Below are 53,166 nucleotides of genomic sequence, written 5' to 3'. Positions count from 1 at the left end.
TTGGCCTCCGACTTACCTCCACCGAGCCCCGTCCCCCAGCCTCCGCCGAGCCCCAGCCCTCTGCCTCTACCGAGCCCCATCCCCCCGCCTCTACCGAGCCCCATCCCCCCGCAGCCGCCGACGGCGATTCCGCCCCACAGGGGCCACCCGCACCCGACCACGAAACCGTCACGGGTGGTGCGGGTGGGAACCCACAGGCCGAAGGCGAAGCCGAGGCCACGGTCACACCCACCCCCACCCTCACCGCGATCACCGGCATGGCCGGCGTCGGCAAGAGCGCCCTCGCGCTGCACGTCGCGCACCAACTGCGGGATCGTTTCCCCGACGGCCAGCTCTACATCAACCTGCACGGTGCCACCCCCGGCATGCCCCCGCTCGCCCCCGGCCAGGCGCTCGCCGCGCTGCTCAGGGACATCGGCGCCGACCCCCGCCACATCCCCGAACACCCCGACGCGGCCACCGCGTTGCTGCGCTCCCTGCTCGCGCCGACCCGCACCCTGTTGCTGCTCGACGACGCCGCGAACGCCGCCCAGGTGCGGCCGTTGCTCCCCGGCGGCCCCGGCTGCGCCGTGATCGTCACCAGCCGTTCACCGCTCACCGCGCTCGACGGCGCCCGCCGCTTCCCGCTCGGGCCGCTGAGCGGCGAGGACAGCGCAGCGCTGCTGCGCGCGGTCAGCGGGCGTGCGGAGATCGGCGCCGGTCACCCGCTGGTCGGCCTCACCGGCCGGCTCCCGCTCGCCCTGCGCGTCGTGGCCGCCCGGCTGGCCGCCCGCCGCGCCCTCACCCCCGAGGTGCTGGCCGGCCAACTGGCCGCCACCGAGGGCAGGTTGCACCACCTCGAATACGACGACCTGAGCGTCCGGCGCTCCCTCGCCGTCGCCCATGACGCCCTCGCCGCCTCCGACCGGGCCCCCGACCGCGACGCCGCCCTAGTCCTGCGCCACATGGGCGCCCTCGACCTGCCCACCTACGGCGCCCCCCTGATCGCCCGGCTCACCGGCACCGACGAGCGCCGCGCCGAGGCCGCCCTGGACCGGCTGGTCGACGTAGCCCTCCTGGAGGAGACCGCGTACGGCCGCTACACCCCGCACGACCTGGTCCGGGACTTCGCCCGCGAGCTGGCAGAAGAGCCAGACCGCACCGACCGCTCCCACGGCTCCGACCGCACCCACGGCACCGACCCCACCCACGGCACCGACCCCACCGACCGCACCGAGGCCGCTCTCACCGCCCTCCGCTGGTTCGCCGCCGCCGCCGAGCGCGCCCTCGTCGCGATCGTCGAACCCGGACTCGACCAGGGCGACCGCCGTCGGCCCACCACCGCCCAGCCCCCCGAACACCAGCCGTACGCCGCAGCCCTGCCGTCCTTCGAGCGCGCCGAGCACGCCTTCGCCTGGGGCGACATGGAGCTGGAGAACATCGTCGCCCTGGTGGAGCGGTACGCCGGCACCACCGACGCACGGATCAGCGCCTACCTCTCCACGCTCGTCCGCCTCCTCTACCCCTACGTCCTGCGCAGCGGCCGGGTCGCCGAGATGGAGGTGCTCGGCACCGCAGCCCTGGCCGCCGCCCGGCGCCTCGGTGACGAGCCCGCCGAGGCCTACGCCCTGGGCGACCTCGCCGGCCTGCGCTTCCTCACCGGCCGGCAGCGGGAGGCCCTCGCCCTGACCGACGGGGCGCTGGCCCTCTGGCGGCGGCTGGGCGCGGCGTCCTGGATCCGGCGCACGCTGAACAACCGGGGGCTGCTGCTGGAGGGGCTCGGCCGGTACGACGAGTCGGGCGAGGCGCTGCGGCAGAGCCTGGACTACTCCCGGCAGCTGAACGACCCCTACGGCGAGGCCGTCACCCACAGCCATCTCGGCAACCTCTACGAGCACACCGACCCGCGCGCCGCCATCGAGCAGCACCGGCGCTCACTCGCGATCGGGGACGCGATCGGCGCCGTCATCCTGCAGCACTCGGCGCACTGCAACATCGGCTACGCCCATCTCAGCCTCGGCGAACCGGCGGCCGCCGCCGCGCACTTCGAGGAGAGCTTGCGCATCCTCGGCGGCCACGGCGACTGGCACGGCGAGTCCCAGACCCGGCTCGGCCTGGTCCGCGCGCTGCGCGCCCTCGGCCGCACCGACCGCGCCCACCACGAGTGCGCCGAGCTCCTGCACCGCGCCGACGCCCGCGCCGACCGCTACAGCGGCGGTCTCGCCCGCCACCAACTCGGCCTGCTGCTGCGCGAACAGGGGCGCACGGGCGAGGCGTACGACGTCTGGCGCGAGGCTCTCACCGCCCTGGACGGCACGGACGAACCGGACGTCCTCGCCGAGCTGCGCGCCCTGCTGGCACCCGGTGACCTATCCGGCCCATCCGGCCCATCCGACTGATCACTTCGCGTCGGCGTAGCACTCCACCACCGCCGTCGTGAACGGGAAACGCACCGGCGTCTGCCCGAACGTCAGCCGCCCCGCCAGATCGGCCGCCTCCCGTATCGCCGCCACGACGGCCTCGGTCTCCTTCTCGGGACAGTGCACGATCACCTCGTCGTGCTGGAAGAAGACCAGCTCGGCCGCCATGTCCGCGCAGGTCCGGCGCAGCGCCGCGAGCATCAGCAGGGCCCAGTCGGCGGCGCTGCCCTGGACCACGAAGTTGCGCGCGAAGCGGCCCCGGGCCCGGGAGTTGGTGGAGGCGTACCCCGGCACCCAGCCCTCGGCCGCATGCTCCTCCGGCTCTTCCTGGGGCATCCCCGCCTCCTCGGTGCCGTCGCCCGCACCGGTCGCCGGCGGACAGGTCCGGCCCAGCCAGGTGCGCACCAGCCGGCCCTCCTCGCCGGCCCGCGCCGCCTCGTCGACGTACGCCACCGCCTTGGGGAACCGGCGGCGGAGCGCGGCCAGGTTCTTCAGGCCGTCGCCCGAGGTCTGCCCGTAGACCGCGCCGAGGACGGCGATCTTGGCCTGCTGGCGGTCGCCGGAGAAGGCATGGTCGGAGACGGACTGGTAGAGGTCGGTCTCCCGCCCGGCGACCTCCATCAGCCCGGGGTCGCGGGAGATCGCCGCCAGCACGCGCGGCTCCATCTGGTCGGCGTCGGCCACGACCAGCCGCCAGCCGGGGGCGGCGACCGCGGCCCGCCGGATGACCTTGGGGATCTGCAGCGCGCCCCCGCCGTTGGTCACCCAGCGCCCGGTGACCGTGCCGCCCGCGTGGAACTCGGGCCGGAACCGGCCGTCGCGCACCCAGTCCTGGAGCCAGGTCCAGCCGTGCGCCACCCAGATCCGGTACAGCTTCTTGTACTCCAGGAGCGGTTTCACCGCCGGATGGTCGACGGTCGACAGCTCCCAGCGGCGGGTGGACTTGACCTTGATCCCGGCCTGGGCGAAGGCCTTGATCACATCGGCCGGGAGATCCGGGCGCACCCGCCTGCCGAACGCCGCCGACACCTCGTCGGCCAGCTCGGCCAGCCGGCGCGGCTCGCCGCCGCCCGCGTACCGCTCGCCGAGCAGTTCGCGCAGCACCTCGCGGTGGACCTCGGCGCTCCAGGGCACGCCCGCGCGGTTCATCTCGGCGGCGATCAGCATCCCCGCCGACTCGGCGGCGGTCAGCAGGCGCATCCGCTCCGGGTGTTCGGCCCGGTCGTGCCTGCGCTGCTGCTCGGCGTAGACCGCGAGGAGCTCGTCGAGCGTCAGGCGGGCGGTGCCCTGTGGCTCGAACAGCGGTGACTGCGCGCCCGGTTCGGCCGCCCGCTGCGGCGGATCGGGCGGTACGGGACCGCCGCGGAGGCGGGCCAGGGCGGCGGCGGCCGAGTGCGGCTCGCCGGACCGTCCCTCGTGGCCCAGCAGAAGTGTCTCGGCGTCCTCGATGTCGTAGCACCGCTCTACTCGCACCCCCGTGGCGAGCAGACGCGGGTAGACCTCGGGGGTCGACCGCCACACCCAGCGTGTGACCTCCGGGCGGCCCCTGACCGCCCCGGCGAGATCGGGCTCCCGCCGCACCGGCCCGGCGGGCAGCCCGTCCGGACCGAGGGGGGCGACGTCCACGCCACCGTCCTCGGCCGGAGCGAGAGCCCACCGGTCGGTCATGCTGCGAGTCTGGCACCCGCCACTGACAATCGCCCTGACCTGCGGATTCAGCGTTTCGGCGGACTTGCGGACTTTTCAGCCCGCCCTGTCCTCCTTCGCGTCGCCCGCGGCCTCCGCAGCTCCCGCCGCCTCCGCCGCCGCGTTCTTCTGCTCCAGCAGCAGCGACAGCACCTTGGTCATGTACTCCTCGGTCGCGGGCTTGGTGATGCCCAGTCCGCTGAGGACGCCGTCGCCGTTCTCGTGCTCCAGGAGCGCCAGCAGCAGGTGTTCGGTGCCGATGTAGTTGTGGCCGAGGCGGAGGGCCTCGCGGAAGGTGAGTTCGAGGGCCTTCTTGGCCTCCGGGCCGTAGGGGACGAGGTCGGGGACGTCGTCCGAGGCCGGCGGGAGCGCGGCGGTGGCCGCCTGGCGCACGGTGTCCAGCAGGACGCCCTGCGCGAGGATCGCCTTCGCCGCGATGCCGTCCGGTTCGGCCAGCAGGCCGAGGACCAGGTGCTCGGGGCGGCCCTCGGGGTTGCGTGCCGCGACCGCCTCGTTGTGGGCCGCCATCACCACGTTCCTCGCGCGCGGGGTGTAGCGGTCGAAGCCCTGGCTGGGGTCGAGGTCGGTGGACTCCTTCGGCACGAAGCGCTTCTGAGCCGCCTGCCGGGTCACGCCCATGCTCTTGCCGATGTCGGTCCAGGACGCGCCCGAGCGCCGGGCCTGGTCGACGAAGTGGCCGATCAGGTGGTCGGCCACGTCGCCCAGGTGGTCGGCGGCGATCACCGCGTCCTGGAGCTGGTCGAGGGGTTCGGGGTGCACCTTCTTGATCGCCGCGATGAGGTCGTCGAGGCGCACGGATGCCGTGATGTTCGGGTCGGTAGCCATGTGTCAACCGTAGGTTGACACTCCACCCCTGTCAACCATCGGTTGACAGTCGGACGGTTGCTGTCGCGGACAGTTATCCACAGGGTGTGGACGGCCGCCGACCACCGTCGGCACGGCATGGCACGATCGACACGTGACCAGCAGCCAGCCCAGCACCGTCGACCGAGCCTTCCAGAGCGCCCTGTACGACGACACCGACTCCGGCCTCGACACGGGCGCGTCCCTCCTCGCGGCCGACTCCGGCGCGGACGCCGAACTCGCGCACCGGGGCCGGGAGTTCGTCGCGGCGACCTGGCGGCGCGGCTGGCAGCCCGCCGACGTCGTACGGCTGGTGCGGCGCGAGCTGGACGACCCGCACGTCCGGCTCGCCGCCGGGCTGATCCGGGCACAGGTACCGGACGACCGGCCGCGCGGCCCCCGCTGGCAGGCGCAGCTCGACGCGCTGCCGCAGGAGGACGGCCACGCACGCGTGGGCGACCGCTTCTCGCACGCCACCGCCGTCCTGGAGCTGTACCGGCTGCTGCTGCGGCTGCCCTCACTGGAGCCCCTCGACGAGCCCCGGCCCGCTGCGACCGCGCACCGTCCGCAGTCCCGCATGCTCACCCGGATCCGCGCGCTGCTCGCCAAGGCCGAGGCGACCGGGTACCCGGAGGAGGCGGAGGCGCTCAGCGCCAAGGCCCAGGAGCTGATGGCCCGGCACAGCGTCGACGAGGCGCTGCTCGCCGCGGGGGCGCCCGCACCGGACGCGCCGGGCGCCTGCAGGATCGGGGTCGAGCCGCCGTACGAGCAGGCCAAGGCGGTGCTGCTGGACGCGGTCGCCACGGCCAACCACTGCCGCGCGGTGTGGAACGAGCCGCTGGCCTTCTCCACGGTGGTCGGTTTCGAGGCGGACCTGGAGGCGGTCGAGCTGCTCCACACCTCGCTGCTGGTGCAGGCGACACACGCGATGACGAAGGCGGAGGCCGCGCAGCGGGCGGGCGGCCGCAAGCGTACGAAGACCTTCCGCCAGTCCTTCCTGGCGGCGTACGCCCACCGGGTCGGCGACCGCCTCAGAGCAGCGGCGCGGTCGGCCGTGGCCGAGACCGAGGCACCCCAGGCCCTGCTCCCGGTCCTGGCGACGAGAGAGCTGGCCGTGACCGACCGCATGCAGCAGATGTTCCCGGACACCACCACGACCCGCCTGCGCGGAGTGACCGACGAGGCAGGCTGGACAGAGGGCACAAGAGCAGCAGACCAGGCCCAGGTCCACGCACACACCCAACTACCCTGAGCCCCAACGAGCCCCGCAAGGGGCGCGCCCCATAGGGGCGCGGGGAACTGCGCGCTCAACCCCCACCGGCGGTCAGCCGAATCCCAGCCGCACCACCCCGTGTCAGGGGCGCGGGGCTGTGTCGACAAGCGGCTCCGCCGCGCGGGCGCGACAAGCCCCCACCGGCGGTCAGCCGAAACCCCACCGCACCACCCCCGAATCGGCCCCCTGAATCGGCCCCCGAATCAGTCCCCCGCCTGCTGGAACGCCCCCACCGCAGCGTTCGGCTTCTCCGCGGCCCCCTTGCCCGCCACAGCCCCGTACTTCCAGGGGAAGCTCTGCGTCGTGTCACTCCCCGGCAGCGACACCGTCATCGAAGTGGCCGCGAGGCTCGCCGCGTCGCCGTCCTTGCCGCGCACATAACTGATCGAGAACGTCGCCGAGTCGCCCTTGGCGAGCTTGAGCTTGTCGGCCTTCGCGCCCGCCTGCGCGGCGACCGCCGCCGACGTGCCGCCCGCCTTCAGCGTGACGCCGGCGAAGCCGTCCAGCGTGCACGGCGCGCTCTGGTTGGTGATGCTGACCGGCACTTCGCCGGTGTCCCCCGCGGCCGGCGCGACGCTCGCGGAGCCGACCTGGACGGAGACCTTGCCGATCTCGCAGGCCGAGCTGTTCTTGCTGCTGGAGCCCGAGCCGCCGTTGTTGCAGGCGGTCAGGGCGAGGGCCGCGGCGACGGCGGTGACGGTGGTGACGGTGAGCGGAATGGCGCGCATGAGCAGTTCCCCATCGAGGTCGTGACGGTGTCCCAGCATCATCACGCCCCGGGCCGGGCCCCGCGCGCCCGCCCCCGCCCTCGACCGCTTCAGGTGTGTTTCCGCCGACCCGCGCGGGCCGGCGAAAACACACCTGAAGCGGTCCTATGCGGCCCTACTGCCCAAGGCCCGCCGTCGGGAGCCCCGACGGCAGCTTGCCGCCCTCGGCCTTGGTGTAGGTCTCCTCGCCGGATTTTCCGGACCAGGTGACCTTCATGCCGCTCTTGCTGACGGAGTCGACCATTCCGGTGCCCCGGTCCTTGCTGCCGTTCGTGCAAGTGAGATGGATCATCCGCATCCCGGCCTCCTCGCCGGCGGTCCCGCTGCACACGGCCCCACCGGTCTCGAAGAGCCCGGCCTCCTTGCCGGTGACCACCAGCGCGACGATCTTGCCGCCGCTCGTCGTGATCCAGCTGCCCTGCAACGCGTCGGAGGAGGCCGTGGAACTGTCCGAACCGGCCGTGGCGGTGGCGGCCGCGGACGAGGTGCCCGACGGGGTGGCCGAGGAGCCGCTGTCGGAGCCGCCGCCGCTGCTGCACGCGGTCAGCGCGAGCGCGCCCACCAGCCCCGCGGCGGCGGCCACGATCCGCAGACCCGGCCGCGTGGTCGCCGCAGTCGCTTCCGCCGCGGTCGTCCCCGCCGAAGCGGTCTCCGTCGACGCCGTTTCCGTGTGCGTCTCAGCCGTGCTCGCCGTAGCCGTGGTCACCGCAACGCTCCCAAGCTCTAGGGGGTCGGCCGCCCGGCCGCCCGAACGACAGCGGCAAGCTACCAGGACTCACCAGGAGGATTTGCGTACGCCAGGTAGGTATCCGCTGTGGGCCTGGTCCCGCAGATTCACCCGGGACAGACCGAACGCGCGGAAGTAACCGCGCGGACGGCCGTCCACCTGGTCGCGGTTGCGTACGCGCGTGGCGCTCGCGTCGCGCGGCTGCCCACGCAGCTCACGCGCGGCGGCGAGGCGCTCCGCGTCGGTCGAGGAGGGCCGCCGGAGGATCTCCTTCAGTTCGGCCCTGCGCGCGGCGTACCGCGCGACGACCTCCTGCCGCCGCTCGTTCTTCGCGATCTTGCTTTTCTTCGCCATATCGGTGCCCCGCCCCCCTCAGACCTTTACGCCCCGTGCGCGGATGCGGGCCACGGCCGCCTCCACGCCGATCGTGTCGACGGTCCTGACGGCACGTGCGCTCAGCCGGAGCCGTACCTGCCGGTTCTCGCTCGGCAGCCAGTAGCGCCTGGTCTGGATGTTGGGGTCGAAGCGGCGGGAGGTCCGCCGGTGGGAGTGGGAGATCCGGTTGCCGAAGCCGGGCTGGGCGCCGGTCAGCATGCAGTGGGCGGACATGGTGACGTACCTCTCTCGCGCTGAGGACCCAGAAGCAAGTGCTAATGGGATTCATTTTCAGTAAGGTAGCAGTCATGGCACGCAACGAACTCCGTCCGGTGATCAGACTCCGGTCCACCGCAGGGACCGGCTACACCTACGTGACCCGCAAGAACCGCCGGAACGACCCGGACCGTATGACCCTGCGCAAGTTCGACCCGGTCGCCGGCCGGCACGTCGACTTCCGAGAGGAGCGCTGAACCGCCGCCATGCGCAAGGGAATCCACCCCGCCTACGGGCCCGTCGTGTTCCGTGACCGGGCCGTGAACCACGCCTTCCTCACCCGCTCGACGCTGGCGGGCACGGAGGGGACCGGGAAGACCGTCGAGTGGGAGGACGGCCGGACCTACCCGGTGGTCGACGTCGAGATCTCGGACGTCAGCCACCCCTTCTACACCGGCACCGCCCGGGTCCTGGACACCGCCGGGCGCGTGGAGCGCTTCGAGCGGCGGTACGGAAAGCAGGGCTGATGCTCCCCTCCGACCCGCCGCCCTCCGCCCCGCTCCCCGTCGTGATCGTCGGCGGGCTGCACGCCGACGCCCGCAGGCAGGCCGTCGCCCGGCTGCTCACCGACGTCCGGGGGAGTGTCGTACTCCACCACGACCTCGCCACGGCCGCCGACGGCATGGTCGTACGGACGGTCCGGGACGCCGGCGGCCTGCTGTCCGCCGGTGAGGCACCCCTGGTCGACGACTGCGCCTGCTGCGCCCTGCGCGAGGATCTGGTGCCCGAGCTGCGGCGGCTCGCGGCCGAGGGCGACACCCGGCTCGCGATCGTCGAGCTGTGGGACTCCGTCGAGCCCAAGGCGATGGCCGAGGTCGTCGTCGCCGGCGGGCTCACCGTCACCGGCGTGATCACCGCCGTCGACCCGGCGCTGCTGCTGCCCTACGTCGGCAACGGCGACGATCTCGCCGACGCCGGGCTGGCCGCGGCCGCCACCGACCAGCGGACGGTCGCCGACACCTTCGCCCGACAGCTGGAGTACGCCCCCGTCCTCGCCGTCCTCGACTCCCCGGAGGCCGACGACGAGGACCGCGAGCTGCTCGCCCAGCTCCACCCGACGGCCCGCCAAGTCCCCCTCCCGGGCGGCCACCCCGGGGACTTGGCGGGCGCCGGAGGCGCACTGGCCCGGGCCGCCCTCGCCGGCTTCGACATCGAGGCGGCCGCCGCCGCCCAGCACCCGGCCTGCGCCCTGCTCCCCGCCGAGGCCGACGGCCACGGCGTCGCCACGCTGGTCTGGCACCGCAGGCGGCCCTTCCATCCCGAGCGGCTGTACGCCGCCCTGGAGGACCTGACCTGCGCGGCCGCCCGCAGCCGGGGCCGGTTCTGGCTCGCCGACCGGCCCGACGTGCTGCTGCACTGGGACGCGGCGGGCGGTGCCCTGTGCGTGGAGAGCACGGGGCCGTGGCTGGCCTCCCTCCCGGACGCGGCCTGGGACCTGGTCCCGCCGGTACTCCCCCACTCTCGGCTTCGCTCGAGCGGGGGGACCCCCATGGCCGCCGCCGCCCTCGACTGGCACCCGGAGCACGGCGACTGCTGCCAGCACCTGGTCTTCACGTCCCCCGGGCTCGACCGCGACGGGCTCGAACGGCTGCTGGAGTCCTGCCTGCTGACCGATGCCGAGTACACCGCCGGGCGCGCCGCCTGGGAACGGCTGCCGTCCGCCTTCGACACCCTCCTGGAGGTCTGACCCCGATGCCCCGCAAGACCGACCGCAAGCCGGTGAAGAGCCGGCCGAACCCGTTGGACCAGGCGGAGGTGACGTACATCGACTACAAGGACACCGACCTGCTGCGGAAGTTCCTCTCCGACCGCGGCAAGATCCGCAGCCGGCGCGTCACCCGCGTCTCCGCCCAGCAGCAGCGGCTGCTGGCCAGGGCGATCAAGAACGCCCGCGAGATGGCACTGCTGCCCTACGGGACCGCCCGATAGAACACCGAACACGGGACCGCCCGGCGGAACGCTCACCCACCCCTCGCCCCCCGCGCGGTCCCGCGTCCCGTACCGTCCTCTGTGTCGTACCTCTGTCGTACCTCTGTCGTCCCTCCCTGCCGTCCCTCTCCGTCGCCGGCGTGCGGGTTCTCGCCCGCGATGGGGGAGCGGAAGCCGGCCGTCCAGTGGTCCGATCCCGATCCGGCCAATCTCGCTCACCGGACCATCACATGGACGCTGGAACACGAGGGCCGGTGTACGCGTCCTTTCCTAGTGCATGGAGGATTCGATCCGGACGTCCTGCGCAGGTGACAACGCGCGGGATCATGGACGGGGGCCGGCGGTCGCATGTCCTGCGGAGGCCGGGGCAGACGCTGGAACGGGTTGAGTAAAGCGGACGTCAAAGCTGTAACCGCAGGAACACCCCCCGTGCACGTGCATCTGCTCATGCATCTGCACGTGAACAAGGTTATGATCCGGGTCAGTTGACCGCTGCATCAATGGTCACATCAGCCAGTTAGTGCACCACCGGGGAGCGACCTGTGAACCTCGACGTTGACGGCGTGTACGGGGGGTTTGACGTGTACAACGGCATGGCTGCCACGCAGCTGGACGGAGTGGCCTGGCAGAAGAGCAGGCACAGCAACTCGCAGGGTTCCTGCGTGGAGTTCGCCCGGCTGCCGGGCGGCGACGTGGCGGTCCGCAACTCGCGCTTCCCGGACGGGCCGGCACTCGTCTACACGCGCGCCGAGATCGAGGCGATGCTCCTCGGCGTCAAGGACGGCGAGTTCGACCACCTGATCACGAGCTGACGGCGGCCACATCTGGGGCAACCCGGTGCGTTCGGCATATAACGCACGGTAACGCGCGTAGAAACCCGGCGTCCGAAGACGCCGGGTCCGTCATTCGACGGGCTGCAGCCGGAACAGCGCCCACACGACCTTGCCGCTGAGGGTGCCCGCCAGCGGGTGCCAGCCCCAGCTGTCGCTGAAGGAGTCGACCAGGAACAGCCCGCGGCCCGACTCCGCCGAGAAGTCCTCGGAGTCGCGGGGGACGGGCGTCTCGTGGCTGGGGTCGCGTACCGCGCACACCAACCGTCCGGTCCACCGCATCAGGTGCAGCCGCACCGCCGGCGCCTGCGGCGCGGCGAGGCAGTCGGTCTCGCCGGGCACCGCGTGCCGCAGGGCGTTGGTGACCAGCTCCGAGACGACGAGACAGACGTCGTCGAAGCGGTCGCCGACGTCCCACTGGCCGAGCGTTCTCCGGGTGAACTGACGGGCTTCGCGCACCGCTTCGTAGCGGGCGGGCAGGGCGCAGGAGGCGGCGTTGGACACGGCCGCGGGATCAAGCGGCGGAAGGCCCTGCCGTAATGGCTTGAGCATGGTCGATCCATTCGTCCCCATGCGAGGCACTCCCGGGAATTCGCGGTCGTTGCGATGCAGCGGTGGCGCGGGACCATGGTTTCGGATGCGCACAGCAGATGCAAGGGCAGATGCACGTGCACGCGACCGAATTGGACCCTCCCGTACCGCTTGTTGGCCATTTTTTCCGCCAACTTGCTGCCCTTGGCTCACTACCTGCTTGCAACTTCCTGTGCTTAAACTTTGGCCGCTTTCCGTTTCCGTAACCGGACGAGTACTGCTCGAAGTGTTTTAGTGGCAGACTGCGGGCCCTGAAGACGGTTGGGGAGGCTGGCGAACGTGAGCGCGGGAGAGCCCGGATCGGTGGTGCGGCGAATGCTGCTCGGCTCGCAACTCAGGCGGCTGCGGGAGGCCCGGGGGATCACCCGCGAGGCCGCGGGGTACTCGATCCGTGCCTCCGAATCGAAGATCAGCCGCATGGAGCTGGGCCGGGTGAGTTTCAAGACGAGAGACGTGGAAGACCTGCTGACGCTGTACGGCATCACCGACGAGGCCGAACGCCAGCAGCTCCTCTCCCTCGCCCGCGAGGCCAACGTGGCCGGCTGGTGGCACAGTTACTCCGACGTCCTGCCGACCTGGTTCCCCACCTATGTCGGCCTGGAGGGCGCGGCACATCTGATCCGCGCCTACGAGGTGCAGTTCGTCCACGGCCTCCTCCAGACCGAGGACTACGCGCGCGCGGTGGTGCGGCGCGGTATGAAGGGGGCCGGCGAGGCCGACGTCGAACGCCGGGTCACGCTGCGTATGGAGCGGCAGAAGTACCTGGTGGCCGAAAACGCCCCCGACTTCCACATCGTCCTCGACGAGGCCGCCCTGCGCCGGCCCTACGGCGACCGCGAGGTGATGCGCGGTCAGCTCCAGCACCTCGTCGAGATCTCCGAGCGCTCCAACGTACGGCTGCAGATCATGCCGTTCAGCTTCGGCGGGCACTCCGGGGAGGGCGGCTCGTTCACCGTCCTGAGCTTCCCCGAGTCGGACCTCTCCGACGTGGTCTACCTGGAGCAGCTCACCAGCGCCCTCTACCTCGACAAGCGCGAGGACGTCGCCCAGTACGAGCAGGCGCTGAAGGAACTCCAGCAGGACAGCCCGGGACCGGACGAGAGCCGGGACCTGCTGCGCGGACTGTTGCAGCTGTCGTAGATATATCGATGCACCAGGGGATTCCCCTAGATCATCGAACTGACGCCCCAACTCCTGTGTCACGCAAGTACCATGATGCGTGATCAGACCGTGATGTGGATGTGGACCCGGTGTCCGCATCGACTGCCGTCGCAGCAGGGGATCGAGGGATCACATGTCGTCCTATTTCACCGACCTGGCCCAGCAGTACATCGACGGTGAGTGGCGCCCGGGGACCGGTTCCTGGGACATCATCGACTTCAACCCGTACGACGGTGAGAAGCTCGCGTCGATCACGATAGCCGCGGTCGAGGAGATAGATCAGGCCTATCAGGCCGCCGCGCGTGCCCAGAAGCAGTGGGCCGCCACCAACCCCTACGCCCGCCGCGCCGTCTTCGAGAAGGCCCTGCGCCTCATCGAGGAGCGCGACGCGGAGATCACCGAGGCGATCATCGCCGAGCTCGGCGGCACGCATCTGAAGGCCGCCTTCGAGCTGCACCTCGCCAAGGAGTTCCTGCGCGAGTCGATCCAGTGGGCGCTGCGCCCCGAGGGCCGGATCCTGCCCTCCCCGGTGGACGGCAAGGAGAACCGCGTCTACCGCGTGCCGGTCGGTGTGGTGGGCGTGATCAGCCCCTTCAACTTCCCCTTCCTGCTGTCGATCAAGTCGGTCGCCCCGGCGCTCGCGCTCGGCAACGCCGTGGTCCTCAAGCCGCACCAGAACACCCCCATCGTCGGCGGCACCCTGGTCGCGAAGATCTTCGAGGACGCGGGCCTGCCCGGCGGTCTGCTCAACGTCGTCGTCACCGACATCGCGGAGATCGGCGATGCCTTCATCGAGCACCCGGTCCCGAAGGTCATCTCCTTCACCGGTTCCGACAAGGTCGGCCGGCACGTGGCCACCGTCTGCGCCTCGCTCTTCAAGCGCACGGTGCTCGAACTGGGCGGCAACAGCGCGATCGTGGTCCTCGACGACGCCGACATCGACTACGCGGTCGACGCGGCGGTCTTCAGCCGGTACGTCCACCAGGGCCAGGTCTGCATGGCCGCCAACCGCGTCCTGGTCGACCGCTCGATCGCGGACGAGTTCACCGAGAAGTTCGTCGCCAAGGTGAAGACCCTCAAGGCCGGCGACCCGAGCGACCCGCAGACCGTCATCGGTCCGCTGATCAACTCCCAGCAGGCGGAGTCGGTTTCGGCCACGGTCTCGCAGGCCGTCGCCGAGGGCGCCACGGCCCTGCTGCACGGCACGACCACCGACAACCTGGTCGAGCCCTCGGTCCTCACCGGTGTCCCGGCCGACTCCGACCTGCTCCGGCAGGAGGTCTTCGGCCCGGTCGCCTTCCTCATCCCGTTCGACGGCGAGGAGGAGGCCGTACGCCTGGTCAACGACACCCCCTACGGCCTCAGCGGCGCGGTCCACACCGGCGACGTCGAGCGGGGCGTGGCCTTCGCCAAGCAGATCGACACCGGGATGTTCCACGTCAACGACGGCACCGTGCACGACGAGCCCGTCGTCCCCTTCGGCGGCGAGAAGCACTCCGGGATCGGCCGCCTGAACGGCGAGACGACGGTGGAGTCCTTCACCACCCTGAAGTGGATCTCGGTGCAGCACGGCCGGAGTGGCTTCCCGTTCTAGCTCCGGAAGCTCCTCGGTCACGACGGGCCCTTTAGGACGCGATCTGTCCTAAAGGGCCCGTAGCTTCGGTCGTGTCAGGGAAACACCACCTGAGGAAAGGCGGCCGGAAATGGTCACTCACGTTCCCGCGGAAGCGCACGGCGACGAGCGCGGAGCACTGCTCTCCTTCATCGAGGAACAGCGCGGCGGCATCCGCCGGGCCCTGCTCGGACTGACGGACGAGCAGGCGGCGAGCAGGCCGAGCGCGAGCCAGCTCTCCCTGGCGGGCCTGCTCAAGCACGCCGCCGAGGTCGAGCAGAGCTGGATCGCCCGCGCCAAGCAGGAACCGCCGGCGATCAAGCGGGACCAGTCGAACTGGCACGAGACCTTCCAGCTGGTCGGCGACGAGACGGTGGCCTCCCAGCTGGCGTACTGGGAGCAGGTCGCCGCCGAGACCGAGAAGTTCATCCGCTCGGTCCCCGGCCTCGACGACACCTTCCCGCTCCCGCCGCAGCCCTGGTTCCCGCCGGAGGGGCGGGTCTCCATCCGCTGGGTCTGCCTCCACCTGATCCGCGAGACCGCCCGCCACGCGGGCCACGCCGACATCATCCGCGAGTCCCTGGACGGGAAGACGGCCTTCGAACTCGTGGCGCTGGAACAGTCCGCCTAGGCCTGGCAGCGCCGCCCTGGTAGCGCCCCAAAGGGGCGCGGGGCGGTATGGAATGTGCGGCTACCGCCGCGTGGGCGCGACCAGCCACAACGGCGCCGCAGACAGCGGACGGCAGACGGCACATCGCGGCACCCCCAGCAGAGCGCTCAGTGGTGGAAGCTGGTGGCCGCGCCCTTGTCATGGGTCAGCGGGTGCGGCTGCCGGCGCAGTTCCGGCAGCAGCCGGGACAGGTCCTCGACGAACAGGTCGGCCAGGTCCTTCGAGAAGCCGTTGCGGCACACCACCCGGAGCACCGACAGGTCCTCCCGGTTCGCCGGGAAGGTGTACGCCGGCACCAGCCAGCCGTTCTCCCGCAGCCGCCGGGACACGTCGAAGACGTCGTACGCCGTCACGTGGTCGGCGGTGGTGAAGGCGAACACGGGCAACTCGTCGCCCCGGGTCAGCAGCCGGAAGTCGCCGAGTGCCTCGATGCGTTCGGCGAGCTCGATGGCCACGTCCCGGGACGCCTGCTGCACCGCGCGGTAGCCGTCCCTGCCGAGCCGCAGGAACGTGTAGTACTGCGCGACCACCTGGGCGCCCGGGCGGGAGAAGTTGAGGGCGAAGGTGGGCATGTCGCCGCCCAGGTAGTTGACCCGGAAGACCAGTTCCTCGGGCAGCGCCTCCTTGTCCCGCCACAGCGCCCAGCCGACGCCCGGGTAGACCAGCCCGTACTTGTGCCCCGAGGTGTTGATCGACGCCACGCGCGGCAGTCGGAAGTCCCACACCAGGTCCTCGTCGAGGAACGGCGCGATCATCCCGCCGGACGCGCCGTCCACGTGCACCGGGACGTCGACCCCGGTGCGCTCCTGGAGGGCGTCCAGGGCGGCACAGAGGTCGGCGACCGGCTCGTACGACCCGTCGAAGGTGGAGCCCAGGATGGCGACCACCCCGATGGTGTTCTCGTCGCAGAGGTCGGCGGCGGCCTGCGCGTCCAGGTGGTAGCGGTCGCCCTCCATGGGGACGAAGCGGGGCTCCACCTCCCAGAAGTTGCAGAACTTCTCCCAGCAGACCTGCACGTTGATGCCCATGACGAGGTTCGGGCGGGCGCCTCCCGGATAGCGGTCGGTGTTGCGCTGCGTCCAGCGCCGCTTCAGCGCCATCCCGGCCAGCATGCAGGCCTCGCTGGAGCCGGTCGTCGAACAGCCGATGGTGTTGGCCGGATCCGGCGCGTTCCACAGGTCGGCGAGCATGGCCACACAGCGCCGTTCCAGCTCGGCGGTGCGCGGGTACTCGTCTTTGTCGATCATGTTCTTGTCGTCGCACTCCGCCATCAGGATCCCGGCCTGGGGCTCCATCCACGTGGTGACGAAAGTGGCCAGATTCAGCCGGGCGTTGCCGTCCAGCATCAGCTCGTCGCGAACCAGCTGGTAGGCGGTCGAGGGCGGCAGCGGGCCGTCCGGCAGCCGGTGGGTGGGCGGGGCCTCGGTCATGCCGGCGACCGGGTTCGCCTCACCGAAGAACGGGTTGACGGACATGGGTCGCTCTTGGTGCTTCTGGGAGCCTTTGTGGAGCGGCATGAAGAGTGCCTCCTGAACGGCATGAGGGAATTCACAAGGATCAGCGCAGGGCCGTACCGTCCGCCCGCAACTGCATTCTGGGCCGCCCGGTCACCAGCAGCCAGGCTGGCAGCGACGCGATGCACAGCAACGCGATGATGCTCGGCGAGGCCACCAGCACCGCGGCCGTGAACAGGCTCACCCAGCCCTGGCGGGTGATCGCCAACAGCATGCCCAGCACACCCGCCGCCACGCCCACCGAGGGCTGGACCGCGGGCACCAGGGCGTGGGCGCACAGGCCGAGCGCGGCGCCGATGAACACCGACGGGAAGATCCGGCCACCGCGGAAACCGCAGGCTGAGGCCACCAGCAGGGCGGCCAGCTTGACGACCGTCATCACGGCGAACTGCCCGGCGGACCAGCCCTCCGGGTCCTTCGCCAGCTCCGCGACCTCGTCCAGCCCCTTGAAGAGCGTCAGATGGCCGCCCAGCGCCCCCAGAAGGCCGAGCACCAGCCCGCCGACCGGAAGAGCCACCATGGGGTGCGCGAGGCGCCGGAAGACGCCGTGGACGTACGGGAAGGCGTACACGGCGCACATGCCGAGCAGCGCGGCCGCGGAGGCGACCACCAAGGCCGCCAGCTGGTCGGTCCAGTGCGGGCGGCCGAGCGCGGGCAGCCCGAGGTCCAGGGTCGGACGGGACACCAGAGCGGTCGTCATCGCGCCCGCCCCCGCGGCCATCAGCGGCCCGAAGAGGTTGTCCCACAGCGCCCCCTTCAGCGGTTTCCCGGCCAGCGCCTCGGAGATCACCAGGGCCGCCGCCACCGGCGTCCCGAACAGGGCGCCGAGCGTCGCCGCGTCGGCCAGCGCGGGCCACAGCGAGCCCGGCAGCCGGGGCATCGCGAGCCGCCCCAGCCACAGCGCGAGCCCGACGTTGACCGCGATGAGAGGGTTCTCCGGACCGAGGCTCGGCCCGCCCGCCAGCATCAGCACGGTCGCCAGCACCAGCCCCGGCAGCACCACCGGCGGCAGCGCCACCGCCTCCAGGCCCAGGGTGGCCGGATCGGGCCCCGCGTGCCCGGGCACCTTCCACACCACCAGCCCCACCGCGATCCCGGTGGCGGTGAGCATCACCAGCATCCACAGCACGGAGTACCGCCCGATGCCGAGCGCGTCCGGCAGGTCGGTCCACAGCACGTGCTGCAACCGCTCGGCCAGTGAGCTCACCAGCATGAACAGCAGACTGCTGCAGACGCCGACGACGAGTGCGGGCAGGATCAGCGGCAGCAGGGCCCGCGCGGGAGCCGCGGGCGGGGTGGGGAGCGCCTGCTGCGCGGTGTCCTGGGCCACGGGCTCACGATAAGCGGGCAAAACCGACACAACATCCCGAAGGTCGCCGATCGGAACGGGCTTGCACCTCACGTGACGTGAGGACCCAGGGTGGAGCGCGGAAAGGAGCGGACATGAGCTACTCCGTCGGACAGGTCGCCGGATTCGCCGGGGTCACGGTGCGCACCCTGCACCACTACGACGAGATCGGCCTGCTGGTCCCGGGCGGGCGCAGCCACGCCGGCCACCGGCGCTACGGCGACGCCGACCTCGACCGGCTCCAGAAGATCCTGTTCTACCGGGAGCTCGGCTTCCCGCTCGACGAGGTCGCGGCCCTGCTCGACGACCCGGAAGCGGACCCGCGCGCGCACCTGCGCCGCCGGCACGAACTGCTGACCGCCCGGATCGAGAAGCTGCAGGAGATGGCCGCGGCCGTGGAACACGCCATGGAGGCACGCAGGATGGGCATCAACCTCACCCCCGAGGAACGCTTCGAGGTCTTCGGCGACAAGGACCCCGAGCAGTACGCCGAGGAGGCCGAGCAGCGCTGGGGCGGCACCGAGGCCTACGCCGAGTCGCAGCGCCGGGCCGCCCGCTACACCAAGGCCGACTGGCAGCGTATGAAGGCCGAGGTCGACGACTGGAGCGGGCGTTACGCCGCCCTGGTGACCGCGGCCGAGCCGCCGGCCGGTGAACGGGCCATGGACATGGCCGAGGAACACCGGCGGCACATCTCGGCCTGGTTCTACGACTGCCCGCCCGAGATGCACCGCCGCCTCGCCGCGATGTACGTCTCCGACGAGCGCTTCAAGGCCTTCTACGACTCGATGGCCCCGGGCCTGGCCGAGCACCTGAAGGAGGCGATCGAGGCGAACGCGGCCCGGCACACGGCGTGACAGGGCGCTCCGGCTACTCCTTGTCGAGGATGACGGCGGTGCCGTACGCGCAGACCTCGGTCCCCGCGTCCGCCGCCTCGGTCACGTCGAACCGGAAGGCCAGCACGGCGTTGGCACCACGCGCGCGTGCCTGCTCGATCAGCCTTTCCATGGCCTGGTTGCGGGTCTGGACGAGCGTTTTCGTCAGCCCCTTCAGCTCGCCCCCGATCATCGACTTCAGACCCGCGCCGATCTGACTGCCCAGGTGCCGGGAGCGCACGGTCAGCCCGAAGACCTCGCCGATGACCTCCCGCACCCGGTACCCGGGAACGTCGTTCGTGGTGACGACCAGCACATCGGCCTGCGGTCCCTGACCGCCGCCGTACTCTTCGATACCCATGTCCACAGCCATTCCCCAGGCCGGGCACAGTCCACCCAGGTTCCACCGGTGGAACCTGGGGCGGACACATTACGTTGATAGCTTTGTGCGCCCGCACAAGGATCCCGACGTGCCTTCCCCCCTCAGGAGCCCGGAACCGTGATGACGCTCGCCCTCGGCCCGAGCTGGCTGGACCCGAACCAACTTCTCGACTCGTTCGGTATCTGGGGCCTGCTCCTGGTCGTCTTCGCCGAGTCCGGCCTCCTGATCGGTTTCTTCCTCCCGGGCGACTCGCTCCTGTTCACCTGCGGCCTGCTGATCACCTCGAACCAGCTGGACTTCCCGCTGTGGGGTGCCATCGCCCTGATCTGCGTCGCCGCGATCCTGGGCGACCAGGCGGGCTACATGTTCGGCAAGAAGGTCGGCCCGTCGCTCTTCAACCGACCGGACTCCCGCCTCTTCAAGCAGGAGAACATCGCCAAGGCGCACGAGTTCTTCGAGAAGCACGGCCCGAAGTCCCTGATCCTGGCCCGCTTCGTGCCGGTGATCCGTACGTTCACCCCGATCATCGCCGGCGTCAGCGGCATGGCCTACCGCTCGTTCCTCACCTTCAACGTCATCGGCGGCGTCATGTGGGGCGCCGGCGTCACCCTGCTCGGCTCCTGGCTCGGCAAGATCGACTTCGTCAAGAACAACATCGAGGCGATCCTGATCCTGATCGTCCTCGTCTCGGTGGTCCCGATCATCATCGAGTTCCTGCGGGCCCGCGCGAAGAACAAGAAGGCGGCCCGCACGGAGCAGCCGCTCCAGCAGCAGCCGGCCCCGCCGATGATCGACGACGCGACGACCCAGCTCCGCCGCATCGAGCCGACGTACACCCCGCAGCAGCCCCAGCAGCAGTACGACCAGCAGCCTCACCAGCAGTACGGCCAGCAGCCCCAGCAGCACTACAGCCAGCAGCCGTACTACGACCAGGGCGGCTACAGCCAGAACGGCTACGGCCAACAGCAGAACCCGTACACCGAGGACCATTACCGAGCGCCGTAAGCGAAAGCGCCCCGTAAGGGGCGCGGGGAACTGCGCGATCAACCCCCACGCACCCGCAGCCGCCGTCCCACCTGAGCCCCCCGCCCAGTGGGCGCTCAGAACCCCCTGGTCCGCTTCGCAGCCCTACGCTTCCCGGCCGACCCCACCCGAAGGGTCAGCCGGGAGATCTCCGACCCCAGATTGACCCCGATGGCGATCGCCATGGCGAGCGACGCCGCCTTGGCCAGCGACACCAGCCCCTTGTCGACCTCGTTCTGAGCCATCGACAGCAGCCCGAAATAGGTGGCCGACCCCGGCAGCAGCGGCCCGATCGCCGCCGTCGTGTACGGCAGCGCGGACGCGAACCGGTACCGCGACAGCAGCTGCCCGAACAACCCCACCAGCCCGGCCGCCACCGCCGTGGAGGCGACCGGCGAGATCCCTCCGGCGTAGTGCATCGCGCCGTAGACGGACCACGCCACACCGCCGTTGAGGGTGACGGCCAGCACGGTGGATCGTTCCTGCTGGAGCAGCACCGCGAAGGTCAGCGACAGCACCATGGACGCGGCGATCTGCAACAGCGGCCGCTCGGAGGTGTTCAGCGCCACGTCGGGGTTGAGCCGGCCGCCCAGCTTCACGCCGAAGTACAGGACCGTCAGCACCCCGATGACGATGCCCACGAAGAAGTACATGACCTCCAGCAGGCGCGCGGAGGCGGTGATGTAGAAGCCGGTCAGCCCGTCCTGGACGCTCGCGACCAGCGCCCGCCCGGGCAGCAGCGCGAACAGCCCACCGGTGACGACGGCGGACGCCGCGACGTCGATGTGGGCGAGGGAGAAGGCGACCCCGATCGCGGCCGGCGGCATCGCGGCGACCATGAACTGGTAGAACTCCGGCAGCCCCCGCCCCGCGCACAGCCACGCCAGCCGGTCACCGAGCATCGCGCCGACCGCGGCCGCCACGAACACCAGCAGGTCACCCCCGACGAGCACGGAGGCGGCCCCGGCGAGCAGCCCGGTCGCGGCGGTCAGCGCCCAGCCGGGGTACGGGTGCCGGTTGCGGCGGATCACCGCGAGCCGCCGGTAGGCCTCCTCCAGGGAGACATGGGTCTCGGGGTCGGTGAGGTCGTCCACGAGCCGGAAGACGGCCGCGAGGCGGGTGTAGTCGGTCCCGCGCCGCCGCACCGTCCGGGACGCCGTCACCGGGTCGTCGACGAGCGAGGGCTGGTACGAGATCGCCAGCAGGGTGAAGGTGACGTTCGGCTCGCACCGGTCGAGACCGTACGACCGGCAGACCGCGAACATCGCGGCCTCCACGTCCTCCGAGCCCTCCCCGCCCGCCAGCAGCAACTCACCGATACGCAGCGTCAGGTCGAGCACGCGCGGGACGGCGGGGCCGCCCTCCTCCTCGGCCTTCTGCACCGGCTCCGGCGCCGGCCGCTCGGTCACCGGCATGCGCAGCATCGTGCGCATCCGGTCCTGCCAGGGCGCGTCCTTGACGAGGCTGACCATGGGGAACCCGGAGGCGGGCGTGAAGGCGGGCGGGGCGTCGTCGGCGCTGTAGGTGCGCGGCGTGCTGAACGCCGACCCCTCCGGCTCGCCACTCACCGGATGCGGCGCCACCAGCCCTTCCGGCACGGTGAACTCCGACGTGGACTCGGACTCGCCGCCGCCCTCGGGGACCGCGATGCCCGCCGGAACGGCGAACTCGGACGTGATCTCCGGGTCGTACCGCGCCTCGTCCGACCGGGGTTTGCGGTCCTCCGCCTCCGTCACCGTCGTAACGCTCCCTGAACGACATCCGCCACGTAAGCCTCAGTATGCGCGTGGGCACACAGCGGACACGAAAAACGGGCCGCACGCGTGCGTGCGGCCCGTTCCCCGGTCACTGACCGGGCGGGGTGGTCTCAGTGACCGCCCGACTCCTTGAAGCGCTTGTACGACCGCTCGATCTCGATCTCGGCGTCGGTGCGGCCCACCCAGTTGGCGCCCTCGACGGACTTGCCGGGCTCCAGGTCCTTGTAGACCTCGAAGAAGTGCTGGATCTCCAGGCGGTCGAACTCCGACACGTGGTGGATGTCGCGCAGGTGCTCCACGCGCGGGTCGGTGGCCGGGACGCACAGCAGCTTGTCGTCGCCGCCGGCCTCGTCGGTCATCCGGAACATGCCGATCGCGCGGCACTTGATGAGGCAGCCCGGGAAGGTGGGCTCGTCCAGGATGACCAGCGCGTCCAGCGGGTCACCGTCCTCGCCGAGGGTGTTCTCGACGAAGCCGTAGTCGGTCGGGTAGGCGGTCGAGGTGAAGAGACGACGGTCCAGGCGGATCCGACCGGTCTCGTGGTCCACCTCGTACTTGTTCCGCGAACCCTTCGGGATCTCGATCGTGACGTCGAACTCCACCGGTGGCTCCTCCATGATCAACACATAGTTCTGGTGATTAAGTGTCCCTCACGCTGGTGTGTGATCGCGAAAGGGGCTGGTGGTCGTGCCAGAGCTGAGGCCTTGGCAGTCCGCGAAATCGCGTGTGCGGAAGATCGCGGGGGCCGTGCGACCGCGTCTGGCCCGCCTCGCGACGGCCATGAAACCGCAGGTTGCGCGGTTGCGGCGGACAGTGGGACCGCAGCTCGCACGCATCACGCGCGCGACGGGATCCCGGCTGGCCACCCTGGTCCGCCCCCCTCGACCTCGCTCTCGGACCCTCAGGACCTGGCAGTACACCGCGGGCGCCGCTGTGGCCGGGCTCGCGCTGGCCGCCGGTGCGGTGACCGCGGCGGGCCCCTGGGACGCCGACGGCCAGCGTACGGCCGAGCGGGACCGGGCCGCCGCTCTGGAGCGGACGGGTGGCACAGATCACGGCTCCGGTGCGGACTCCGTCACAGCCGACGGCGAGCCCAGCCCCGCGCCCAGCGCCGGATCCGTCCTGACGGGCCTGGGCGGCGCCACGAACACCGTGAAGTCGGCGCCCGCCGGAAAGTCCGCCGGAATCTCCGGAACGGCCGTCAGGGACCTCCTGGGGCCCCGGCTGGACTCCTCGGCGCTCGGCAGCACCCGCACCGCCGTGGTCGTCGACGTGGCCAGCGGCAGCCGCCTGTACGGCTCGGGCGCCGACACCGCCCTCACCCCCGCCTCCACCACCAAGATCGCCACCGCCGTCGCCGCCCTCTCCGCCCTCGGCGCCGACCACCGCCTCACCACGCGCGCGGCCCTCGAACCCGGCACCAGGGAGGTCGTCCTGGTCGGCGGCGGCGACCCCACCCTGACCGCCCGCAAGGACGCGGCGGGCTGGGCCAGCCTGCGCGCCCTCGCCACCGAGACGGCGAAGTCGCTGACCGCGCGGGGCATCAAACAGATCACCCTCTCGTACGACACCACGCTCTACTCCGGCCCCGACCTGCATTCCATCGGCGTCAACGACAACCTCGCGCGCGTGAGCCCCCTGACGGCCGACGAGGGCCGCACCAACGACTCCGTCGAGGGACCCGTGCTCCGGGTGAGCGACCCGGCGGCCGACGCGGCACGGAAGTTCGCGGGCTTCCTGGCGGACGCCGGCATCAAGACCTCGTCCCCCGGCACCTCCAAGGCGAGCAGGCGGGCCGACACCCTCGCCACCGTCTCCTCGCCGCCGCTGTCCTCGATCGTCGAGCGCATGCTGACCAACAGCGACAACGACATCGCCGAGGCCCTGGCCCGCCAGACCGCGCTGGCGAGCGGCAAGCCGGCGAGTTTCGACGGGGGAGCGGCCGCGATCGACGCCCAGCTGACCAAGCTGGGCCTGCCCATGACCGGCGCCTCCTTCCACGACGGCAGCGGCCTGAACCGCGACGACCGGCTGACGGCGAACCTCCTCACCGCCCTCCTCGTCAGGGCCGCCGACGCCGACCGGCCGGGGCTGCGCGCGGTCCTCACCGGCCTCCCCGTCGCCGGCTTCACGGGCACCCTCACCAGCCGCTACACGGACGGCGCGGCAGGCGTCGTACGCGCGAAGACCGGCACCCTGACCGGCGTCAACACCCTCGCGGGCACGGTCGTCGACAAGGACGGCCGCCTCCTGGCCTTCGCCTTCCTGACCTCGAACACGACAAGCCCGACAGAGGCCCAGAAAGCCCTGGACGAAACGGCAACGGCCCTGGCGGGCCTGTAACCACGACCCGCCGCCCGCCGCCCGCCGCCCGCCGCCCGCGGCACGCCGGGGCGCGGCCGCTTCTCAACTGCCGTGGGCAGGCGTTCCGCAGGGCGGAACGGGTGGGCACGGCCGACAGCGCCGGGCACCGCGAAACCGACGCCCGCCCCTGCCCACGCAAGCCCCCAACCCGACCCCACCACACAAGTCACGCCAACCTCACCAACCTCCACGGCCTGCCCCAAGTGGGAGCGTTAACGTACGGTTGACGCATGACGAGCATCGGTGGCGCTGCTTCTTCTGGGATGGTCGACTGGAATCTCGCGGTGGCGACCGCGACGCGGCTCGTGCGGCCGGGGCCCGAGGTGAGCCGCGACGAGGCCCGGGTCATCGTCGCGGAGCTGCGGCGGCACGCGAAGGCCTCGGAGGAACACGTCCGGGGCTTCACTCGTATGGGGACCGGCGACGTACACGACACCCCCGTTCTGGTGGTGGACCGCCCAGGTTGGGTGAAGGCCAACGTCGCCGGGTTCCGGGAACTCCTCAAGCCGTTGCTCGACAAGATGCAGGAGCGACGGGCCGGCACCCCCGGCGGTGCGGTCCTCGGGGCGGTCGGCGGCAAGGTCACCGGCGTGGAGCTCGGCATGCTCCTGTCGTTCCTGTCGTCCCGGGTCCTCGGCCAGTACGAGACCTTCGCCCCCTCCTCCCGCGACCTCCCGGCGGACGAGCACGGCGGCGGCCGGCTGCTGCTCGTCGCCCCCAACATCGTCCACGTGGAGCGTGAACTCGACGTACAGCCCCACGACTTCCGCCTGTGGGTGTGCCTGCACGAGGAGACGCACCGCACCCAGTTCTCGGCGGTGCCCTGGCTGCGCGCCCATCTGGAGGGCGAGATCCAGTCGTTCCTCTCGGAGACCGACGTCGACCCGATGACCGTCCTCGAACGCATCCGGGACGCCGCCCAGTCCCTCGCCGGCAGCCGCCCCGAGGCCGAGGAGGACGACGGCGGACGGTCGTTCGTCGAACTGGTGCAGACCCCCGCCCAGCGCGAGATCCTCGGCCGGCTCACCGCCGTGATGTCCCTCCTGGAGGGCCACGCCGACTTCGTCATGGACGGTGTCGGACCCGCGGTCGTGCCGACCGTCGCCGAGATCCGCGAGAAGTTCCAGCAGCGGCGCGCCAAGGGCGCCTCCCGGCTCGACATGACCCTGCGCAAGCTGCTCGGCCTGGATGCCAAACTCCGTCAGTACCGGGACGGCGAGCGCTTCGTGCGGGCCGTCGTCGACCAGGTCGGCATGGACGGCTTCAACCGGGTGTGGACCTCCCCGAACACCCTGCCGACCAAGGCGGAGATCGCCAAACCGGCGGATTGGGTCGCGCGGGTGCACCGCAAGTCCGAGTCGTGAACCAGCGGATGTGTGGTGAACCGAAACCGGCCGACGGCAGGCGAACGCCCCTCCAATCACCCGTCCGAGGGACCGTGAGCGATGGGTAGGCGTGCGATGCTCGGGGAACGGCCCGTTTCTGTCACCATCTACACACTCTGAGTGACCGATCTCGGGTTCACCCCCCGAAAACTTCATGAAGGGAACCGGACATGGGTCCCCATCCTGCGGTCGCGGCGATACGCCTGGCGGTCCGCCGCGTCCTCCACGACATCCTCACCGACCACAGCAGCCACAGCCCTCGCAGCCGTACCACCGGTGAACGCGCCGGTGAGCGCGTCGGCGGGCGCATCGGCGCGCGCCTTGCGCGCCCCGTCGGCGGCATCCAGGCGATCCCGGAGCAGACACCGAACGAGCGGCCCCCCTCCCCGCTCGTCCTCGTCGCGTGCTCCGGCGGCGCCGACTCCATGGCGCTCGCCTCCGCCCTCGCCTTCGAAGCCCCCAAGCTCGGCATCCGGGCGGGCGGCATCACCGTCGACCACGGCCTGCAGCCCGGCTCCGACCTGCGCGCCGACGAAGTCGCCCTGAGGCTGCGCGAACTCGGCCTCGACCCGGTCGAGTCCATCACCGTGACCGTCGGCCGCGACGGCGGACCCGAAGCCGCCGCCCGCGACGCCCGCTACGCCGCCCTGGACGCCGCTCTCGATCGGCACGGCGGCACCGCGATCCTGCTCGGCCACACCAGAGACGACCAGGCGGAAACCGTCCTGCTCGGCCTCGCCCGCGGCTCCGGCATCCGCTCCCTGTCCGGAATGGCCGCGGTCTCGGGGGCCGGCGGCCGTTACCGCCGCCCGTTCCTCCAGCTGGACCGGCAGACCGCCCGCAAGGCCTGCATGGTCCAGGCCCTCCCTGTTTGGGACGATCCTCACAACGCGGACCCGGCGTACACCCGCTCCCGGCTCCGCCACGAGGGCCTGCCCGCCCTGGAGAAGGCCCTCGGCAAGGGCGTCGTCGAGGCGCTCGCCCGCACCGCCCAGCTCTCCCGCGACGACGCCGACGCCCTCGACACCTGGGCCAGCCAGGCCGAGGCCTCCGTGCGGGACGCAGCGGGCCTGCTGGAGTGCGCCAAGCTCTACGCCCTGCCCCCCGCGGTACGCCGCCGGATCCTGCGCCGTGCCGCCATCGAGGCGGGCGCGCCGGCCGGTTCCCTGTTCGCCCGGCACATCGAGGAAGTCGACCGCCTGATCACCGGCTGGCGCGGCCAGGGAGCCATCAATCTCCCCGGCAAAGTCGTCGCCCAGCGCCAGGGTGGCAGACTGGTGATTCGGCAAGGCTGAATCCCGACCTCACGGAGCGCTCCTCCGAAGGGCCGGGTAGGCCGGTGGGACGACCGACCGAAAGTGATGCGGGTGGACGCGAAAGACATGGGTGCCGACCTCCAGCAGGTGCTCATCACCAAGGAAGAGATCGACGCGAAGCTGGCTGAGCTGGCTGCGAAGATCGACGCGGAGTACGCGGGCAAGGACCTGCTCATCGTCGGCGTCCTCAAGGGCGCCGTGATGGTCATGGCGGACCTCGCCCGGGCGCTGTCCACCCCCGTCACCATGGACTGGATGGCCGTGTCGTCGTACGGCGCGGGCACCCAGTCCTCCGGTGTGGTGCGGATCCTCAAGGACCTCGACACCGACATCAAGGGCAAGCACGTCCTGATCGTCGAGGACATCATCGACTCGGGCCTGACCCTGTCCTGGCTGATCAACAACCTCGGCTCCCGCGAGCCCGAGACCCTGAAGATCTGCACCCTGCTGCGCAAGCCGGACGCGGCCAAGGTCGCCATCGACGTCGAGTGGGTCGGCTTCGACATCCCCAACGAGTTCGTCGTCGGCTACGGCCTCGACTACGCCGAGAAGTACCGCAATCTCCCGTTCGTCGGTACGCTCGCGCCTCACGTCTACGGCGGCTGACCCCCGGCTGATACGCCGGAGGTCCACTTACGTAAGACGATCGGGAACCCCAGCGGGTTTCGCGCCGTTGGAGCATGCAGAGGCGGGTTCACCAGCCGTCCGAGCAGCTTCGTGCGGCTTCGGGCCACAATGCTGGGGTACCGTCAGAAGAACTGTCTTATCAAACTCACTATGGCAGGAGGGACGGGGCGAATCGCTCCGTATGGATGGACGTGAAGCGATACTTCCGTGGGCCGGTCATGTGGATCGTGCTGGCCGTCCTTGCCGTGGTCGTGTTGATGCAGGTCGTCGGCTCGTCCGGCGGCTACAAGACGGTGGACACCGGCCAGGTCGTGGCGGCGATCAATGACAACAAGGTGGAATCGGCCAAGCTGACCACCGGTGACGAGCAGACCATCAAGGTCACGCTCAAGAACGGCGAGAAGGTCGACGGCAGCTCGAAGATCCAGGCGAGCTACATCGGCGACCAGGGCGTCACCATCGCCAACACGCTGCAGACCAAGTACCAGGACAAGCAGATCCCCGACGGCTACACCGTCGCGCCGACCAAGCAGAACGCGTTCGTCAGCGTCCTGCTCTCCCTGCTGCCCTTCGTCCTCATCGTGGTCGTCTTCCTGTTCCTGATGAATCAGATGCAGGGCGGCGGCTCCCGGGTCATGAACTTCGGCAAGTCCAAGGCGAAGCTCATCACCAAGGACACCCCGAAGACGACCTTCTCGGACGTCGCGGGCTGTGACGAGGCCGTCGAGGAACTCCACGAGATCAAGGAGTTCCTGCAGGAGCCGGCCAAGTTCCAGGCCGTCGGCGCCAAGATCCCCAAGGGCGTGCTCCTCTACGGCCGTCCCGGCACCGGCAAGACGCTGCTCGCGCGTGCCGTCGCCGGCGAGGCAGGGGTCCCCTTCTATTCGATCTCCGGTTCCGACTTCGTCGAGATGTTCGTCGGTGTCGGTGCCTCCCGAGTGCGTGACCTCTTCGAGCAGGCCAAGGCGAACGCCCCGGCGATCGTCTTCGTCGACGAGATCGACGCGGTCGGCCGCCACCGCGGCGCCGGCCTCGGCGGCGGTCACGACGAGCGCGAGCAGACGCTGAACCAGCTGCTCGTCGAGATGGACGGCTTCGACGTCAAGGGCGGCGTGATCCTCATCGCCGCGACGAACCGGCCCGACATCCTCGACCCGGCGCTGCTGCGCCCCGGTCGTTTCGACCGCCAGATCGCGGTCGACCCGCCGGACCTGCAGGGCCGTCTGGAGATCCTCAAGGTCCACCAGAAGGGCAAGCCGGTCGCGCCCGACGTCGACCTCGCGGCGGTCGCCCGCCGCACGCCGGGCTTCACCGGCGCGGACCTGTCGAACGTGCTGAACGAGGCGGCGCTGCTCACGGCCCGCAGCGACCGCAAGCTCATCGACAACCAGATGCTCGACGAGGCGATCGACCGTGTGGTCGCGGGCCCGCAGAAGCGGACCCGGATCATGTCGGACAAGGAGAAGAAGATCACCGCGTACCACGAGGGCGGTCACGCCCTGGTCGCGGCGGCCTCGCCGAACTCCGACCCGGTCCACAAGATCACGATCCTGTCCCGGGGTCGCGCCCTCGGTTACACGATGGTCCTGCCGGACGAGGACAAGTACTCGACCACGCGCAACGAGATGCTCGACCAGCTCGCCTACATGCTGGGCGGCCGCGCGGCCGAGGAACTGGTCTTCCACGACCCGACCACCGGCGCCGCCAACGACATCGAGAAGGCCACGGCCACCGCCCGCGCGATGGTCACGCAGTACGGCATGACCGAGCGTCTCGGCGCGATCAAGTTCGGCGGCGACAACACCGAGCCCTTCCTCGGCCGTGAGATGTCCCACCAGCGCGACTACTCGGAAGAGGTCGCCGCCCTGGTGGACGAGGAAGTCAAGAAGCTGATCGAGAACGCGCACAACGAGGCCTGGGAGATCCTGGTCGAGAACCGCGACGTCCTCGACAACCTGGTGCTCCAGCTCCTGGAGAAGGAGACCCTGAACAAGGAGGAGATCGCCGAGGTCTTCGCGGCGATCCACAAGCGGCCCGCACGGCCCGCGTGGACCGGCTCCTCCCGCCGTACGCCGTCCACCCGCCCGCCGGTGCTCTCCCCCAGGGAGCTCGCACTGACCAACGGGGCGAACGGCTCGACGCCGGCGATCAGCACGGTGAAGTCCACGGCGGCCGAGCCCGCCACCGCGGTCGAGAAGGCCCCGGAGGACCGACCCGAGAGCTGACTCACACCGGCCTCACCTGGCTCGGAATGGATGCCGCGCCCCCCAGGTTCTAGCCTGGGGGGCGCGGCATTTCGGTATGCCCGCAGATGAGGTGTACGGCCCACGTGCGCCTGGCCGAAGGAACGAGGCACCCCAGATGACCGACCCCGTGACCCTGGACGGCGAGGGCACCATCGGCGAGTTCGACGAGAAACGCGCCGAGAACGCCGTACGCGAACTTCTGCTCGCGGTCGGCGAGGACCCGGACCGCGAGGGCCTCCGGGAGACTCCGGCACGGGTCGCGCGGGCCTATCGCGAGCTTTTGGCGGGGAATCACCAGTCGCCCGAGGAGGTCCTGACGACGACGTTCGACCTCGGGCACGACGAGATGGTCCTGGTGAAGGACATCGAGATCGTCTCTTTGTGTGAACATCACATGTTGCCGTTCCATGGTGTGGCCCATGTCGGCTACATCCCGGCGGAGACCGGCAAGATCACGGGCTTGTCGAAGCTCGCGCGCCTGGTCGAGGTGTTCGCCCGCCGCCTGCAGGTGCAGGAACGACTCACCACGCAGGTCGCGGACTCGCTCATGCGGATCCTGGAGGCCCGGGGCGTGATCGTAGTGGTCGAGGCCGAACACATGTGCATGTCGGTGCGCGGGATCCGTAAGCCGGGTGCCAAGACGACGACGTCGGCGGTCCGCGGCCAGCTCAGGGACGCCACGACCCGAGCCGAGGCAATGAGCCTGATACTGGCCCGCTGACCCTCCGCAGAGCGGGGCTCAGGCGACCGGCTCGGCCCCGCTGTGGTTGTTGTCGTCGTCCTCCGGGAGCTTGCACACCCGCTCCAGGAAGAGGGCCGCAGCTATCACGGCGATGCCGGCGACGACCGAGAAGGCCGCGTAGAGGGCCTGGTCGCGGCGGGTGGGGAAGTCGAGGAGCTCCAGCAGGAAGACGCCCGTGCCGCCGTACATGCCGGCGACCAGGGCCGCGACGAGGGCGCTCGCCTGGCCGAAGACCACGGCGCGGGCCGCCATCAGGGGGTCGACGCCCTTGGCGCCCGGGCGGCGCTCGCGCTGGGCCTTGAGGCGGGCGCGCAACGAGAGCGCCGTGGAGAGCAGGACCACGGCGATCAGCGCGAGGACGATCGGGGCGGCCACCGGCACGCTGGGCAGGGTCCCCACCGCGTTCCACAGACGGGCGCCCGCCCAGGACAGCACTCCGGCCACGACGAAGACGCCGGCCAGCACCCTGATCCGCAGCTCTTTCACTGTGTTCCTTCAGCTCCCCCGCAGCGATGTGGTCGTCTCGACCTTAACGACTACTCGGGCAGTCGGAGTTCCAGGTCCCCGCGCGCTTCCACACCGTGCCGGGTGACGGCGGCCAGCAGCTCCGCGACCGTGCCGCGGCCGGGCACCCGGGCCTCGGGGTCGACGTCGAACCAGGGCGCGAGCACGAAGGCGCGCTCGTGGGCGCGCGGGTGCGGGAGGGTGAGCTGCGGGTCGTCGGAGACGACGTCGGCGTACGCGACGATGTCGACGTCGAGGGTGCGCGGCCCCCAGCGCTCGTCGCGCACCCGGTTGAAGGCCTCCTCGACCGCGTGCGCCCGCTCCAGCAGGGAGGACGGCGGGAGGGTGGTCTTCAGCACCACGACCGCGTTGTAGTACGTCGGTTGGCTGCCGGGCTCGACGCCCCACGGCTCCGTCTCGTACACCGGCGACACGGCCTTGATGCGGACACCCGGGGTGTCCTCCAGCGCGTCGATGGCGCCCTGGAGGGTCTCCAGGCGGTTGCCGAGGTTGGAGCCGAGGGCGACCACGGCTCGTTTGGGGTTGGACAGGGTGGTGTCGGCGGCGTCGACCTGCTCCACGACGGAGGCGGGCACCGGCTGTACGGTCGGGTCGCTGGGACCCCGCAGGGAGGATGCGGTCATACTCGGCTCCGGGTGATGGTGACGGTGACGTCGTCGAAGGGGACGGTGATGGGCGCGTCCGGCTTGTGGACCTGGACCTCGACCTCTCTTACCCCCTCGTGCTTGAGGCAGACCTGGGCGATCCGCTCGGCGAGCGTCTCGATCAGGTTCACCGGCTCCCCCTCGACCACGGCGACGACCTCCTCGGCCACGACGCCGTAGTGCACGGTCTTCGCCAGGTCGTCGTCGGCCGCCGCCGGCCGGGTGTCCAGGCCAAGGACGAGGTCCACGATGAAGGTCTGGCCCTCCTCGCGCTCCTTGGGGAAGACACCGTGGTGCCCGCGGGCCCTCAGGCCGCGCAGCGCGACACGATCCACGCGAATCACTCCTGCAATCGTCGGTGTGGCGGCCGGGCGGCATCGCGTGCGGGCGACGGACCGGCCACACATGAATCTACCTGCGGGCACTGACAGAGCCGGGGTGCCGGGCCTGGGTGGCCGCCGGGGTACGGCAGGGTTCATCGCGTGTTTCCCCTGGAGAACCCGGCGGCTCATGGGCCGGTGGCCTTACCTACTCGCGAGTTCGTGATTCCAGCCACTTCTTGGTCCGCGAGGGGCCCGGAAGGGTGTGCCGTGCTCAGGAGGGCGTGTCGTCGTCCTCGTCCTCGTCGGCCTCGGACAGCACCGGGGAGGCGTGGTGGGACCAGAGCTTCCACCCGTCCCGGGTGCGCCGGAACACGTTCGTGGCGACGACCAGCTGCCCGACCAGCGGGCCGAGCTCCTGGCTGCCCTCGGGGGCGGGACCGCCGCTGAGGATGTTCTCCGTGCAGGTCACCAGGGCGGTGTCGCCGGTGACGGAGACGTGCACGTCGGTGAGGAAGAACTGGATGTAGTCGGTGTTCGCCATGATCAGCGCGTACGACCGCAGGACCTCGCCGCGACCGGTCAGCACCGGCCAGCCGGGGTGCACGCAGGAGATCACGCCGCTGTCGGCCGGGTCGTGGTACTCCTCGTCGACGCCCAGGTCGGCGGGCGTGAGCCAGAGGGAGGAGACCGTCTCGAAGTCGCCGTTCTCCAGTGCCTCGTAGAAGGCGGTGTTGGCCGCCTCGACCTGCTCGACGTCGGTGTGGGGGGCGCTCACCGGGCTCCTTCTGCGCGGTGGGGAAGGATCTGTGTGGCCTGCGTGGCCTGCGCGTCCGCTCCGGTGCGCGCCTCTTCTATGGCGCGCGCGACCCGTACCGCGTCCGCCGTGGCGCGCACCTCGTGCACGCGCACCGCCCATGCGCCGGCGTGCGCCGCGAGCGCCGAGACGGCGGCCGTCGCCGCGTCGCGCTCCCGGGCCGGCGGGGGCGCCCCCTCGGGTCCGGCCAGGACCCGGCCGAGGAACCGCTTGCGGGAGGCGGCGACGAGCAGCGGGTGGCCCAGGGCGTGCAGCCGGTCGAGGTGCGCGAGCAGGGCCAGGTCGTGCTCGGAGTTCTTGGAGAAGCCGAGGCCGGGGTCGACGACGACGCGGTCGGGGGAGATGCCGCCGGCCAGGACGGCGTCCACGCGCGCGTGCAGTTCGTCGAGGACTTCGCCGACCACGTCGTCGTACACGCCCTTGACGTTGCCGCCCTCGAGGAAGCCGCGCCAGTGCATGACGACGAAGGGGGCGCCGGAGTCGGCGACGACGGGGATCATGTCGGGGTCGGCGAGGCCGCCGCTGACGTCGTTGACGAGGGCGGCGCCGGCGGCGAGGGCCTGGGCGGCGACGGAGGCGCGCACGGTGTCGACGGAGACGACGACGCCTTCGGCGGCGAGGCCGCGGACGACCGGGATGACCCGGCGCAGTTCCTCGTCCTCGTCGACGCGGGTGGCGCCCGGGCGGGTGGACTCGCCGCCGACGTCGACGAGGTCGGCGCCCTCGGCGACGAGGACGAGGCCGTGCTTGACGGCGGCCGTCGTGTCGAACCAGCGGCCGCCGTCGGAGAAGGAGTCGGGGGTGACGTTCACGACCCCCATGACCGCGCACCGGTCCCATGCCGGAAGCCCTGTCACCTGGCCACGTCCGCTGTGGTTGCTCATACGTTCAGCGTAGGCCCAGGGCCCCGCGGCCAGCCCCCGTGGCCCGAGCGGCGCCCCCGGGCCGGAGGGGGAGGGGCGGCCGCTCGGGCCGGTCAGGGGGTCAGGCCGCTCGTACACCCTGTTCGGCGATGCTGTGGGCGCACGGGCGGGGGGCGGGCGGCTGGCGGCGCAGGAAGCGCGGCAGCGGCAGGGCGAGGCTGACGAAGCCCTCGGCCTGCATGGCGGCGAGGCCGATGCGCGGGAGGTCGCCGGAGGCCCGGTAGACCACGAAGCGCGGCTCCCAGCGGGGCTGGAACTTCGCGTTGAACTTGTACAGGGACTCGATCTGGAACCAGCGCGAGAGGAACACCAGCAGTCCGCGCCAGGCGCGCAGCACCGGTCCCGCGCCGATCTTCTCGCCGCGCGCGAGCGCCGAGCGGAACATCGCGAAGTTGAGCGAGATCCGGGTGATGCCGAGCTTCGGGGCAGCCTGGAGGGCGGCCACGATGAGCAGTTCGTTCATCCCGGGGTCGGCGGAGCGGTCGCGGCGCATCAGGTCGAGCGAGACGCCGTCGGTGCCCCAGGGCACGAAGTGCAGGATCGCCTTGAGGTCGCCGTACTGGCCGGGCTGTTCGTCGGTCTTGTGGGCGGTGGCGATCAGGCAGTCGCCGTCGGCGGGGTCGCCGATGCGGCCGAGGGCCATCGAGAAGCCGCGTTCGGTGTCGGTGCCGCGCCAGTCCTCGGCCGCCCGGCGGATGCGGTCCAGCTCGGCCTCGCCGACGTCACGGATGCGCCGTACCCGGGTTTCGTAGCCGGCCCGCTCGATGCGCTTGACCATCTGGCGCACGTTGCGCATCGCGCGTCCGGCGAGCGAGAAATCCGCCACGTCCACCACCGCCTCGTCGCCGAGTTCGAGCGCGTCCAGGCCGGTCTCGCGGGTCCACACCTCGCCGCCCGTCTCCGAGCAGCCCATGACGGCGGGGGTCCAGGAGTGGGCCTTGGCCTCGTCCATGAAGCGTTCGATGGCGCCGGGCCAGGCCTCTACGTCGCCGATCGGGTCGCCGCTGGCGAGCATCACGCCGGAGACGACGCGGTAGGTGACCGCCGCCTTGCCGCTGGGCGAGAAGACGACCGCCTTGTCGCGGCGGAGCGCGAAGTGGCCGAGGGAGTCGCGGGCGCCGTGCTTCTCGAGGAGCGCACGCAGTTGGGTCTCGTCCTCCTCGGTGAGGTGTGCGGCGGGGTGTTCGGGGCGGAAGGCCAGGTAGATGGTGGTGACCGCGGTGATCAGGCCGAGCGCGCCGAGCGAGAAGGCGACCGTCCAGGAGGTGGAGCCCTCGTAGTCGACCGGCCCCTCGAAGCCGAACAGCCCGTACAGGACGTGTGTGATGCGGTCGGCCAGGCTCGGGTCGCCGATCGTGCGCTTCGGGTGGGCGCTGACGATGACGAGGCCGAGGGCGAGGGAACCGGCGCTCATGAGGACGAAGTTGGCGAGCGCGCGCCACCGGCTGCGCGGGTCGGGCAGCGCCTTGAACTCGTCGCGGTGCATCACGAGCGGCACGAACAGGGCCAGTGAGATCAGCGCGCCGATGACCGAGTGCCGGTACACGAACTGCGACACCGCGCCGGCCGGCAGCAGCGCGACCGCGGCCCGCCACGCCCGGCGCTTGCGCCGTTTGAGCCCGTGTGCGAGCAGCAGCAACAGCACGCCGGCGCTGAGCGAGAGCGCGGCGGCGAACGGGCCGAGCGAGCCGGGCAGTACCTCGGCCATGGCGTGCATACGGCTGTGACGGAAGCGCGGGAACACACCCGCGGCGATGTCCAGGACGCCTACGACCGCGCACGCCCTGCCGACCAGAGCGGGGACGGCCTCAGGGCGCGGGCCACGGACTATGCGCCGCGCCCGGCCTGATCGGCTCGGAACCTCGCCCGACATTTCCCCATCTATCCTGACAGACATCGCATCCCGTAGTTCTGCGAGAGACCTTGAATCCGGGCCCGATTCGGGCATCCGGCGACATTGCGCCCTCTAGGACGGTGTCTCGGGGGGAGAGGTTCACTCCCCACCGGAAAGCCGGTTCAAAGGCCAGGGAAAGCCCGGGGCAAGGATCGCTGAAAGCAGCGGTGGCCACGGGGGAAAGCGCAGGCAGGAAGCACCTCATGGGTCTCACGAGCGATAAAACGCTGGCATTGGCGATCTTGTTCGCCGTACTGCTGTTCGTCGGCACGGTGTGGTCGTGGCCCCGGCTGGCCCGGCGGAGCTGGCGGGCCGTCAGCGGCCGCGTCGGTCTTTTGCTGGCGACCCAGTTGGCGCTCTTCGCGTGCCTGGGGATAGCCGTCAACCAGGCTTTCGGTTTCTACGCGAGCTGGGCCGACCTGCTCGGCACGGAAACCGACCAGGGCGTCGTGGTCGACCACACGGCGGGCGGTCCGCCCGGCAGCCCGGTCCAGGTGGTGTCCACGTCCGAGGTGCACGGCATGGGCGGCTCGCTGCCCCGGACGGCCGGCCAGATCCAGCAGGTCGACATCGCCGGCCGTACGACGCACATCGCCACGCCCGCGTACGTGTACCTGCCGCCGGAGTACTTCCAGCCGCAGTACCGCACGCGTACGTTCCCGGTGGTGGTCGTCCTCAGCGGCTATCCCGGCACCGCGCGGGCGCTGGTCGACAAGCTGCACTACCCGCGCACGGCACAGCACCTGGTCCGGGCCGGGCGGATGCGGCCGGCGATCCTGGTGATGCTGCGGCCCACCGTCGCGCCGCCCCGGGACACCGAGTGCGTGGACATCCCGCACGGTCCGCAGACCGAGACCTTCTTCGCCCGGGACCTGCCCGACGCCGTACGCGCGCACTACCGGGCCGCCAAGCCGGGCGGCTGGGGGATCGTCGGCGACTCGACGGGCGGGTACTGCGCGCTGAAGCTCGCGATGCACCACCCCGACGTGTACGCGGCCGGTGCCGGACTCTCCCCGTCGTACAAGGCGCCCATAGACGCCACGACCGGAGACCTCTTCCAGGGCGACCGGAATCTCCGCAACCGCGCGGACCTCTGGTGGTACCTGCGGCACGAGCCCGCCCCGGACACCTCCCTGCTGGTCACGAGCAGCAAGGTCGGAGAAACCAACTACAAGGCCACGCTGAAATTCATCGCGTCCGTGGAGGCCACGAAACTGACCCGGATCTCGTCGATCATCCTCGACAGCGGCGGCCACAACTTCAATACCTGGCGCCGCGAGATCCCCGCGACGCTGGAGTGGATCAGCGGCCGATTGAACGACAGCTGAGTCCGGGCCCTGCCGATACCGTCAGAAGACTTCGTTGTCGCTGTGTTTTTACGGCCCGGGGCACCACGATTCGCCTACGCGCGGTAAGTTTCTGGCCATGCCACGTGGACGCCACCGTCATTCCCCGCCTTTGCACAGGCTGTTGCCTCCTTCGGCGATCGCCGGTGTCTCCCTCGTCTGCGCCTTGGGCCCCTGGTTGTTCTCGCAACCGACGGTGCTGCGCACCCTGGCCGCGATAGCCGCGGCCACCGCGGCCGTCGGTGCCGCCGTCATGCGGCGCTGGGACACCGACGCGGGCAAGCAGGTGGCCGACCTGTCACGCGCGCGTGCGAGCGACGAGTGGCGCCACGAGGAGCGGATCGCCGAGCTGGAGACCGACCTGGAGGAGTCGCGGGAGCTGCGCGCCAAGCTGGAGCAGCGGCTGCGCGCGAAGCGGACGGAGCTGGCGGGACTGCGCAACGAGCACGCGTCCCTGCTGCGCCGCTACGCCACGGCCGAGACCGAGCGCGCGAGCGCCCTGGAGGGCCGCCGGCTGCTGGAGATCGAGGCCACCGCGCCGTCGAACGAGCTCCCCGCCGCCCGGAGCGCGGAAGAGGCCGAGAAGTCCGCGGCGGCAGTCGACGAGAAGGCCGAGGAGCTGACGGTCGAGGAGACGACTCCCGCGGTCTTCTCGCCGGAGGGTTCCAAGCTGTTCCTGCGGGCCAAGGTGGCATTGGCCCGGTTTGACGAGAAGGACGCCCCGGCGGCCGAGGCCGACGCGGGCACCGAGGGCACGACGGAGACGGCCGCCGAGCCCGACGCCCCGAAGGGCGAGACCGCGCCGGAGGACGAGGCGCAGGGGCAGCACGAGGCGGCCGACGGGCACGCGCACGCGGCCGCCGCCACCACGGCCGGGCCGGAGGACACCACCCCGGAGCCGGCCGAGCAGGACGCCCCCCACCCCACGACGGCACCGTCCGTCAACTCCGTGAAGCCCTCGGGGCACTTCACGGTGCCGACCGCGGTGGCGGTCCTGCCGGCCGCGCCGATCCCGCGCCCGCTGGTCACCGGCGGCTTCGACTTCTTCGGCACCCAGAAGGGCTCGCCCGCGGGCGGGCTGGACGCCATGCACAACGAGGACCTCGCGGACGTCGTCGGCCAGGAGGCGCTCGCGCTCCACAAGGCCGAGTCCGAGGCCGAGTTCAAGCCCGCCGACGCGCAGGCGCGGGGCGTCGGCCAGGTCATCGACCTGACCGCGCACGACGAGACGGAGCAGATCAACCTCGGCGGCCTGCGCAGCGCCGCCTCCTGAACACGCGGCGATCCTGAGCCGGGGACGGTCGGTCGGTGGTCGGGTGCGGCACCATCGTGGCTGGTCGCGCCCACGCGGCGGCAGCCGCATATCAAATACGGCCCCGCCCCCCTGAAGAGGCGCTCACCGCGCCGACCTGCTTTTAGGGGCGCGGGGAACTGCGCGACCAGCCCCCACGCACCCGCACCCGGCCACCGGCCGTCACGCCATCCAGCGGTCCGGCCGCGCGGTCCGGCGCCCCGTCCGTGACCGCTCGGCCTGCTCCCGCAGCAGCGACGCGGCCTCCTCGGCGCCCCGCAGCCGGGCCGTCACGGTCTTGTCGGCCCCCGTGTCCACATGGACGTCCGCGAGCCGCCACAGCCGCCCCCAGGGCCCCTGGGTCAGCCGTACGCTCTGGACCTTGGCGTGCGGGACGAGCGCGAGGCGCCGGCGCAGCAGCCCGTGCCGCGCCGCGAACACCGCGTCCGTGACCGCGAGCCCGTACCCGCGCCACCACAGCGGCAGGCACCACCGGGCCCGCCCCGGCGGCCGCAGCAGGTCACCGGGGACGGTCACGCCGGGCAGCACGCGCGCGACGACCGACTCGGCGACCGCGCGCGGGGCGACCGGCACCAGCACGGAGTTCGCCGACCCGGCCACGTCCAGCTCCACCCGCACCCAGCGCAGCGGCCGCCACAGCAGCGGCTCCACGATCCGCACGGTCTGCACCCGCCCCGGCGGCACCGTCTCGTGCGTGCGGTCGAGCAGCCCGTGGTCGATGCGCAGCCCGTCCGGGGACTCCCCGACCGTCCAGTCGTACTCCCCGACGAACCGCCCCACACTGGTCGTGGCCGCCGCGCCGAGCAGCGGCACGGCGGTGGCGAGGACCGTCCACACGCTGTGGGTGGTCAGCCAGAGGAACGGCGGGGCGACGAGGGCGGCGGCCAGCGAGCCCCAGGTGGCGCCCGTCAGCAGGATCGAGATCGCGAGCTTGCTCGGGGGCACGCGCATCAGCTCGTGCGCCGGCGCCTCGCCGACCTCGTGCGCCGTCTCCGGCGCGAACCCGGCGGCGCGCGCGAGCAGCTCCGCGCGGAGCCGACGCGCCTCGCCCTGGCCGAGGAAGGCCAGTTCGTCCTTCTTGTCGGTGCCGACGACGTCTATGCGCAGCTTCGCGACGCCCGCCACGCGCGCGAGGAGCGGCTGGGTGATGTCGACGGCCTGGATCCGCTCCAGCCGGATGTGCGCGGTGCGCCGGAACACCAGGCCGGTGCGTATCCGAAGTTCGCTGTCGGTCACCGAGAAGTAGGTGAACCACCAGGTCAGGAAGCCGTAGAGGGCCCCCGCCGTGACCAGGACGGCGAGTCCCCCCAGGACCATGGTCGTGGTCAGCTTCGTCAGCTGCTCCTGCGCCTGGTTCGGGTCGTGCACCGCCCAGCCGGTGAGCACCGCGACCGGCGCCCACGCCCGCCGGAACGGCGTCACCGGGTGCAGCCGCCGCTCACCCACGGCCTTGCCCGCGCGTATGGCGCCCTCGACGCCCGGCGCGGTCACAGCCCCGCCGATCGGGCCTCGCCGAGCTCGGTGAGCCGGTCGCGCAGCCGTTCCGCCTCGGCCGGGTCGAGCCCGGGGATCGTCGCGTCGGTGGCCGCGGCCGCGGTGTGCAGCTGCACACTGGCGAGACCGAAGTGCCGCTCGACCGGCCCGGAGGTCACCTCCACCAGCTGCATCCGCCCGTACGGCACCACGGTCTCCTCGCGCCACAGCACCCCGCGCGTGATCAGCAGGTCGTCGGCGCGCTCGGCGTACCGCCAGGAGCGCCAGTTGCGGCCCAGCAGCACCCAGCCCCAGGCCAGCACGGCCAGCGGCAGCAGCGCGAAGGCCGCCCACACCGGGCCCGCGAGCAGGCCCAGCAGCAGTCCCACGGCCAGGGCGAGCAGCCCCAGCCACACCACCAGCAGCAGCCGGCGCATCCGCAACAGCCCCGGCGGCAGCCCCGTCCACTTTGGCTCGGTCCCCGTCGTCTCGGCGCCGGCCGCGCTCCCCGTCTCCATAGGGCCAGCGTACGTAGGGGAGACTGGGTCCATGACTCCTACGACGGAGACCACGGTCGGGATCGGCGGCGCCGCGGAGAGCACCGACATGGTGCTCAACATCGGCCCCCAGCACCCCTCCACGCACGGCGTGCTGCGGCTGAAGCTCGTGCTGGACGGCGAGCGGATCATCTCCGCGGAGCCGGTGATCGGCTATATGCACCGCGGCGCGGAGAAGCTCTTCGAAGCGCGCGACTACCGGCAGATCATCATGCTCGCCAACCGCCACGACTGGCTGTCGGCCTTCTCGAACGAGCTGGGCGTGGTCCTCGCCGTCGAGCGCATGCTGGGCATGGAGGTGCCTGTCCGCGCGGTGTGGACGCGCACCCTGCTCGCCGAGCTGAACCGGGTCCTCAACCACCTGATGTTCCTCGGCTCCTACCCGCTGGAGCTGGGCGGGATCACCCCGGTCTTCTACGCGTTCCGCGAGCGCGAGGTGCTGCAGAACGTCATGGAGGAGGTCTCCGGCGGACGCATGCACTACATGTTCAACCGCGTCGGCGGCCTCAAGGAGGACCTGCCGGCCGGCTGGACCGCACGCGCGCGTGGAGCCGTGTCCGCCGTGCGCTCCCGCATGGGCGTCTTCGACGACCTGGTCCTCGGCAACGAGATCTTCCGCGGCCGCACCCGCGGCGTGGGCGCCCTCGCGCCGGAGGCCGTGCACGCGTACGGCGTGAGCGGGCCCATCGCGCGCGCCTCGGGGGTCGACTTCGACCTGCGCCGCGACGAGCCCTACCTGGCCTACGGCGAGCTCCAGGACACCCTCAGGGTGGTCACCCGGACCGAGGGCGACTGCCTGGCCCGCTTCGAGTGCCTCCTGGAGCAGACGCACATCGCCCTGGACCTGGCCGACGCCTGCCTGGACCGGCTCGCCGACCTGCCGCCGGGACCGATCAACCAGCGGCTCCCCAAGGTCCTCAAGGCGCCCGAGGGCCACACCTACGCCTGGACCGAGAACCCCCTCGGCATCAACGGCTACTACCTCGTCAGCAAGGGCGAGAAGACCCCGTACCGGCTGAAGCTGCGCTCGGCGTCCTACAACAACATCCAGGTCCTGACCGAACTGCTGCCGGGGACGCTGGTGGCGGACATGGTCGCGATCCTCGGGTCGATGTTCTTCGTGGTGGGAGACATCGACAAGTAGCGACAAGTAGCGACAAGTAGGCGGCAAGCAGGCGACAAGCAGGACCGAGGGCTAGAGCAGCGGGTTCTCGATGCCCACCGGCTGGAGCAGCCAGCCGAAGTCGCCGAGGCCGCCGGGGGCGGTGAGTTCGGCGGCCTCTCCGGCGATCGACAGGGCGCGCACATAGGCGGTGGGGTGCGTGGAGGCGAGCGTGAGCGGGGGGCGTGCGCCGATCAGGCCCAGGGCGCGCAGGGCGTCGCGTTGCGTGCAGAGGAGCGCCTCGGGCAGCCTCAGCGCCGGGTCGAGCGCCGCGCAGGCGTCCAGTGCGACGTGCGCCGTGATGTCGCACGACCCGTCCGGCACGGGCGTCGTCCCGCGCCCCTCCCGGAAGCCGGTGAGCGTCCCGAACGGGGGGCGCGTGGCCACGGTGTGCGCATAGTCCACGGCCACCGCGAGCCCTCTCTGGAGGCTCGTGACGGCGGTCGCCCACGCCTGGTCCCGGGGCAGCCCGATCTCCGCGCGCAGCCCCGGCTCGGTACCCAGCGGCCACCACCGCGCGAGCCAATCCGCCTCCGCGCCCGACACCGCCCGCCCCGGCAGTTCGGCGCCGTTGCGCCGGACCAGCACCAGCCGGGGCACCCCGGCCGCGTCCACCTCGGCGACCTCGACCGGCACGTTGTCCAGCCACTCGTTGGCGAAGACCAGGCCGCTGACCGTGCGCGGCAGCTCGGTCAGCCAGGTGATCCGGTCGGGAAGGCCCGGCGGGCGGTCGGCGAGATCGACGGCGTACGCACGCACGCGTGCCGCCACGTCGGCGGGCAGGGCCGCGAGCACGCCGGTGACCAGCTCGCCCCGGCCGGCGCCCATGTCGACGAAGTCCAGCGACCCGGGGCGGCCCAGGGCCTCGTCGACCCGGCACAGCAGCTCGGCCACGGCCTCGGCGAACAGCCGTGAGGCGTGCACCGACGTACGGAAGTGCCCGGCCGGGCCCTCCGGGCGGCGGTAGAAGCCGCCAGGGCCGTACAGGGCCGCCTCGGTGGCCGCCCGCCAGCCACGGGCGTCCTCTGCCGTCTCTCGCGTCGCCTCATCCGTCACCGGGCCAGACTAGGCGCACAGGTGATCACCTTCTCCACCTTGCGGAGTACGCGTGCGGAACAGGGATCGGCCCTCCGGTTGACCCCTGCACCTATCACGCTTCCCTACTCTGGGTTACGTGCAGCGCCTCTATGACTTCCTCCGCAGGCACCCGACGTGGGTCGACAGCTTCTGGGCCGTCGCCTTGCTCGGGATCTCCGGCGCGAGCATCTGGAAGCTCGGCGGGAACGAGGGGCACCACGGACCCAGGGCCGCCATGCTGGCCGTGTCCGTCGTGATGAGCGTCGTCGTCGCACTGCGCCGCCGTTTCCCGGAGCCGATGCTGCTGCTGGCCGCGGCCACCGGCCTGGCCCAGCTGGTGCTGGACGTGGAGACGACCATCGCCAACTTCGCCATGCTGGTGATCGTGTGCACGAACGCCGCCGTCGGCGCGCGCTGGGCGTCCCGGTTCGGTCTCTACGCCGGGCTGTGCGCGGCGCCCCTGGCGCAGATCAGGTGGCCGCAGCAGGAGGCGAGTTTCCCGGGGCACATCGCGATCGTGCTGTTCCAGACGGTGCCGTTCGTGCTCGCCTGGGTGCTCGGCGACTCCATGCGCACCCGCCGCGCCTACTTCGCGCAGCTGGAGGAGCGTGCCGCCCGGCTGGAGAAGGAGCGCGAGGCGCAGGCCAAGGTCGCGGTCGCCGCCGAGCGCGCCCGGATCGCGCGCGAGCTGCACGACGTGGTCGCGCACAACGTGTCCGTGATGGTGGTCCAGGCCGACGGCGCCGCCTACGTCCTCGACGCCGCCCCCGACCAGGCGAAGAAGGCACTGGAGACGATCTCCTCCACCGGCCGCCAGGCCCTCGCCGAGATGCGCCGCCTGCTGGGCGTGCTGCGTACCGGCGAGCACAAGGAGGTCGGCGAGTACGTCCCGCAGCCCGACGTCGAGCAGATCGACGACCTCGTGGAGCAGTGCCGCAGCTCCGGCCTGCCCGTCGACTTCAAGGTCGAGGGCACCCCGCGCCCGCTGCCCAGCGGCGTCGAGCTCACGGCGTACCGGATCGTGCAGGAGGCGCTGACCAACACCCGCAAGCACGGCGGCCCCAACACGGGCGCCAGCGTGCGGCTGGTCTACTTCGACGACGGACTCGGCCTGCTGGTCGAGGACGACGGCAAGGGCGCCCCGCACGAGATGTACGAGGACGGCGGCGCCGACGGCCAGGGCCACGGCCTGATCGGCATGCGCGAACGGGTCGGCATGGTGGGCGGCACCCTCGACGCGGGCCCCCGCCCTGGCGGAGGATTCCGCATCAGTGCCCTGCTGCCGCTCAAACCGGCGCACTGACACAGACGCGCGCCCGCGGTTGACACCTGTCACGCCCCCCGGAAAGACCACAGAAGACCCGGAAACGCCGGAGACTCCATAAACCTGGAATATCCGGAAAAAACGGACGAACGGAAACGGAAGAGGACCCGATGACGATCCGCGTGATGCTCGTCGACGACCAGGTGCTGCTGCGCACCGGGTTCCGGATGGTGCTCGCGGCCCAGCCGGACATGGAGGTCGTCGCGGAGGCGGGCGACGGCGTGGAGGCCATCCAGGTACTGAAGACCACCGCCGTGGACGTCGTCCTGATGGACGTGCGCATGCCCAAGCTGGACGGTGTGGAGGCCACCCGCCGCATCTGCGCGGACCCCGACGCGCCCAAGGTGCTCATCCTGACCACCTTCGACCTCGACGAGTACGCCTTCTCGGGGCTGAAGGCGGGCGCCTCCGGCTTCATGCTCAAGGACGTGCCCCCGGGCGAGCTGCTGGCCGCCATCCGCTCCGTGCACAGCGGCGACGCCGTCGTCGCGCCCTCCACCACCCGCCGCCTTCTCGACCGCTTCGCGCCGATGCTGCCCTCCGCCGGCAAGGAGCCCAGGCAACAGGAACTGGACCGGCTCACCGACCGCGAGCGCGAGGTGATGGTGCTGGTCGCGCAGGGCCTGTCGAACGGCGAGATCGCGAGCCGCCTGGTGCTGTCCGAGGCGACCGTGAAGACCCACGTGGGCCGCATCCTGACCAAGCTCGGGCTCCGCGACCGCGTGCAGGTGGTCGTGCTGGCCTACGAGACGGGGCTGGTGCGGGCCGGCGGCGGACTCGGCTGACGCCGGCCTGGCAGCGCCCCGAAGGAGCGCGGGGCTGTGTCGTATGCGGCTCCGCAGCATGGGCGCGACCAGCCACGACGGCGCCGCAGACGACCGACGGCCCAGCGCGCCCCTTCCAGCGGAGCGCTCAGCGGAGTATCCCCTCCAGGAAGTCGCTGCCGAGCCGGGCGACGACCGTGACGTCCAGCTGGTGCAGTACGTAACGCCCGCGGCGGCGCGTCGTGACCAGGCCCGCCTTCTTGAGCACGCCCAGATGCCGGGAGACCTCCGGCGCCGACAGGCCGTGCACCTGCGCCAGCTCGCTGGTGGTGTAGGCGCTGCGCGCCAGATGCCGGCACAGCCGCATCCGGACGGGGTGGGACAGCGCCGCCATCCGCAGCGTCAGCTCCTCCACGGACGCGGGCGAGGCGAGCTCCGGCGAGCCGACCGGGTAGTGCAGCACCGGCTGCCAGCCGTAGCGGTGCAGCACCATCAGATGCGGCCAGCCCAGGCTGGTGGGCACCAGCAGCAGGCCGTCGGCCGCCACGCGCGCGTGGCCGTCGGCGAGCTTGTCCACGGTGATCCGCGCGCCCGTGCCGTCGAGCGTCACGACGGGGGAGACCGCCGCCAGCGCCTCGGCCAGCCCCTTGCGACGCAGCAGCTCCGTCTTGTGCCGGGCGTCGGCCGCCAGCTGGTGGCGCAGCCGTGACCAGGCCTCGTCGAAGAACGCCTCGGCGCAGTCCGTCAGGAACCGGCGCAGCCAGGCACGCACGCTCGGCGGATCGTCGAGCAGCCGCTGGGCGAACCGGACCTGCTGCGGACCGCGCGAGGCGGCCACCTCCAGCGCCCGCCGCCGCGCGGCGGGGTCCGACAGCAGAGCCGGTGCCTCGATGCCGTACGACAGCGCGCACGTGAACTCCAGCGCCGCGTCCACGAACTGCTCGTCCGACAGCTTGTCCAGCTGGTCCAGCTCCTCGGCGAGCGTGCCGCCCGGGACGGCGCCCGGCACGGCCGCGTACGGCAGGAACAGGTCCGAGAACGTCGTCCGCCACAGGAAGTCCGCCTCGCACATCCGGTCGGCCAGATGCGGCTCCATGCGGGCGGTCACGCCGGTCGCCCAGCCCTGGAGGCCGGGGTGGTGCCCCGGCTCGGACAACGCGTGCAGCGCCATGCCGAGCTCGGCCAGTGGCGAGGGCACGACGGCGACGCTCTCGGGGCGCAGCCCCGGGATGTCGATACGTACGCTCATGTGCCCATCGTGCACCCCGCCACCGACAACGCTCCCGCGACGCCGGCGGGCCGGGTGCGGGTTGTGGGTGGTTGCTCGCGCGGTTCCCCGCGCCCTTATCGGGGCGCTGCAGGCAGCCGTGTCGCAAAGTCCGCGACCGCCGCCCTCACGTCCTCCGCCGTCCACTCCAGGCCCGCCGCCGTCACCGTCAGCTCCGTCATCGACAGTCCCGGGCCCTTCGTGTCCCACAGGCTTGTGAAGAGGTAGGTTCCGGTCTCCTCGGCCTGGCCCACCGCCGCCTCCACCAGTGTGTCGGCGTCGTACGGCAGCCAGACCTGGAACTGGTGGGTGTGCGGCTCCCCGGGGTGGACGCGGGTCCACGCGAGCCCTGCCTCGGCGAAGCCCTCGCGCAGGGCCGCGGCCACCACGCGCGCGTGCCGTACGTAGTCCGGGAGGCGGGGGAGTTCGCGCTCCAGGCCGATCAAGGCCGCGAGCGCCGTCGGGAACTGCTGGAAGATCATGCCGCCGTAGCGGTGGCGCCAGGTCTTCGCCTCCTCGACCAGGGACTTCGGGCCGGCCAGCGCGGCGCCGCCGAAGCCGTCGAGGGACTTGTAGAACGACACGTAGACGCTGTCCGCCAGGTCCGCGATCTCGGACAGGGAGCGTCCGAGGTGGACGGTGGACTCCCACAGGCGCGCACCGTCGAAGTGCACCACCGCGTCGCGTTCCCGCGCCGCCTCCACCAGCTCCGTGAGCTCCTCCCAGGTGGGCAGGACGAAACCGGCGTCCCTGAGGGGCAGCTCCAGCATCAGCGCCCCGAAGGGCTCCGGGAAGTCGCGTATCTCCTGGGCGGTGGGGAGCCGGGGCTCGTCGGTGACGCGCACCGTGCGCAGGCCGGCCACCTCGCGGAAGGCGTCGCGTTCGTGCACCTCGGGGTGGGCGAGTGCGTGCAGGGCGACCGTGGGGTTGCCGGTGCGGGCCGCCCAGCAGCGCAGGGCGACCTGCTGGGCCATCGTGCCGGTCGGGAAGAACGCGGCGGCCTCCGTGCCCAGCAGGGCCGCGACGCGCCGCTCCAGGGCCTCGACGACGCCGTTGCCGTAGATGTCCGACGGTTCGTCCAGGTCGTACACCTCGGGGGCCGCCTCCTGGAGCCGCGCGAGCCGTTCGCGGAGCGGGGCCCGCAGGCCCATGCGCGCGAGGACGCGGGTGGCCCGCCGGTAGGCAGCGGCGCGCCGCTCTCGCATCTGCTCTTCCGCCGACAGGGGTTCCTTCGGGTGGTCTTCCTGGGCCGTCGCCGTATCACTCATGCCGTGGATGATGCCGTGGCGCGCGGACCGGGCGCCGCGCATTTTCCGGGCCGCGAGTGTGACCGGTCACCCACAGCCTGTGGACAACCGATCGGCCCCGGACCGGATAGCGTTAACATGACGAGAAATCGTCCGGTACCCAGAGCGGACTGGAACGGGAAGGCCACCCTCGCGTGAGTACAGTCCAACAGCCAGACATCGGTGACCGCCCCGCGCGGCTCACCGTCGGTGTCGTCGGCGCCGGCCGGGTGGGCCCCGCGCTGGCCGCGTCGCTGCAGCTCGCCGGGCACCGCCCGGTGGCCGTCTCCGGGGTCTCCGACGCCTCCCGGCGGCGCGCCGAGGCGATGCTGCCAGGCGTTCCGCTGGTCCCCCCCGCCGAGGTCCTCCGGCGTGCCGACCTGGTCCTGCTGACCGTCCCCGACGACGCCCTGCCCGGCCTGGTCACCGGCCTCGCCGAGACCGGTGCCGTACGGCCCGGCCAGCTGCTCGTGCACACCTCCGGCCGGTACGGCGCGAAGGTCCTGGACCCGGCCCTGCGCGCGGGCGGGCTGCCGCTGGCCCTGCACCCGGCGATGACCTTCACGGGGACGCCGGTGGACGTGCAGCGGCTGGCGGGCTGCTCGTTCGGGGTGACCGCGCCGGAGGAGCTGCGGCTGGCCGCCGAGGCCCTGGTCATCGAGATGGGCGGCGAGCCGGAGTGGATCTCCGAGGAGAACCGCCCGCTCTATCACGCGGCCCTCGCCCTCGGCGCCAACCACCTGGTCACCCTGGTCGCCCAGTCCATGGAGCTGCTGCGCACCGCCGGCGTCGAGGCCCCCGACCGGATGCTCGGCCCACTGCTCGGCGCCGCCCTGGACAACGCCCTGCGCTCCGGCGACGCGGCGCTGACCGGGCCGGTCGCGCGCGGGGACGCGGGCACCGTCGCCGCGCACGTCACGGAGCTGCGCAGGCACGCCCCGCAGGCCGTCGACGGCTACCTGGCGATGGCCCGCGCGACGGCCGACCGGGCGCTCGCGCACGGCCTGCTGAAGCCGGAGCTCGCCCAGGACCTGCTCGGCGTCCTCGCCACCGGGACGCACACGCCGCAGAACGGGGAAGACCGATGAGCCGCCGCCCCTTCGAACTCGCCCCCACCGTCGACGACCTCAGGTACGTGCAGGACCACTTCGCGGTCTCGGGCCGCACCGCCGTCGTCATGACCATGGGCGCCCTGCACGAGGGACACGCCACGCTGATCAGGGCGGCCCGCGAGCACGTCGGCCGCAAGGGCTTCGTGATCGTCACCGTCTTCGTGAACCCCCTGCAGTTCGGGCAGGGCGAGGACCTCGACCGCTACCCGCGCACCCTGGACGCCGACCTGAAGATCGCGGAACAGGCGGGCGCTGACGCCGTGTTCGCCCCTTCGGCCGACGAGGTCTACCCGGGCGGGCAGCCCCAGGTGCGGGTCACCGCGGGGCCGATGGGCACGCTCCTGGAGGGCGCCTCCCGCCCCGGGCACTTCGACGGCGTCCTCACCGTCGTCGCCAAGCTGCTGCACCTCACCCGCCCCGACGTGGCCCTGTTCGGGCAGAAGGACGCCCAGCAGCTGGCCGTGATCCGGCGCATGGTGCGCGACCTGAACTTCGGCGTCGAGATCGTCGGCGTACCGACCGTGCGGGAGTCCGACGGGCTCGCGCTGTCCAGCCGCAACCGCTACCTGTCGCCCGACGAGCGGCGCACGGCGCTCACACTGTCCCGCGCGCTGTTCGCCGGCCGCGACCGGCACGCGGCACAGGAGGCGCTGCGTGCGCGGGCGCGCGAGGTGCCGTCGACGCGGGCGCGCGCCGAGGCGCTCAGCGCCATAGGCGAATCCCGCGCGGCCGCCGACGCGCACGCCGTCGCCAAGGCGGTGCCGAACGCCGCCGCGGCGGTCCGCGCGGCCGCCCGCCAGGTCCTGGACGAGGCGGTCCACTACGACCCGCCGCTCGAACTGGACTACCTCGCCCTGGTCGACCCGTCCGACTTCACCGAGATCGACGACGACTTCACCGGAGAGGCCGTCCTCGCCGTCGCCGCCCGGGTCGGGACGACCCGGCTGATCGACAACCTTCCTCTCACCTTCGGAAACCTCGGAGCCGCCTCGTGACCAGCACAGGCACCAGTACAGGCACCAGCACCGGCATACGACTGCACGCGCCCGCCCCCGGGTGGAGCATCTCGGCGGACGTGGTCGTCGTCGGGTCCGGGGTGGCCGGCCTCACCGCGGCCCTGCGCTGCCAGGCCGCCGGGCTGACCACGGTCGTCGTCACCAAGGCCCGCCTGGACGACGGCTCCACGCGCTGGGCGCAGGGCGGCATCGCCGCGGCCCTCGGCGAGGGCGACACCCCGGAACAGCACCTCGCGGACACCCTGGTGGCCGGCGCCGGCCTCTGCGACGAGGACGCCGTACGGATCCTCGTCACCGAGGGCCCCGGCGCGGTACGGCGGCTCATCGACACCGGCGCGATCTTCGACGAGTCCTCCGAAGGCGGCCTCCACCTCACCCGCGAGGGCGGCCACCACCGGCGCCGGATCGCGCACGCGGGCGGCGACGCCACCGGCGCCGAGGTCTCCCGGGCCCTCGTGGAAGCGGTACGCGCGCGTGGGCTGCGCGCCATCGAGAACGCGCTCGTCCTGGACCTGCTGACCGACGCCGAGGGCCGTACGGCCGGGGTCACCCTGCACGTCATGGGCGAGGGCCAGCACGACGGCGTGGGCGCCGTGCACGCCCCCGCGGTCGTCCTCGCGACCGGCGGCATGGGCCAGGTGTTCTCCGCGACCACCAACCCGTCGGTGTCGACCGGCGACGGCGTGGCGCTGGCACTGCGCGCCGGCGCCGAGATCAGCGACCTCGAATTCGTGCAGTTCCACCCGACCGTGCTCTTCCTCGGCCCGGACGCCGAGGGCCAGCAGCCGCTGGTCTCCGAGGCGGTGCGCGGCGAGGGCGCCCACCTGGTCGACGCCGACGGCGTGCGCTTCATGGTGGGGCAGCACGAACTGGCCGAGCTGGCGCCCCGGGACATCGTCGCCAAGGGCATCATGCGGCGCATGCAGGAGCAGGACGCCGAACACATGTACCTCGACGCCCGGCACTTCGGCGCCGACATGTGGGAGCACCGCTTCCCGACCATCCTGGCCGCCTGCCGCGCCAACGGCATCGACCCGGTCACCGAGCCCATCCCGATAGCCCCGGCCGCCCACTACGCCTCCGGGGGCGTGCGCACCGACGCGCGGGGGCGTACGACCGTCCCCGGGCTCTACGCGTGCGGCGAGGTCGCGTGCACCGGCGTGCACGGCGCGAACCGGCTCGCCTCCAACTCCCTCCTCGAAGGCCTCGTCTACGCCGAGCGCATCGCCGCCGACATCACGGCGGCCCGCCTGGAGAACGGCCTGCACGCGCGCGTGCCCGCACCGGTCCCGCACCCCGAGAAGCCCGCGCACCCGCTGCTCGCCCCCGAGGCCCGGTTCGCCATCCAGCGGATCATGACCGAGGGCGCCGGCGTGCTGCGTTCCGAGGAGTCCCTCGCCAGGGCCGCCGGACAGCTCCAGCGGCTGCACACGGACGCCCGCGACGCCCTGGACGAGAACGGCAAGACCGCCGAACCCGGCGTCGACACCTGGGAGGCCACCAACCTCCTGTGCGTCGCGCGCGTGCTCGTCGAGGCGGCCCGCCGCCGCGAGGAGACCCGCGGCTGCCACTGGCGCGAGGACCACGCCGACCGCGACGACGCCCGGTGGGGGCGCCACATCGTCGTACGGCTGAATCCTGACCGGACGCTGGCCGTGGGCACCACCGACACCGCAGACTTCCCCCCTACCCGGCCCCACCAGCCACACCAGGAGCAGTGACAGACGTGAGCACCAACGACCTTCCCCTCGCCGACGGCGGCGGCTGCGGCGACGGCTGTGCCTGCGGCGCCGAGGGCGACGAGGAGTACCTGGAGTGCGGGCTCGACCCCGCGCTCGCCGAGCTGCTGGCCGCCGCCGGACTCGACCCCATCGAGGTCGAGGACATCGCCAACGTGGCCATCCAGGAGGACCTGGACAACGGCGTGGACGTGACGACCGTCGCGACGATCCCCGAGGAGGCCGTGGCCACCGGCGACTTCGTCGCGCGCGAGGCCGGTGTGGTCGCGGGCCTCCGGGTCGCCGAGGCCGTGGTCTCCGTGGTCTGCACCGACGAGTTCGAGGTCGAACGGCACGTCGAGGACGGCGACCGGGTCGAGGCCGGGCAGCGGCTCCTGTCGATCACCACCCGCACCCGCGACCTGCTCACCGCCGAGCGCGGTGCCCTCAACATCCTGAACCGCCTCTCCGGCATCGCGACCGCCACGCGCGCGTGGGCGGACGAGCTGGAGGGCACGGCCACGCGCGTGCGGGACACCCGCAAGACCACCCCGGGGCTGCGCTCCCTGGAGAAGTTCGCGGTGCGCAGCGGCGGCGGCGTCAACCACCGCATGTCGCTCTCCGACGCGGCCCTGGTCAAGGACAACCACGTGGTCGCCGCCGGCGGCGTCGCCCAGGCCTTCAAGGCCGTCCGCGAGGCCTTCCCGGAGCTGGCGATCGAGGTCGAGGTCGACACCCTGCACCAGCTGCGCGAGGTCGTCGACGCGGGCGCCGACCTGATCCTGCTGGACAACTTCACGCCGATGGAGTGCGAGGAGGCCGTCGCGATCGTCGGCGGCCGCGCGCTCCTGGAGGCGTCCGGGCGGCTCACGCTGGACAACGCGCGGGCGTACGCCGACACGGGCGTGGACTTCCTGGCCGTCGGCGCCCTCACCCACTCCTCGCCGATCCTGGACATCGGCCTGGATCTGCGCGAGGCGGAGTGACCCCATGCTCCTCACCATCGACGTCGGCAACACCCACACCGTCCTCGGGCTCTTCGACGGCGAGGACATCGTCGAGCACTGGCGCATCTCCACGGACGCGCGCCGTACCGCAGACGAGCTGGCGGTGCTCCTCCAGGGCCTGATGGGCATGCACCCGCTGCTCGGCGACGAGCTCGGCGACGGCATCGACGGGATCGCGATCTGCGCGACCGTGCCGTCCGTGCTGCACGAGCTGCGCGAGGTCACGCGGCGGTACTACGGCGATGTGCCGGCGGTGCTGGTGGAGCCCGGGGTGAAGACCGGGGTGCCGATCCTCACCGACAACCCCAAGGAGGTCGGCGCCGACCGGATCATCAACGCGGTCGCCGCCGTCGAGCTGTTCGGGGGGCCGGCGATCGTCGTCGACTTCGGCACGGCCACGACCTTCGACGCGGTGTCCGCGCGCGGGGAGTACGTCGGGGGTGTGATCGCGCCCGGTATCGAGATCTCCGTGGAGGCGCTGGGCGTCAAGGGCGCGCAGCTGCGGAAGATCGAGGTGGCGCGGCCGCGGAGCGTGATCGGGAAGAACACGGTGGAGGCCATGCAGGCGGGCATCGTGTACGGGTTCGCCGGGCAGGTCGACGGGGTGGTCGGGCGGATGGCGCGGGAGCTGGCGGACGATCCGGACGATGTGACGGTGATCGCGACGGGTGGGCTGGCGCCGATGGTGCTCGGGGAGTCGTCGGTGATCGACGAGCACGAGCCGTGGCTGACGCTGGTGGGGCTGCGGCTGGTGTACGAGCGGAACGTGTCGCGGATGTGAGCGGCCGGTGGGGGCGGGCGTGGGTGTCTCGCCCCCGCCGCCCCTGCCCGTCCCGTCCTCCAGGGGGTGGGCCCCCTTCGACCGCCCGTTCCGGGGGCTGCC

At 71.8% G+C, this 53,166-nt stretch carries 50 protein-coding genes and 1 pseudogene; 28 read left to right on the top strand and 23 right to left on the bottom strand.

The features are described 5' to 3' along the window. Positions 1–248: 248 nt before the first annotated feature. Positions 249–2,378 (top strand): annotated as a pseudogene (locus tag KVT45_RS46550) (tetratricopeptide repeat protein); the annotation flags it as partial. Here the strand turns inward: KVT45_RS46550 and KVT45_RS46545 are convergent. Continuing rightward, positions 2,379–4,067 carry a bifunctional 3'-5' exonuclease/DNA polymerase gene (locus KVT45_RS46545; RefSeq protein ID WP_217556049.1) on the bottom strand — a complete coding sequence of 563 codons (1,689 nt, stop codon included), beginning with the start codon at positions 4,065–4,067 and terminating at the stop codon, positions 2,379–2,381. A 75-nt stretch (positions 4,068–4,142) separates the two neighbouring features. Next, entirely contained in the window at positions 4,143–4,931 is a 789-nt protein-coding gene (locus KVT45_RS46540) for a Clp protease N-terminal domain-containing protein (protein ID WP_217556048.1), read from the bottom strand. A gap of 133 nt (positions 4,932–5,064) precedes the next feature. Between KVT45_RS46540 and KVT45_RS46535 the strand changes: the two genes are divergently transcribed. After that, a complete protein-coding gene (locus KVT45_RS46535; RefSeq protein ID WP_217556047.1) occupies positions 5,065–6,201 on the top strand; it encodes a DUF2786 domain-containing protein in 1,137 nt (378 codons plus the stop codon). A gap of 224 nt (positions 6,202–6,425) precedes the next feature. On the opposite strand, the gene KVT45_RS46530 is transcribed toward KVT45_RS46535, so the two are convergent. The 4 genes from KVT45_RS46530 to rpmB all read right to left on the bottom strand — a co-directional run bounded on the left by KVT45_RS46530 (position 6,426) and on the right by rpmB (position 8,325). Beyond that, positions 6,426–6,950, bottom strand: a complete 525-nt coding sequence (locus KVT45_RS46530; protein WP_217556046.1) for a DUF4232 domain-containing protein — start codon at positions 6,948–6,950, stop codon at positions 6,426–6,428. A gap of 154 nt (positions 6,951–7,104) precedes the next feature. After that, on the bottom strand, positions 7,105–7,581 hold the full coding sequence (locus KVT45_RS46525) for a hypothetical protein (protein WP_217556051.1): 477 nt from the start codon (positions 7,579–7,581) through the stop codon (positions 7,105–7,107). Positions 7,582–7,764: 183 nt separating this feature from the next. Further along, positions 7,765–8,070, bottom strand: a complete 306-nt coding sequence (gene rpsN / locus KVT45_RS46520; RefSeq protein ID WP_217556045.1) for a 30S ribosomal protein S14 — start codon at positions 8,068–8,070, stop codon at positions 7,765–7,767. An 18-nt stretch (positions 8,071–8,088) separates the two neighbouring features. Beyond that, on the bottom strand, positions 8,089–8,325 hold the full coding sequence (gene rpmB / locus KVT45_RS46515; protein ID WP_217556044.1) for a 50S ribosomal protein L28: 237 nt from the start codon (positions 8,323–8,325) through the stop codon (positions 8,089–8,091). Positions 8,326–8,399: 74 nt separating this feature from the next. Here rpmB and rpmG point away from each other — a divergent pair, with 74 nt between their 5' ends. The 5 genes from rpmG (at position 8,400) to KVT45_RS46490 (ending at position 11,108) form a co-directional block, all read left to right on the top strand. After that, positions 8,400–8,564: a 50S ribosomal protein L33 gene (gene rpmG, locus KVT45_RS46510; RefSeq protein WP_217556043.1), complete on the top strand. Its 165-nt coding sequence runs from the start codon at positions 8,400–8,402 to the stop codon at positions 8,562–8,564. Between the two features lie 9 nt (positions 8,565–8,573). After that, a complete protein-coding gene (locus tag KVT45_RS46505) occupies positions 8,574–8,834 on the top strand; it encodes a type B 50S ribosomal protein L31 (RefSeq protein WP_217556042.1) in 261 nt (86 codons plus the stop codon). Beyond that, positions 8,834–10,054 carry a GTP-binding protein gene (locus KVT45_RS46500; protein ID WP_217556041.1) on the top strand — a complete coding sequence of 407 codons (1,221 nt, stop codon included), beginning with the start codon at positions 8,834–8,836 and terminating at the stop codon, positions 10,052–10,054. Before KVT45_RS46505 ends, KVT45_RS46500 begins: the two co-directional genes overlap by 1 nt. A gap of 5 nt (positions 10,055–10,059) precedes the next feature. Beyond that, positions 10,060–10,296 (top strand): 30S ribosomal protein S18, encoded by a 237-nt coding sequence (gene rpsR / locus KVT45_RS46495; RefSeq protein ID WP_217556040.1) that lies wholly within the window; start codon positions 10,060–10,062, stop codon positions 10,294–10,296. A gap of 542 nt (positions 10,297–10,838) precedes the next feature. Beyond that, positions 10,839–11,108, top strand: a complete 270-nt coding sequence (locus tag KVT45_RS46490; protein ID WP_150133783.1) for a DUF397 domain-containing protein — start codon at positions 10,839–10,841, stop codon at positions 11,106–11,108. Positions 11,109–11,198: 90 nt separating this feature from the next. Here the strand turns inward: KVT45_RS46490 and KVT45_RS46485 are convergent, their stop codons facing one another. After that, a complete protein-coding gene (locus KVT45_RS46485) occupies positions 11,199–11,699 on the bottom strand; it encodes an ATP-binding protein (RefSeq protein WP_254648352.1) in 501 nt (166 codons plus the stop codon). Positions 11,700–12,032: 333 nt separating this feature from the next. Here KVT45_RS46485 and KVT45_RS46480 point away from each other — a divergent pair, with 333 nt between their 5' ends. The 3 genes from KVT45_RS46480 to KVT45_RS46470 all read left to right on the top strand — a co-directional run bounded on the left by KVT45_RS46480 (position 12,033) and on the right by KVT45_RS46470 (position 15,121). Beyond that, on the top strand, positions 12,033–12,857 hold the full coding sequence (locus KVT45_RS46480; RefSeq protein ID WP_217556050.1) for a helix-turn-helix transcriptional regulator: 825 nt from the start codon (positions 12,033–12,035) through the stop codon (positions 12,855–12,857). A 154-nt stretch (positions 12,858–13,011) separates the two neighbouring features. Continuing rightward, the gene (locus KVT45_RS46475; RefSeq protein WP_217556038.1) at positions 13,012–14,472 is read left to right on the top strand and encodes an aldehyde dehydrogenase family protein; all 1,461 of its coding nucleotides are present in this window, start codon (positions 13,012–13,014) and stop codon (positions 14,470–14,472) included. Between the two features lie 109 nt (positions 14,473–14,581). Continuing rightward, the gene (locus KVT45_RS46470) at positions 14,582–15,121 is read left to right on the top strand and encodes a DinB family protein (RefSeq protein ID WP_217556037.1); all 540 of its coding nucleotides are present in this window, start codon (positions 14,582–14,584) and stop codon (positions 15,119–15,121) included. Positions 15,122–15,267: 146 nt separating this feature from the next. Here the strand turns inward: KVT45_RS46470 and KVT45_RS46465 are convergent, their stop codons facing one another. Together KVT45_RS46465 and KVT45_RS46460 are read right to left on the bottom strand one after the other, a co-directional pair. Beyond that, positions 15,268–16,677 (bottom strand): glutamate decarboxylase, encoded by a 1,410-nt coding sequence (locus tag KVT45_RS46465; protein WP_217556036.1) that lies wholly within the window; start codon positions 16,675–16,677, stop codon positions 15,268–15,270. A gap of 40 nt (positions 16,678–16,717) precedes the next feature. Continuing rightward, on the bottom strand, positions 16,718–18,004 hold the full coding sequence (locus KVT45_RS46460) for an ion channel protein (protein ID WP_217556035.1): 1,287 nt from the start codon (positions 18,002–18,004) through the stop codon (positions 16,718–16,720). Positions 18,005–18,117: 113 nt separating this feature from the next. Here KVT45_RS46460 and KVT45_RS46455 point away from each other — a divergent pair, with 113 nt between their 5' ends. Further along, a complete protein-coding gene (locus KVT45_RS46455; RefSeq protein ID WP_217556034.1) occupies positions 18,118–18,879 on the top strand; it encodes a MerR family transcriptional regulator in 762 nt (253 codons plus the stop codon). Between the two features lie 13 nt (positions 18,880–18,892). On the opposite strand, the gene KVT45_RS46450 is transcribed toward KVT45_RS46455, so the two are convergent. Further along, on the bottom strand, positions 18,893–19,258 hold the full coding sequence (locus KVT45_RS46450; protein WP_089100702.1) for a YbjQ family protein: 366 nt from the start codon (positions 19,256–19,258) through the stop codon (positions 18,893–18,895). A 138-nt stretch (positions 19,259–19,396) separates the two neighbouring features. On the opposite strand from KVT45_RS46450, the gene KVT45_RS46445 reads away from it, so the two are divergent. Beyond that, positions 19,397–20,284, top strand: coding sequence for a DedA family protein (locus KVT45_RS46445; protein WP_217556033.1), 888 nt, complete (start codon positions 19,397–19,399; stop codon positions 20,282–20,284). 95 nt (positions 20,285–20,379) lie between these two features. Here KVT45_RS46445 and KVT45_RS46440 read toward each other — a convergent pair whose 3' ends face one another. Then, positions 20,380–22,038 carry a threonine/serine exporter ThrE family protein gene (locus KVT45_RS46440; protein WP_217556032.1) on the bottom strand — a complete coding sequence of 553 codons (1,659 nt, stop codon included), beginning with the start codon at positions 22,036–22,038 and terminating at the stop codon, positions 20,380–20,382. Positions 22,039–22,169: 131 nt separating this feature from the next. Next, positions 22,170–22,661: an inorganic diphosphatase gene (locus KVT45_RS46435; RefSeq protein ID WP_217556031.1), complete on the bottom strand. Its 492-nt coding sequence runs from the start codon at positions 22,659–22,661 to the stop codon at positions 22,170–22,172. A gap of 79 nt (positions 22,662–22,740) precedes the next feature. Between KVT45_RS46435 and dacB the strand changes: the two genes are divergently transcribed. The 6 genes from dacB (at position 22,741) to folE (ending at position 30,718) form a co-directional block, all read left to right on the top strand. Then, positions 22,741–24,402, top strand: a complete 1,662-nt coding sequence (gene dacB, locus KVT45_RS46430) for a D-alanyl-D-alanine carboxypeptidase/D-alanyl-D-alanine-endopeptidase (protein WP_308311074.1) — start codon at positions 22,741–22,743, stop codon at positions 24,400–24,402. A 251-nt stretch (positions 24,403–24,653) separates the two neighbouring features. Then, positions 24,654–25,787, top strand: a complete 1,134-nt coding sequence (locus KVT45_RS46425) for a zinc-dependent metalloprotease (protein ID WP_217556029.1) — start codon at positions 24,654–24,656, stop codon at positions 25,785–25,787. 191 nt (positions 25,788–25,978) lie between these two features. Next, on the top strand, positions 25,979–27,103 hold the full coding sequence (gene tilS / locus KVT45_RS46420; protein ID WP_217556028.1) for a tRNA lysidine(34) synthetase TilS: 1,125 nt from the start codon (positions 25,979–25,981) through the stop codon (positions 27,101–27,103). A gap of 66 nt (positions 27,104–27,169) precedes the next feature. Next, complete coding sequence (hpt, locus tag KVT45_RS46415) at positions 27,170–27,730, top strand: hypoxanthine phosphoribosyltransferase (RefSeq protein WP_046730905.1); 561 nt, start codon at positions 27,170–27,172, stop codon at positions 27,728–27,730. A gap of 206 nt (positions 27,731–27,936) precedes the next feature. Beyond that, positions 27,937–29,976 carry an ATP-dependent zinc metalloprotease FtsH gene (ftsH, locus tag KVT45_RS46410; RefSeq protein ID WP_217556027.1) on the top strand — a complete coding sequence of 680 codons (2,040 nt, stop codon included), beginning with the start codon at positions 27,937–27,939 and terminating at the stop codon, positions 29,974–29,976. Between the two features lie 136 nt (positions 29,977–30,112). Then, entirely contained in the window at positions 30,113–30,718 is a 606-nt protein-coding gene (folE, locus tag KVT45_RS46405) for a GTP cyclohydrolase I FolE (RefSeq protein WP_089099923.1), read from the top strand. Positions 30,719–30,736: 18 nt separating this feature from the next. Here folE and KVT45_RS46400 read toward each other — a convergent pair whose 3' ends face one another. The 6 genes from KVT45_RS46400 to KVT45_RS46375 form a co-directional block, all read right to left on the bottom strand. Next, the gene (locus KVT45_RS46400) at positions 30,737–31,225 is read right to left on the bottom strand and encodes a DUF3180 domain-containing protein (RefSeq protein WP_217556026.1); all 489 of its coding nucleotides are present in this window, start codon (positions 31,223–31,225) and stop codon (positions 30,737–30,739) included. Between the two features lie 50 nt (positions 31,226–31,275). Next, a complete protein-coding gene (folK, locus tag KVT45_RS46395; RefSeq protein ID WP_217556025.1) occupies positions 31,276–31,887 on the bottom strand; it encodes a 2-amino-4-hydroxy-6-hydroxymethyldihydropteridine diphosphokinase in 612 nt (203 codons plus the stop codon). Then, positions 31,884–32,243, bottom strand: a complete 360-nt coding sequence (folB, locus tag KVT45_RS46390) for a dihydroneopterin aldolase (protein ID WP_217556024.1) — start codon at positions 32,241–32,243, stop codon at positions 31,884–31,886. The genes folK and folB overlap by 4 nt, the downstream gene beginning before the upstream one ends. A 259-nt stretch (positions 32,244–32,502) precedes the next feature. After that, positions 32,503–33,006, bottom strand: a complete 504-nt coding sequence (locus KVT45_RS46385; RefSeq protein ID WP_217556023.1) for a nuclear transport factor 2 family protein — start codon at positions 33,004–33,006, stop codon at positions 32,503–32,505. Beyond that, entirely contained in the window at positions 33,003–33,929 is a 927-nt protein-coding gene (gene folP / locus KVT45_RS46380) for a dihydropteroate synthase (RefSeq protein WP_254648348.1), read from the bottom strand. The genes KVT45_RS46385 and folP overlap by 4 nt, the downstream gene beginning before the upstream one ends. 100 nt (positions 33,930–34,029) lie before the next feature. Continuing rightward, on the bottom strand, positions 34,030–35,841 hold the full coding sequence (locus tag KVT45_RS46375) for a phosphatidylglycerol lysyltransferase domain-containing protein (protein WP_217556022.1): 1,812 nt from the start codon (positions 35,839–35,841) through the stop codon (positions 34,030–34,032). A gap of 224 nt (positions 35,842–36,065) precedes the next feature. Between KVT45_RS46375 and KVT45_RS46370 the strand changes: the two genes are divergently transcribed. Beyond that, positions 36,066–37,190 carry an esterase family protein gene (locus KVT45_RS46370; protein ID WP_217556021.1) on the top strand — a complete coding sequence of 375 codons (1,125 nt, stop codon included), beginning with the start codon at positions 36,066–36,068 and terminating at the stop codon, positions 37,188–37,190. Positions 37,191–37,287: 97 nt separating this feature from the next. Continuing rightward, positions 37,288–38,481, top strand: coding sequence for a hypothetical protein (locus KVT45_RS46365; RefSeq protein WP_217556020.1), 1,194 nt, complete (start codon positions 37,288–37,290; stop codon positions 38,479–38,481). 201 nt (positions 38,482–38,682) lie between these two features. On the opposite strand, the gene KVT45_RS46360 is transcribed toward KVT45_RS46365, so the two are convergent. Both KVT45_RS46360 and KVT45_RS46355 read right to left on the bottom strand, forming a co-directional pair. Next, entirely contained in the window at positions 38,683–40,011 is a 1,329-nt protein-coding gene (locus KVT45_RS46360) for a PH domain-containing protein (RefSeq protein WP_217556019.1), read from the bottom strand. Next, positions 40,008–40,511 carry a PH domain-containing protein gene (locus tag KVT45_RS46355; RefSeq protein WP_217556018.1) on the bottom strand — a complete coding sequence of 168 codons (504 nt, stop codon included), beginning with the start codon at positions 40,509–40,511 and terminating at the stop codon, positions 40,008–40,010. The genes KVT45_RS46360 and KVT45_RS46355 overlap by 4 nt, the downstream gene beginning before the upstream one ends. Before the next feature lie 31 nt (positions 40,512–40,542). On the opposite strand from KVT45_RS46355, the gene KVT45_RS46350 reads away from it, so the two are divergent. Continuing rightward, positions 40,543–41,694: an NADH-quinone oxidoreductase subunit D gene (locus KVT45_RS46350; protein WP_217556017.1), complete on the top strand. Its 1,152-nt coding sequence runs from the start codon at positions 40,543–40,545 to the stop codon at positions 41,692–41,694. Positions 41,695–41,745: 51 nt separating this feature from the next. Here the strand turns inward: KVT45_RS46350 and KVT45_RS46345 are convergent, their stop codons facing one another. Next, complete coding sequence (locus KVT45_RS46345; protein ID WP_217556016.1) at positions 41,746–42,768, bottom strand: SAM-dependent methyltransferase; 1,023 nt, start codon at positions 42,766–42,768, stop codon at positions 41,746–41,748. A gap of 118 nt (positions 42,769–42,886) precedes the next feature. On the opposite strand from KVT45_RS46345, the gene KVT45_RS46340 reads away from it, so the two are divergent. Both KVT45_RS46340 and KVT45_RS46335 read left to right on the top strand, forming a co-directional pair. After that, positions 42,887–44,092, top strand: a complete 1,206-nt coding sequence (locus KVT45_RS46340) for a sensor histidine kinase (protein ID WP_217556015.1) — start codon at positions 42,887–42,889, stop codon at positions 44,090–44,092. A 131-nt stretch (positions 44,093–44,223) separates the two neighbouring features. Then, a complete protein-coding gene (locus tag KVT45_RS46335; RefSeq protein ID WP_217556014.1) occupies positions 44,224–44,898 on the top strand; it encodes a response regulator transcription factor in 675 nt (224 codons plus the stop codon). Positions 44,899–45,025: 127 nt separating this feature from the next. On the opposite strand, the gene KVT45_RS46330 is transcribed toward KVT45_RS46335, so the two are convergent. Beyond that, a complete protein-coding gene (locus KVT45_RS46330; protein WP_217556013.1) occupies positions 45,026–46,126 on the bottom strand; it encodes a DUF5937 family protein in 1,101 nt (366 codons plus the stop codon). A gap of 95 nt (positions 46,127–46,221) precedes the next feature. Continuing rightward, the gene (locus KVT45_RS46325) at positions 46,222–47,412 is read right to left on the bottom strand and encodes a low specificity L-threonine aldolase (protein ID WP_217556012.1); all 1,191 of its coding nucleotides are present in this window, start codon (positions 47,410–47,412) and stop codon (positions 46,222–46,224) included. Positions 47,413–47,585: 173 nt separating this feature from the next. On the opposite strand from KVT45_RS46325, the gene KVT45_RS46320 reads away from it, so the two are divergent. From KVT45_RS46320 to KVT45_RS46300, 5 genes are read left to right on the top strand one after another with little or no spacing between them, the layout of a single operon-like run. Further along, positions 47,586–48,518, top strand: coding sequence for a Rossmann-like and DUF2520 domain-containing protein (locus KVT45_RS46320; RefSeq protein ID WP_217556011.1), 933 nt, complete (start codon positions 47,586–47,588; stop codon positions 48,516–48,518). After that, the gene (gene panC, locus KVT45_RS46315) at positions 48,515–49,537 is read left to right on the top strand and encodes a pantoate--beta-alanine ligase (RefSeq protein WP_217556010.1); all 1,023 of its coding nucleotides are present in this window, start codon (positions 48,515–48,517) and stop codon (positions 49,535–49,537) included. The genes KVT45_RS46320 and panC overlap by 4 nt, the downstream gene beginning before the upstream one ends. Beyond that, a complete protein-coding gene (locus tag KVT45_RS46310; RefSeq protein WP_217556009.1) occupies positions 49,534–51,279 on the top strand; it encodes an L-aspartate oxidase in 1,746 nt (581 codons plus the stop codon). The genes panC and KVT45_RS46310 overlap by 4 nt, the downstream gene beginning before the upstream one ends. Before the next feature lie 5 nt (positions 51,280–51,284). Continuing rightward, positions 51,285–52,262, top strand: coding sequence for a carboxylating nicotinate-nucleotide diphosphorylase (gene nadC, locus KVT45_RS46305; RefSeq protein ID WP_217556008.1), 978 nt, complete (start codon positions 51,285–51,287; stop codon positions 52,260–52,262). A gap of 4 nt (positions 52,263–52,266) precedes the next feature. Continuing rightward, positions 52,267–53,064, top strand: a complete 798-nt coding sequence (locus KVT45_RS46300) for a type III pantothenate kinase (protein ID WP_089099902.1) — start codon at positions 52,267–52,269, stop codon at positions 53,062–53,064. The last annotated feature ends 102 nt before the right edge of the window (positions 53,065–53,166 follow it).

The sequence above is a fragment of the Streptomyces sp. GbtcB6 genome, from assembly GCF_019091475.1.
Classification (GTDB): domain Bacteria; phylum Actinomycetota; class Actinomycetes; order Streptomycetales; family Streptomycetaceae; genus Streptomyces; species Streptomyces hyaluromycini.
The sequence above is the reverse complement of the archived record's forward strand: the minus strand, read 5'-3'. Positions and strand labels throughout refer to the sequence as shown.

Bases quoted from the DNA above. Each gene is read 5' to 3' on its own strand.
- KVT45_RS46350 (WP_217556017.1), top strand. From the start codon at position 40,543: ATGACTCCTACGACGGAGACCACGGTCGGGATCGGCGGCGCCGCGGAG.
- KVT45_RS46540 (WP_217556048.1), bottom strand. From the start codon at position 4,931: ATGGCTACCGACCCGAACATCACGGCATCCGTGCGCCTCGACGACCTC.
- KVT45_RS46455 (WP_217556034.1), top strand. From the start codon at position 18,118: ATGAGCTACTCCGTCGGACAGGTCGCCGGATTCGCCGGGGTCACGGTG.
- KVT45_RS46335 (WP_217556014.1), top strand. From the start codon at position 44,224: ATGACGATCCGCGTGATGCTCGTCGACGACCAGGTGCTGCTGCGCACC.
- KVT45_RS46325 (WP_217556012.1), bottom strand. From the start codon at position 47,412: ATGAGTGATACGGCGACGGCCCAGGAAGACCACCCGAAGGAACCCCTG.
- folK (WP_217556025.1), bottom strand. From the start codon at position 31,887: ATGACCGCATCCTCCCTGCGGGGTCCCAGCGACCCGACCGTACAGCCG.
- rpmB (WP_217556044.1), bottom strand. From the start codon at position 8,325: ATGTCCGCCCACTGCATGCTGACCGGCGCCCAGCCCGGCTTCGGCAAC.
- folP (WP_254648348.1), bottom strand. From the start codon at position 33,929: ATGAGCAACCACAGCGGACGTGGCCAGGTGACAGGGCTTCCGGCATGG.
- KVT45_RS46365 (WP_217556020.1), top strand. From the start codon at position 37,288: ATGCCACGTGGACGCCACCGTCATTCCCCGCCTTTGCACAGGCTGTTG.
- tilS (WP_217556028.1), top strand. From the start codon at position 25,979: ATGGGTCCCCATCCTGCGGTCGCGGCGATACGCCTGGCGGTCCGCCGC.
- KVT45_RS46355 (WP_217556018.1), bottom strand. From the start codon at position 40,511: ATGGAGACGGGGAGCGCGGCCGGCGCCGAGACGACGGGGACCGAGCCA.
- KVT45_RS46530 (WP_217556046.1), bottom strand. From the start codon at position 6,950: ATGCGCGCCATTCCGCTCACCGTCACCACCGTCACCGCCGTCGCCGCG.
- KVT45_RS46425 (WP_217556029.1), top strand. From the start codon at position 24,654: ATGACGAGCATCGGTGGCGCTGCTTCTTCTGGGATGGTCGACTGGAAT.
- KVT45_RS46505 (WP_217556042.1), top strand. From the start codon at position 8,574: ATGCGCAAGGGAATCCACCCCGCCTACGGGCCCGTCGTGTTCCGTGAC.
- KVT45_RS46450 (WP_089100702.1), bottom strand. From the start codon at position 19,258: ATGGGTATCGAAGAGTACGGCGGCGGTCAGGGACCGCAGGCCGATGTG.
- panC (WP_217556010.1), top strand. From the start codon at position 48,515: ATGAGCCGCCGCCCCTTCGAACTCGCCCCCACCGTCGACGACCTCAGG.
- KVT45_RS46470 (WP_217556037.1), top strand. From the start codon at position 14,582: ATGGTCACTCACGTTCCCGCGGAAGCGCACGGCGACGAGCGCGGAGCA.
- KVT45_RS46465 (WP_217556036.1), bottom strand. From the start codon at position 16,677: ATGCCGCTCCACAAAGGCTCCCAGAAGCACCAAGAGCGACCCATGTCC.
- ftsH (WP_217556027.1), top strand. From the start codon at position 27,937: ATGGACGTGAAGCGATACTTCCGTGGGCCGGTCATGTGGATCGTGCTG.
- KVT45_RS46370 (WP_217556021.1), top strand. From the start codon at position 36,066: ATGGGTCTCACGAGCGATAAAACGCTGGCATTGGCGATCTTGTTCGCC.
- hpt (WP_046730905.1), top strand. From the start codon at position 27,170: ATGCGGGTGGACGCGAAAGACATGGGTGCCGACCTCCAGCAGGTGCTC.
- KVT45_RS46485 (WP_254648352.1), bottom strand. From the start codon at position 11,699: ATGGGGACGAATGGATCGACCATGCTCAAGCCATTACGGCAGGGCCTT.
- KVT45_RS46545 (WP_217556049.1), bottom strand. From the start codon at position 4,067: ATGACCGACCGGTGGGCTCTCGCTCCGGCCGAGGACGGTGGCGTGGAC.
- rpsR (WP_217556040.1), top strand. From the start codon at position 10,060: ATGCCCCGCAAGACCGACCGCAAGCCGGTGAAGAGCCGGCCGAACCCG.
- KVT45_RS46480 (WP_217556050.1), top strand. From the start codon at position 12,033: ATGCTGCTCGGCTCGCAACTCAGGCGGCTGCGGGAGGCCCGGGGGATC.
- KVT45_RS46500 (WP_217556041.1), top strand. From the start codon at position 8,834: ATGCTCCCCTCCGACCCGCCGCCCTCCGCCCCGCTCCCCGTCGTGATC.
- rpmG (WP_217556043.1), top strand. From the start codon at position 8,400: ATGGCACGCAACGAACTCCGTCCGGTGATCAGACTCCGGTCCACCGCA.
- KVT45_RS46300 (WP_089099902.1), top strand. From the start codon at position 52,267: ATGCTCCTCACCATCGACGTCGGCAACACCCACACCGTCCTCGGGCTC.
- KVT45_RS46375 (WP_217556022.1), bottom strand. From the start codon at position 35,841: ATGTCGGGCGAGGTTCCGAGCCGATCAGGCCGGGCGCGGCGCATAGTC.
- KVT45_RS46330 (WP_217556013.1), bottom strand. From the start codon at position 46,126: ATGAGCGTACGTATCGACATCCCGGGGCTGCGCCCCGAGAGCGTCGCC.
- rpsN (WP_217556045.1), bottom strand. From the start codon at position 8,070: ATGGCGAAGAAAAGCAAGATCGCGAAGAACGAGCGGCGGCAGGAGGTC.
- folE (WP_089099923.1), top strand. From the start codon at position 30,113: ATGACCGACCCCGTGACCCTGGACGGCGAGGGCACCATCGGCGAGTTC.
- KVT45_RS46475 (WP_217556038.1), top strand. From the start codon at position 13,012: ATGTCGTCCTATTTCACCGACCTGGCCCAGCAGTACATCGACGGTGAG.